Raw genomic sequence first — 55221 nt, forward strand, 5'->3', positions numbered from 1 at the left:
AGCCGACGGCGGCGAGATCGCCGACCGCGAATTTCGTGACCTCGGGGCCGACGGCCGTCACGCGGCCGACGATCTCATGGCCCGGCACGCAGGGATAGCGGGTGCCCGGCCATTCGCTGCGGGCAGTGTGCAGATCGGAATGGCAGACGCCGCAATAGAGAATATCGATTCCGACGTCCTTCGGGCCCGGCGCGCGGCGGTCGATGGCGATGGGACCGAAGAGCGCCTCGGCGGACTGGACGGCATAGGCTCTGGTGGACATGGGGGCCTCATTGTGAAAGCCGTGCAATATCATGAAGACATGACGTCGACATAGCAATATGCTGGCGTGGCCGCCGCCGGAGAGCCGCGTTTTCCTGTATTGATTGCGGGAGCAAAGAAATGTTCGTCGAGATCGGGGGCATTCGGCAATGGATCGAGTTCGCCGAGCCGAATCGGGAGCGCCGGACATTGCTCTACCTCCACGGCGGGCCGGGCGCCTCTTCGCGTCCTGCTGCGGCGGCTTGGAGCAGCTGGGGGGCGCATTTCACTGTGGTCCATTGGGATCAACGCGGCGCAGGCCGCACCTTCGCTGAGAATGGCGAAACGGGATGCGGCGCGCTCACTATCGACCGCATGGTCGAAGATGGGCTCGAGGTCGTCGAGTTTCTGCGCGCCCGCCTGCAATGCGACAAGATCGTCCTGGTGGGGCACTCCTGGGGCTCCGTCCTCGCCGTCCATATGATCAAGCGCCGTCCCGACCGGTTCTCGGCCTATGTCGGAACCGGCCAGCTCGTAAATCTGCGGAAGAACGAGGAATACAACTACCGGCGGCAGCTCGCGCAGGCGCTGCAGCGTCGAGATGCAGACGCCCATCGGGCGCTCATCGAGCTGGGGCCGCCGCCCTACCGCGACCGCGCCGCGATCGTGAAGCTTCGCGAGCTGGCCGATCGGCAGGCGGGGGGCACCGGAGATTCCGTCTCACCCCAGCCGCGACCGGTCAATCCGCAATTCACGGCAGCGGATCGCGAGACGCTGATGCAGGGGCTTCAATTCACCCGGCAACGGCTTTTCGCCGAGCTGACGGAGGTCGATCTGCCATCGCTGGGGCTGCGCTTCGACATTCCGATCTTCTTCTTCGAAGGAATGGAGGATCAGCAGACGCCAGCGGAGCTGGCGGAAGCCTATTTCAATGACATTTCCGCTCCGCATAAGGAGTTCGTGCGCTTTGCCGGATGCCATCACTTCGTCGTCTTCAACCGGCCAGACGATTTTCTGCGAGAACTCGTCGCACGCGTTCTCCCCTGGGCCCGATCGTGCGGCGCAGAGACTGGCATCGATGGAGCGTGGTCGACGACGCTATCCGATGACGATTCGATCGAGCGGCTGGCTTTGCGCATGATCGATCGAAGCCTGCCCAAGCGTGAATGGACGCATGCCGGACATTTTGCAGCGGCGCTCTGGCTATTGCGGCACAGGCCCGAGCTGACGACGCCCGACGAGATCCGAACGCTCATCACGCGTTACAACGAGGCGACGAATACGGCCAACACCGATGACGGCGGCTATCATCACACGATCACGCTCGCTTCCATGCGCGCCGCCGAAGCCTATTTGCGTGATCATGCGGCAAACGCGCCACTTCATCAGGCGCTCGGATCGCTGATGTCCTCTCCGCTCGGTCATCCCGACTGGCTCCTGTCCTATTGGCGCCGGGAGACGCTGTTCGGCGTCGCCGCCCGGCGCGCCTGGGTCGAGCCGGACCTCGCGCCTCTGCCATATTGAGCGTTCGGCCGCCAGCGACCTCGGCGTCGCCGTGCGATGCGGCGTCTCGCCGCCCCTATCATTCGCGGATCGTTCTGCTATAAGCCCCCTCGCGCGCTCGGAGTCGCTCCGGGCGGCTCCGCTCGCGGCGACCCTCGCTGGACGACATCCCGGCCCAGGCCGCCCGCCCGCGGACCAACCACCAAGAACCGAAAAGGACGATCCGATGTCGATCACGGCCGAGCGCAAGCAAGCGCTCATCAAGGAATATGCGACCAAGACGGACGACACCGGCTCGCCCGAGGTGCAGGTGGCGATCCTCTCCGAGCGCATCGCCAATCTGACCGAGCATTTCAAGACCCATGTGAAGGACAATCACTCCCGCCGCGGTCTGCTGAAGCTCGTGTCGCAGCGCCGCCAATTGCTCGATTATGTGAAGAAGCGGGACGAAGCCCGCTACAGGGGTCTCATCGAGCGTCTCGGCATCCGCCGCTGATCGCGGCCCGCCCCATGGGTCCGCGAGAATTGCGAGATCGCGGCGCGCCGCGATTTCGCGTATGAGAGACGAGGCCGCCGAGACGATTCGCCGGCCTCCCGCATCGGAAGCGTTCCGATGCTCATCGGCGGACGGCAAGGCCGTCGCGCCGAGCCCTCGGCAGATCGTCATGGCAGGATCGCCGGACGCTGCGGCGAGGATTTTTTCGAGGCGTTCGCGGCTTCGCGTCTTTGAAAAACCCGCCGTCCGCAGCTTCTCGCCGTCTTGCCCATGACGCCTCGCCCGTCAGAGAACGCGCGTCGCGCGCGTCATGAGAGAAAGACGAAAGAAACATGTTCCAGATCCATCGTGAAGAGCTCGACTGGGCCGGCCGCCGGCTCGTCCTGGAGACCGGCAAGATCGCCCGCCAGGCCGACGGCGCCGTGCTGGCGAGCTGGGGCGAGACCACGGTTCTCGCCACCATCGTCTCCGCCAAGGCGCCCAAGCCCGGCCAGGACTTCTTCCCGCTGACCGTCAATTATCAGGAGAAGGCTTTCGCCGCCGGCCGCATTCCAGGCGGCTATTTCAAGCGCGAGGGGCGCCCGAGCGAGCGAGAGACGCTGGTGTCGCGCCTCATAGACCGGCCGATCCGCCCGCTGTTCCCCGACGACTATCGCAACGACACGCAGGTCATCGTCACCGTGCTCTCGCACGACCTCGAGAACGACCCCGACATTCTGTCCATGGTCGCCGTCTCGGCGGCGCTGACGCTTTCGGGCGTGCCCTTCATGGGCCCGATCGGCGCGGCGCGCGTCGGCTATATCAACGGCCAGCTCAAGCTCAATCCGACGATCGAGGAGGCGAAGCTCTCCGCGCTCGATCTCGTCGTCGCCGGCACGTCGGACGCGGTGCTGATGGTCGAGTCGGAGGCGCAGGAGCTCTCCGAAGAGGTCATGCTCGAAGCGGTGATGACCGGACATCGCGGCTTCCAGCCGGTCATAGACGCGATCATCCGCCTCGCCGAGCGCGCCGCCAAGGACCCGCGCGATCTCGACGTCACCGACAAGAACGAGGTGACCTCGGCGATCGCCGCGATCGCCGAGGCCGAGCTGCGCAAGGCCTATAAGATCACCGTGAAGCAGGAGCGCTACGCCGCGGTCGACGCGGTGAAGGCGAAGGTCTTCGCCGAGCTGCTGCCGGAGGGCGGCGAAGCGAAATTCTCGAAGGAGCTGGTCGCCGAGGCCTTCCACGATCTGCAGGCCAAGGTGGTGCGCTGGAACATTCTCGACGACGGCGTCCGCATCGACGGCCGCGACGTGAAGACGGTGCGGCCGATCGTCGCCGAGGTCGGCGTGCTGCCGCGCGCCCACGGCTCCGCTCTGTTCACCCGCGGCGAGACGCAGGCGCTGGTCGTCGCGACGCTCGGCACGGGCGAAGACGAGCAATTCGTCGACTCGCTCGAAGGAACCTACAAGGAGCGCTTCCTGCTCCATTATAATTTCCCGCCCTATTCGGTCGGCGAGACGGGCCGCATGGGTTCTCCCGGCCGCCGCGAGATCGGCCATGGCAAGCTCGCCTGGCGCGCCATCCGCCCGATGCTGCCGGCGGTCGCGGAGTTCCCCTACACGATCCGCGTCGTCTCGGAGATCACCGAATCCAACGGCTCGTCCTCCATGGCCACGGTCTGCGGCTCCTCGCTCGCGCTGATGGACGCCGGCGTGCCGATCAAGAAGCCGACGGCGGGCATCGCCATGGGCCTCATCCTCGAGGGCGAGCGCTTCGCCGTTCTGTCGGACATTCTCGGCGACGAAGATCATCTGGGCGACATGGACTTCAAGGTTGCGGGGACGTCCGAGGGCGTGACCTCGCTGCAGATGGACATCAAGATCGCCGGCATCACGGAGGAGATCATGCGCGTCGCCCTCGCCCAGGCGCGCGACGGACGTCTGCACATCCTCGATGAGATGTCCAAGGCGATCACGACCTCGCGCGCCGAGCTCGGCGAGTTCGCGCCGCGCATCGAGACGCTGAAGATCGCCACCGACAAGATCCGCGAAGTGATCGGCACCGGCGGCAAGGTCATTCGCGAGATCGTCGAGAAGACCGGCGCCAAGGTGAATATCGAGGACGACGGCACGGTGAAGGTCGCCTCCTCCGACGCCAACTCCATCAAGGCGGCAATCAATTGGATCAAGTCGATCGCATCCGATCCGGAGGTCGGCCAGATCTACGAGGGCACCGTGGTGAAGACCGCCGATTTCGGCGCCTTCGTCAATTTCTTCGGCGCCAAGGACGGTCTCGTCCACATCTCCCAGCTCGCCAAGCAGCGCGTGAACAAGACCACCGATGTGGTGAAGGAGGGCGACAAGGTGAAAGTGAAGCTCCTGGGCTTCGACGATCGCGGCAAGGTGCGCCTCTCCATGCGCGCCGTCGACCAGCAGACCGGCGAGGACCTCGAGGCGAAGGAAAAGGCGGAGGCCGCGGCGAACGAGTGACGCCGATAGCAGCCGCCTCGGGACGGAAGGACTGGCGCGGCTCTCGAGAACGACGATCGGAGAAGGAAGGGCGCTTCCTTCTCCCACGAGTGGGAGAAGGAAGCGCGCGTCGAGAGTCCTGCGAGCGAGACACCCTCTCACCCTATGAAGCTCTCGAAGAGCGCCCTTTGAAGCGTCCTTCGAGGTTTTTCGCCGTCGGCGAAAAGCGCCTCAGGACGAGGGGGACTGGTTCACCACGAGGAGCCCGCGCAGCGGGCGTCTCGAAGGGGCGGGGCCGCGCGCCGCCTCAGAGCGAAGCAACGACCTCCCCGCGGCCGAACTCACTGATCGCCCTCTCGAAGGCCGAGGCGCTGGCGCTGCGCAGCGGACAGTAGGGAATCCCCCGGCTCTCGCAGAGGCTCTTCACCGCGTCGACGGCGAGATGGCTGACGCAGTCGACCGGGAAGAACACCGCATCGGCGCGCCGCACCAGCTCGCTCAGCATCGCGCGACTGTCCTCCATGCCGCCGTCATGGTGAATGAGCGAGCCGTTCCTCTGCTCGACGATCTGCTGCAGGCGCCCGACCGTGCGCGGCCGTCCGCCGACATAGAGCAGGCAGCGTCCGCAGAGATCCATCGGTTCGGGAGCGACCGCGATTTCCGATGGCTGCGGCGACGGCGGCAGGGGGGCGGGAGCCGGCGCGTCGATGCGCTGACGCCGCGCCGAGAGCCGCTCCAGACGTTGCTCCAACCGCACGCGGTCGTCGCGCAGCACGGCGTTCTCGCGCAACGCCTCACCGAGCTCGGCGCGCAGATCGCTCTGCGACTCGCGCCGCAGCCGCGCGCATTCCTCCTCGAGCGGCGCCAGCTCGCGCAGCGCCGCCGAGAGCCGCGCGATCTCGCCGCGCTGGCGCGCGATCTCCTCGTTGCGCTCGGCGACGAGATTGACGAGGCGGCGCGCGATCTCCGCCTTCTCGCGCCGCAGCTCGGCGAGCTCGCGCGCGTCGCCTCGATGCGTCGCGCCGCAGATGTGCGACATCATGTGAATGTCGCCGAAGATGCGCGTGTCGACGCCGACGGGAAGCCGCGGATGGCCGATCAGCGCCCAATAGGCGCCGGGAACGAAACCATTGTCGACCGCTTTCTCCCAATAGTCGAGAAACGCCTCCTCGCCGTCGAGCGCCTTGGCCTTGCGGATCGCGCCTTCATATTTCGCGTCGAGATGTTTCTGCACGGCGCGCGAGACGGGATTTTCCTCGCCCATCGCCTCCACGAAGAGTCCGTGGATGTGATAATCGCCATAGCGCGACTCGTCGGCGAGAAAGCGCGTGCGCCGCGCGATCTTGCGCAATTCGGCGATGGTCATACAGGTGCCGATGATCGAGCAATGCGACGCGCCGATGATCTCCCATATGCGCCGCCGCGCCCCCGGCTCGCCGCGCGACAGGCGCGGCGGCTGCGAGACCTTCTCCAGCACGGTGGATGAAACGAGCTGCAGCGCCTCGTTCATTGCAGGGCCTCCGCCATCGCCTGTTCGTCGAGCACGCTCTCGAAGCCTTCGAACTCCGGATGGCCGATATAGAGCGGCTTGTTCTTGCCGGCGTCCTTGTGCGCGTCACGAAACTGCTGCGACGTCGTCCAGGCGAGAAAGGCCGCTTTCGTCTCCCACATCGTATGCGACGCATAGAGCGTGTGATCCTCGCGCTCCGGACCGCGGAGCAAATGAAAGGAAACGAACCCCTCCATCTCGCCGAGCCGCGTGCGCCGAGCCGCCCAGATATTCTCGAACGCCTTCTCTTCACCCTTGATGATCTCGAACCGGTTCATGGCGATGAACATGGCGATCCCCTCGGTTCGTCGCGCAAAGCGACGCTTCGCTTCGCACGACGAGACGTGTTTCACGAACTGTCGCGCAGGCGTCGGTTGCGATCAAGACCGCCGGGACGTCCACAGGCTGCAAGATTTCCAGAAACAGCGACGTCGTCGCGAGACCGACGCGCGCCGAAGCCGAAGCATCGCTTCGCCTGCGGCTCGCGACGAGGGACGCGCTCGCGCGATGCGCCTTTTTGCAAGAGTTCCAGAATCGCTTTTCCGAAAGCCTTCCAAACTATCCACCGTCCTGTTGCCCGAAAGCGGCGAATTATCGATGCTCGTCGGCAAGACGAATTGAACCTCCGCATTGCGAGGAGCGAAGCGACGAAACAATCCAGGAGCCGCCCCGCGACTCTGGATCGCTTCGCCTCCGGCTCTCGATGACGGGCAAGATACGAGGAGCGCGTCGCATGTGCGACATCGCGAAAGAGAAACAGAAGATCGATTCATTGCTCGAGGACGCCGCGCGCAGGGCGCCGATGCGCGACTGCGCCGACGAGCGAATCCTGACCGAGCTCGGGCTCAGAGCTCTGCGCGAGCATTATGCGGACACTTGTCCGGACGAATGTCTTCGCCGCCGCTGCGCGGATTTCGCCGAGCTCCTCCTGCGGCGCCGCGCCGTCGAGCGCTGGCGCCGCGCCTCGTCCGAGCGGCGCCTGCGCCGCAGCGCGTAATCTCACCCGAACGCCTGCGCGATGTCGGCGATGAGATCGTCGGGATCTTCTATGCCGATCGACATGCGGATGAGCGACGGCGTGATGCCGATCTCGCGCCGCGCCTCCTCGCCGAGGCCGGAATGCACCGTCGTCGCCGGATGACAGATCAAGGATTCGGTGCCGCCGAGGCTGACGGCGAGCTTGAACAGCTGCAGCCGGTTCAAGAAGGCGAAAGCCTCGCGCTCGCCGCCGGCGACGTCGAAGGAGAAGGTCGAGCCCGCCGCGCCCGACTGACGCGCCATCAGCGCGCGCGCCGGATGGCCGTCGGGGAGGAGCGGCGGATAATACACGCGCGCGACCTTCGGATGCCGGGCGAGATAATCGGCGACGATCGCCGCGCTGCTCGCGGCGCGGCGCATGCGCAGCGCCAAGGTCTCGAGCGAGCGGATCAGCATCCAGCACGAATGCGGATCGAGCTGCGTGCCGATGGCGCTGCGCATCACGCGGATCGGCTTCAGCTCCGCCGCGCCGCCGAGCGCGGCCCCGCCGATGAGATCACTGTGGCCGCCGACATATTTGGTCAGCGAATAGAGCGAGAGATCGGCGCCCAGCGCCAGCGGCGACTGGAACACGGGGCCGAGCAACGTATTGTCGCAGGCGAGGATCGGCCGACGGCCCTGCCGCGCGCCGATCTCTTCCGCAATCCTGCGCATCATGGCGATGTCGACGAGGCTGTTCATCGGATTGGACGGCGTCTCGACGAAGATCATCGCGACCGGGCCCGCCGCGATCGCCTGCTCGGCGGCGCGCCGCACGAGCGCCTCGTCGAGGCCGTCGGTGAAGCCGACGCTGCGGATGCCGAAGGGCGCGAGCGTGCGGGCGATCAGCACCTCCGTGCCGCCATAGAGCGGGCGGCTGTGCAGGATGACCTCGCCCGGCTTCACATGAGCGAGAATCGTCGTGACGATCGCCGACATTCCGGAGGAGAAGGCGAGCCCCGCCTCCGCCTTCTCATAGACGGCGAGGCGATCCTCGAGGATTTCGAGATTGGGATGGTTGAAGCGCGAATAGACGAGGCCCGGATGCGCGTCGCCGATCTCGACGCGCCCCGCCAGCTGATCGAAGAAATCCCGTCCCTCTTCCGCCGAACGGAACACGAAGGTCGAGGTGAGGAACACCGGCGGCTTGACCGAGCCTTCGGAAAGGGCGGGATCATAGCCATAGCCGAGCATCAGCGTCTCGGGCTTCAACATGTGCTCGCCGATGCGTGTCTTGTGATAGCGTTCGCCGCTCATGGGACATTCCTCTCGGAAGATGACGTCGGCAGTCCCCGCGGCGCCGCGCGGGCTTCGCGCAGCATAGACCCGATCCGCGCGTCGGGCACGAGTCCGCGTATGCCGTGAGCACGTAAGTCGCCCGCGCTTTCGCTCTGGCGTTTCGCGTCGGGAGCGACGATACAGGCGCGATGCACGGAACGCCGCGATGACGACGTCCTCCCCCGCCTGGCTCTGGGCCGCCTTCACCGTGACGGCGGCCGGCGGGCAGACTCTGCGCAATGCGTTGCAGCGCGAGCTGACCGACGAGCTCGGCGCCGCCGGCGCGACCTTCGTGCGCTTCCTGTTCGGCTGCCCTTTCGCGCTTCTGCTCCTCGCCGCGGCCTGCGTCTATGAGCAAGCGCCGCCCGCTTGGCCGAGCGCCCGCGCGACGGCGCTCATCGCCGCCGCGGCGCTCGCCCAGGTCGGCGCGACGGCGCTGATGCTCCTGTCGATGCGCGAGCGCTCCTTCGTCATCGTCACGGCGCTCACCAAGACGGAGGCGATGCAGATCGTCGTCTTCGGCCTCGTCTTCCTCGGCGACGCCGTGACGCCCACGCTGGCGCTCGCGGTGGCGGCGGCGACCTGCGGCGTGCTGCTGCTGTCGCTGCCCGGCGCGGCGTCGCGCGGCGCCTCCGCGCGGCCCGTCGCCTTCGGCCTCGCCTCGGCCGCCGTATTCGGCGTCTCCACGCTGCTCTATCGCGACGGCGTGCTGGCGCTCCGATCCTCGTCCCTGGCCGTCGCCGCGGCGAGCGAGCTCGCGCTCGCCCTCTGCCTGCAGACGGCGCTGATCCTCGCCTATCTGCGGCTCTTCGACCGCCCCGGCCTCGCAGCGATCGCGGCGGAATGGCGCGCCTCGCTCTCGGCGGGGCTGCTCGGCGCCGGCGCCACTCTGTTCTGGTTCCTCGCCTTCGCCCTCGAGACCGCGCCGCGCGTGCGCACGCTGGCGCTCATCGAGGTGCTGTTCGCCGAGGCCGCCTCGCGGCGCATGTTCGCGCAGCGGGCGAGCGCGCGCGAATGGCTCGCGGCGGCGCTGATCCTCGCCGGCGTCGCCGCCGCATTGCGCGCGGGCTGAACCCGCGTTCGCGCCCGCGACGCAGCCCGTCATCGGCGACGGCCGCGGCCTCGGCTTGCAAACGGCGCTCGTCTTGCTCTATCTCGGCGATCGCGATGGCCGCGCCGCCGTCCGAAAGCGAAGCGAGACGAGCATATGACGCAACTCGACGGCCCACGCATTCAGCCCCGCGCCGGCAAGGCCGAGCAGCTCGTCGTGTTCCTGCACGGCTATGGCGCCGACGGCAATGATCTCATCGAGATCGGCCGGCAATGGCGCTCCTTCCTGCCGCAGGCCGCCTTCGTCTCGCCGCATGCGCCGGAGCGCTGCGCTCTGTCGCCCTCCGGCCGGCAATGGTTCCCGCTCACGATGCGCGACCCCGGAGAGCGTTGGCGGGGCGCGGTCGCGACCCGCCCGCTGCTCGCCGACTTCCTCGCCGAAGAGCTGGGGAAGCTCGGGCTCGACGAGAGCCGCCTCGCGCTGGTCGGGTTCAGCCAGGGAACCATGCTGACGCTGCACGTCGGGCTGCGCCTGCGCAAAGCTCCGGCCGCCATTCTCGGCTATTCCGGCGTGCTCGTCGCGGGCAGCGAGCCGCCGGACATTCCCCCGCAATTCGGGACGCGGCCGCCGCCGATCCTGCTCGTCCACGGGGAGGAGGACGAGCTGATCCCCGTCGACGCGCTGTTTCTCTCGGCCAATGCTCTGGGCAAGGCCTCGATCCCGACGCAATGGCATTTGTCGGCCGGGCTCGGCCACGGCATCGACAATGCCGGCCTGCTCCACGGCGGCCTGTTCCTGGCGCGCAGCTTCGGCCTCGCCGTCGATTTCGGCAAAGGGACGCGCTGATGTCCTCAGCCGGCGCCGACGCCGGCCGGCGCCAGCACCTCGATCGGCTGCACGGCCCGGCGCACGGCGCGCCGCAGGCTCGCCGGCCGGTAGAGCTGCTTCGTCGCCTCCACCACATGCACCCCCGCCCCCGGCAGGGAGAAGCGCCCGGCGATGCGCTCGAAGGCCGGGGCCGAGCGCAGCAGCGAGGCGCGGCCGAAGGGCGGGACATAGAGCGCCTCCCCCCAGAAGACGGGGAGAAACAAGGTCTCCTGCAGCAGCGCCTGCAATTGCCCGCGCGAATAGGGATGGCCGTGGCCGAAGGGCGTCGTGTCGACGCGCGCCCACAGGCCCGAGCGGCTCGGCACGACGATGACGACGCGTCCGCCGGGCGCGAGAATGCGCCAGATCTCCTCCAGAATGTCGCGGGGATTTTCGCCCACCTCCAGCGCATGCACGACGAGAATGCGGTCGATGCTGGCGTCGGGCAGCGGCATCATCGAGGCTTCGACCAGCGCCGAGGCCGAACGGACGCCCGGCGGCCAATGCACCACGCCCTGCGCGGCCGGCATGAAAGCCATGACGCGCTGCGCGCGCGCTTGAAAATCCACCAGATAAGGCGTGGCGTAGCCGACGCCCAGCACCCTCAGCGCCGCATGGTCCTCCCATTGCGCGCGCACCATGCGCCCGACCAATCGCCGCGCCACCTGGCCCAGAGGCGAAGCATAAAAATTCCGCAAGTCCACGACGTCGAGGGCCATATCTGATATTTGGCGATATTCGCGAAGCGGCGCAAGGCGCGCCGCGCTCTGGATCGACGCGAGGAGGCCGCATGGGCGTGGAAGTCCGGCAATTCATCTGCCTCACGGATAATTTCGGCCTGCTGCTCCGTGATCGGGCGACGGGCGCGGTCGCCTCCATCGATGCGCCGGACGCCGAGGCGATCGCCGCCGAGCTCGCCCGCGTCGGCTGGACGCTCACCGATATTCTGCTCACACATCACCACGCCGATCACATCCAGGGCGTCGCGGGGTTGAAGGCGCGGTTTCCGAAGACGCGCGTCGTCGGCCCGCGCAAGGAGCTCGGCCGGATCGGCGGCATCGATCTTCCCGTCGGCGAAGGCGATATGGTGAAGGTCGGCGCGGCGGAAGCGCGCGTCATCGAGGCGCCCGGCCATACGACCGGGCACATCCTCTATCATTTCGAGGCCGACCACATTCTGTTCGTCGGCGACGTGCTGTTCTCGTTGGGATGCGGCCGCGTCTTCGAGACGCCGATGGAGGTGATGCACGCCTCGCTCGCCAGGATCGCGGCGCTGCCGCCGCAGACGCGCGTCTATTGCGGGCACGAATATACGCAGTCCAACGCCCGCTTCGCCCTGACCGTCGATCCGACCAATCCGCTTCTCGCCGAGCGCGCCCGCGAGGTCGAGGCGCTGCGCCGCGCGCACGAGGCGACGCTGCCGACGACGATCGCGCAGGAGCTCGCCACCAATCCCTTCCTGCGCGCCGACGATCCCGGGCTGCGCAAAGCGACGGGAATGGAAACGGCTTCCCCTGCGGACGTCTTCGCCGCGATCCGCGAGCGAAAGAATCTCTTCCGATGACGAATGATTTCTTTCACGGACTCGCGGCCGCCGACATCGTGCGCCTGCTCGAGCTCTCGCCCCATCCCGAAGGCGGCTTCTATCGCGAGACCTTTCGCGACGCCCGGCGCGTCGAAGACGGCCGCGCCGCCTCGACGGCCATTTATTTTCTGCTCGGCGCCGGCGAGGTTTCGGCCTGGCACCGGGTCGACGCCGCGGAAATCTGGCACTTCTACGCTGGCGCGCCGCTCGCGCTCGACATCGCCGCCGAAGGCGCCGCGACGCGGGGCGTGCTCGGGCCGGAGCTCGCGCGAGGACAGCGTCCGCAGATCGTCGTGCCCGCCGGCGCTTGGCAGAGCGCCGCGAGTCTCGGAGCCTGGACCCTGGTCGGCTGCACGGTTGCGCCGGGCTTCGAATTCTCCGCCTTCGAGCTCGCCGCCCCGGGCTCGGCGCCGCCGACCGGCGAAAGCGGCGGCTGAGCTGCGATCCCCGCAACGGCGCGTTTACTTTCGGGCGCCATGATCCCGGCGCGGTTCGAATTCTGTATGCCCGGGACAGACGATGCAGTTGCGACACCTCGCCGACAAGGCCGCCGCAGGGCTCGAAGTGAAAGCGCTCGCCCCTGTCTCGAAAGCCGGTGTCTTTCCGCCGGCCGGCCCCGACCCCTCCGTCGTGCTGCCCTCGATCGGCGCCGTCCTCTATGATTGGGACATTGCAACGGATCGCCTGCTCTGGAGCGGCAATCTGGGCGAGACGCTCGGCGCCGTCGCCCGCGCCGATCTTTCGACCGGCCGCGCCTATGGCGAGCGGCTCGGGGCCGAGAGCGCCGGCTCGCGCTACGAGTCCGTGTTCAATTCGGCCGCGGAAGACGAAGGCGAGGGCGTGCCCTTCCGCGCGGTCTATGCGCTCGTTCCGGCCCGGGAGACGGGCGGCGGACCATTGCTCTGGGTCGAGGATTGCGGCCGCTGGTTCGGGGGGCGGGACGGCCGCCCGCATCGCGCCCACGGCCTCGTCCGCGTCATCACCGAACCCAAGGAGCTCGAAGGCGAGCTGAAGCGGCGCGCACAGGTCGATGCGCTGACCGGCACGGTGACCCGCGTCCAGCTCGCCGACCACGCCCAGCGTCTGCTCGGCCAGCCGGAGAAATCGCGCAGGCCTTTCGCCGTTCTTCTGGTGGCGATCGAGAATCTCTTCGCTCTCAATCGCACCTACGGCTATGACGCGGGCGACGAGATCATCGTCCGCCTCGCCGCGCGGCTGCGCGCCAATCTGCGCGTCAACGACCTCGTGTCCCGCTACGCCGGCAACAAATTCGCCGTTCTGCTCGACAATTGCGAAGTCGAGCAGGCCAAGGCCACCGGGCTGCGCCTCATCGAGGTGGTCGGCCAGGCGCCCTTCGAGACGCAGGCCGGGGCCATTCCGGCCACGGCGCGCATCGGCGCCGTGGTCGCGCCGCGCGACGGCCGCACGCCGGAAGTTCTGTTCCAGCACGCCGAAGAGGCGCTCGACGCCGCCCGCCAGCGCAATGGCGCGCGCTTCGTCGCCTACGCCTCCTCGCTCGACCGCGACATCGGCCGCCTGCACGCCCTGCATGTCGCCGACAGCGTCGTCTCCGCGCTCAACGAGCGCCGGGTGGAACTCGCCTTCCAGCCGATCGTCTCGGCCAAGACCGGCGAAACCGCCTTCTACGAGGCGCTGCTGCGCGTGCGACTCGCCGACGGATCGATCGTCGCGCCGGGAGACATCCTGCCCATCGCCGAAAAATCCGGGCTCGTGCGGCTGCTCGACCAGCGCGTGCTCGAGCTCGCCTTGGCGCGGCTCGCCGACGACCCGAAATTGCGTGTCTCCGTGAACGCTTCGATCGCCACCCTGCACGATCCCGAGTGGCCGGCGTGGCTGGCGAGCGCCACCAATGTCCACCCCGGCGTCGCCCGGCGCCTGACCATCGAGATCACCGAGAGCACGATGATCGAGGATTTCGAGACGACGCGCCGGCTGATCGCCGCCTGCAAGGCGCTCGGCATCAAGCTGGCGATGGATGACTTCGGCGCCGGCCACACCTCGTTCCGCAATCTGCGCCAGCTCGAGTTCGATCTGGTGAAGATCGACGGCGCCTTCGTGCGCAATATCGCCAAATCGGCCGACGATCGCTTCTTCGTGCGCACGCTGACCGATCTCGCGCGGCATCTCGGGCTCGAGATCGTCGCCGAATGGGTGGAGGACGAGGCCACGGCCGCGCTGCTGCGCGAATGGGGCGTCGATTACTTCCAGGGGTCTTATTTCGGCGCGGCCGAGGTGGCGCCGGCGCCCCTTTCGGCGCCTGCGCCGGTGGCGGCGAGCGCGTGAGGCCGCCGTCGGAAGGACGTCTCGAAGAGGCCGCTCAGCCCGCGCTCTTGCCCGACAGCTGATCGATCCGCTTGTTCAGCTCCTCGAGCTGGCGCTTCATGTCGTCGATGTCGGCGCGCGGCGCGGCGTCGGACGCCGCCGGCTCGGCCGCAGGCGCCTCGCCGGGCACGCCGAAGGGATTGAACATTGCCAGCGCCTGGCGGAACACCGCCATATTCTTGCGCGCCTGCTCCTCCAGCGACTGGAACGCCTGGCGCGTCGGCTCCCCGAAGGGCGCGCCCTCGAGCGCCTGGGAGACCTGGTCGCGGAACTTCTGCTGCTCGCGGGTCAGCCGGTCGATGCTGAACTCGAGATAGCTCGGCACCAGCATCTGCATCGAGTCGCCGTAGAAACGGATGAGCTGCCGCAGGAAGGCGATCGGCAGCAGGCTCTGTCCGTCCTTGCTCTCCTGCTCGAAGATGATCTGGGTCAGGACCGGACGGGTGATGTCCTCTCCGGTCTTGGCGTCGCAGACGACGAAATCCTCGCCGCGCTTGACCATTGCGGCGAGATCCTCGAGCGTCACATAAGTGCTCGTGCCCGTATCGTAGAGACGCCGGTTGGCGTATTTCTTGATCGTCGTCGGCTTCTTCTCGGTCGCTGCCATCGGGTCGTCGCCTCCTCGACGCGGCGCCTCGCGCGACGCCGGCCCGTCCGCCGCGCGCTCGCGCGTCACCGGCCCTCTTCCGTCTTTCGCCGTTCGAAGCAAAGCGCCCTCTCGATCCGCCCGGCCGGCCGAAGTTCGCCCGGCGCCGTGACGAGAACGATAATCGCAGTCGGGCGCCTCGGGCAACATCGACGTGGAAAAAACGGTTTTTTCTCTGGTCTCGACCTGAGCTATGGTAGGATTCGCTCGCCGCTCCGGTCGGCTGGTGAAGAGGCACTGGGAGATTTCATGCCGCCCTCGAGACTTGTCTTCGTCATCGCCATGGGCCTGCTGGCCGGCGCCTGCAACACGACCTCCAACCTCGAGCGGAGATCCGCCGACGAGACGCGCTGCCGCTCATACGGCTTCAAGGCGGGAACCGACGCTTTCGCCAAGTGCCTGCTCCAGCTCGACCTCGACCGCTCGGCGGATCGGCGCGCGCGTTACGACTACCCTTACGTCTACGGACCGCGCGGCTGGGGTTGGAATCGCGGTTGGTGGTGACAGCGGCCGCCGCGAGGCGCGGCGTCGCATCCGCTCCATTTCGGAGAAGATCGTCGCGAAAATGGCAAGTTCGAAATTCGCGTGCAATTCGTTTCGAGACTCTCGTTCACCGCGCCGCGCTTCGACCGCGGCTCGCCTTCCGCGAGATCGCCGCCTATCGACATGAACCGTCGCGCACAGGCCGGCCGTCGCCGAAACGCCGCGCCCGGATGGCCGAGATCGGGCGAAATCGAGGCATATCCGAGGCGTCGGGGCCGCGAGCATTTCCCTGCCCGAGACGATCATGTAGAGAGTGAGTCGCCAGGGGGGCGGTCTGCCGCATCGCGGCCGGGCGGTGGGGTCGACGCGCGCTCGGAAATCTCGGAACGAGAGAGCGGGCGCAGGAATTGGACGAACGCGAGCGAGACAGGGCTCATGTTGTTCAACATAGAAGCCGACCGCGGCAATCGCATCGTCGGCTATGTCGCTCCCGACGAATACACCAAATCGCCGACGCTGCGCGTGACCAGCAATGGCGTGCCGGTCGCCGAACTCGTCTGCAAGGACGAACGGCCCGCCCTCGTCGTCGCGGGCCGGCACGCGACCGGCTGCTGCGGCTTCACGATCGACGCGTCGATCGTGCCGGACATCGCGAAGAACGACACACTCGAGCTGACCGACGTCGACACGGGCATCGTGATCTACAGACGTCGCAAGAAGTCGCAGGTCCTCGAGCAATGCGTCTTCCGCCTCGAGACGCATTTGTTCCCGCTCTGGCGGCTCGACGAGCAGGTCGAGCACAGATTTCAATTCTTCCACAAGGGCGTCGAACGGCACGGCCGCGAGACGGCGATGCAGGTGTTCAATCTCTCCAATGCCGAGTCGCTCTATCTGAGCGGCCGCCTCGCCTTCTCCGCCTACCAGTCCTTTCTGCACGACCGGTTCAAATGCATCGTGCTCCTGCACGATCCCTATTTCGAGCTGGCGGAGCGGCTGCTGACATTGAAACATGTCGCCAAGTTCGGCGACGATCTGCTCGGTCCGCGCGACATGCTCTCCTTCAGCGCCGCGATCGAATTCGCGCAGCAGATCGACGACGACGACCGCAACCTGCGGCGCGCCTTCGACCAGATGCAGAAGAATGTGATCGCCGTTCTCGCCAATCCACTGACGCGCCAGCTCGCGTCCGAGGCTCTCGACGATCCGCCGCCGCGCACCGGCGTCGCCAAAGCGCTTTCCGCTCTCGCCTCCTTCGCCGCGGTCGGGCTGCGAGAGCGCTCCGACGCCTTCCTCGAGGAGGTCGAGGCGCTTCTGAAAATGCCGCCCGCGACGCTGTCGCCGCTTCCCCGCTTCGCCGCTGTCGAGGAGTTCGCGGCGCGGCTGCGCCGCCTGCCCGAGATCGAGCTCCTGCTGGAGGACGATCTCGAGATCTATTATACGGCCAAAGCGGCGATCGAGGAGGCCTCTTGACGAGCGATGTGAAAGAACGCGTGACCACGGTCCAGGCCGAGGCCGGACCCGATGCGGACGCGGCCCTGGGCGCCGCATCCTCGAATAGTCGGATCGGTCCGTCGACGCTCGTCCGATTGGCGCGCTCCCTCGCCACGGCGCCGGTCGCGGCGCGACTCGTCGTCGAACAAATCGAGCGCGTCGCGGTCGAAGCGGATCGCGCCTTCCGCTGGCGCGATCGCATTCCGCCGGTGATGGGATCCTTCCTCCTCTTCGTCGTCGCGCCGGCTGTCGCTGCGTCCATCTACTTCGCTTTCATCGCCTCCGATCAATACACGGTGGAAATACGTTTCGCCGTGCGCGCCCTCGTTACGACCGATCCGCCCGCCGGTCTGGGCGCAGGCGGCGGCAAGGCGATCAGCTCCATCGCCGGCGGAGTGAGCATCGACGCTTCGACGCAGAATTCCTTCGTCGTCTCGAGCTATATCCGCAGCCGCGCAATCATCGACGATCTCTCGACCAAAATCCGGTTGCGAGAGGTGTTCCAACGTCCCGAGGCCGATTTCTGGGCCCGCCTTCGCATGAACGCCCCGATCGAGCAGCTCGTCGACTATTGGACTTCGATGGTCGAGACCGACGTCGACTCCGGGTCGGGAGTCGTCACGGTGAAGGTGCGCGCCTTTCGCCGGGAGGATGCGCTGGCGCTGGGCCGCGCCGTGATTTCCGCGAGCGAAGATCTGGTGAACCGCATTTCGGAACGCGCGCGTCAGGATGCGACCGCGATGGCCGAGAAGGATGTGCGGCGCGCCTTCGGCGTGGTGCAGTCGGCGCTCGCCGAGCTGAATACGTTTCGCGATCGGTTCGGCATGATCGATCCCACCGCCAAGAGCTCGGAGATCGGCGCTCTTCTCGCGCCCCTGATGGGAGACAAGATCCGGCTCGAGAGCGAAATGTTCGTCGCCTCGCGCGAATTGGCGCCCGACGCGCCGACCGTACGCGTGCTTCGCGAGCAGATCGAGACTGCCGACAAGCAGATCAAGGAGCTCCAAGCAAAGCTGACGAGCCGCGAAGGCGCAAGCGGAACCATCTCGGGATCGATTGCGAAATTCGAGGAGCTGGAGCTGCAGAGAACGCTCGCGGAGCAGCTCTATGCGCTGGCGCGCTCCGATCTCGACCGCGCCCAACAGCGCGCCAATCGGCAGACCCTGTACCTGACCGTGTTCGTCCCGCCGGCCCTGCCGGAAGACGCGCGCTACCCGCGTCGATTCAGCTCGCCCTTTCTGATCTTCGTGGGGCTGGCGGTGCTCTGGGCGATCATCGTCATGATCTTGGCGTCCATCGAGGACCACAGGCTCTGAGGGCGCCGCGTTCAGTCGGACGAAGCTCTCGCGGCGCCGGCGACGAACATCCAGCCGAACAGCGCCGAGGCCGCCCAGATCGCCAACAGGCGCTGGCCGGCGAGCGCATAGAGGGCGAGAATGCCGGCGCCGGCGGCAACGAGAACGAGAACGGCGAGCAGGCTCGCGCGCCGCGGCGCGGCGGCGCGCATGTCCGCGACCGGCACGGCGATACGAACAGAGGGCTCTTCCGTCGACGACATGAACGATCTCCCTTCGGCGCGTCGCACGGGCGTGGACGCCGCCGCCGGGACAACTTCACCAGTCGAGCCGAGGTTCCATGGAAACAGCCGTATCGTGAACGATTCGTTCTCGCCGCCGGCGAGATGAGCCGGGATACGCAGTCTCGGGCCGGAGCGGAGCTCAGGGGCTGATCGAGCGGGTGGTGGCGGACGGGAAGAACAGCCCGCCGCTGTCCCTGCCGTTGTTGCTCAACGCGAGCGCGCCGGCCGTGACGCCGCCGAGCGCGAGAAGCCCGCCCCCGACCAGCAAGGGATCGAGATCTTCGTCCGGCAACAGATCGACCGAGCGGCCCTCGCGTGGACAATTGATGCGACGCCCGAGCGAATCGGCGCAATATCGCGACCCGCTCGATTTGGCAGGCTCGGCGAAGGCTGCGCTCGGCGGAACGATCAGCGTGGCCGAGACCAGGAGCAGAAGGGGGAACCTCATGAAATAAGTCTCCTCGACGAAAAACCAGAAAAACCGCCGTTCAGATAAGCGGATGCGCCGATCCGCCGCAAGCTGTGGAGACGCCGGACCCGCTCCCGGACCGAAAAACTCCATCATTTTGTCGAACGTGTTCGCACATTGCGCTTTACGCGCCGTTCGAATGCGGCGACTCTCATAGCGGGCGGCAGCGAATCGGCAGAGCGAACGCCGCGACGTCGGAAAGGAAAATGGCGACGACAGGCGACGACTTCTGGGTGTTCGGCTATGGTTCGCTGATGTGGCGGCCGGGGTTCGATTTCATCGAGAAGACCCAGGCGTGGGTGCATGGCTACCATCGCTCTCTGTGCGTGTTCTCGCACGTCCATCGCGGCACGCCGGAACGTCCGGGGCTCGTGCTCGGCCTCGACTATGGCGGCTCCTGCCTCGGCGTCGCCTTTCGCGTAGCCGCGGCCGCCAGAGCCGAGACGCTCGCCTATCTGCGCGAGCGCGAACTGGTCACCTCCGTCTATGTGGAGCGCATGGTCGGCCTGCGCTTTCCCAGCGGCGGCGCGGCGCGCGCTCTCACCTTCGTCGTCGACCGCGCCCATGACCAATATGCGGGTCGTCTCCCGGTCGAGGAGATGGCGCGGCTGGTGGCGTGCGGCGTCGGCGCGTCCGGCGCCAATCCCGATTATGTGCGCAACACTTACGAGCATTTGCGCGAGCTCGACGTGCATGACGCGGCGCTCGCGGAGATCCTGCGCCGCCTCGCGGCGCCGGGCCACGCGCCGCCCTCGGCCGCGGCGCAGAGGCGAAGCGCCTGAAGCGACCTTCACGGGCGCCCTGCGGGCGGCGGAGGCCGATATGGACAAGACCCCCGCCCTCCTCTTAAGTGGCGCGCAACGGCCCCGCCCTGTCGCCCGAGTGGTCCCCCATGACCGACTGGATCCATTTCCCCGCCCATACGCCCGCCATCGTCGCTCCGCCGAGCGAGGAGACCGCAACCGACGTGCGCCTGTGGCTGTGGATCGTCGCCGGCCTCGTCTTTCTGATGGTGGTCGTCGGCGGCGCGACGCGACTGACCGAATCGGGGCTCTCCATCACCCAATGGAAGCCCATCTCCGGCGTGCTGCCGCCGCTCTCCGAGGCGCAATGGAGCGCCGCCTTCGAGGAGTATAAGAAAATTCCGCAATATCGCGAGATGTTCCCGGACATGGATCTCGCGCGTTTCAAGGTCATCTACGCCTGGGAATGGAGCCATCGCCTGCTCGGCCGGCTGATCGGCGTCGCCTTCGCGCTACCGCTCGTCTTCTTCTGGCTGCGCCGGCGCCTGCCACGCAAATTGAAGCCCAAGCTCCTGGGCATTCTCGCGCTCGGCGCGCTGCAAGGCGCGGCCGGCTGGTGGATGGTGTCCTCCGGGCTCGTCCACCGCGTCGAGGTCGCCCAGGAGCGGCTCGCCGTCCATCTGCTGCTCGCCGCGCTGATCTTCTCGGCGTGCCTCTGGGTCGCAGCCGGGCTCGGGCCGCGGCGGCCTCTGATCGTCGAGCATGGGCGCAAGCGCCTCGCCTTCGTCGCGACGCTGCTGCTCGTTCTCGTTTTCGTCCAGCTCGGCGCGGGCGCGCTGGTCGCGGGGCTGCGCGCCGGCCTCATCTACAACACTTGGCCGCTGATGGACGGCGACTTCATTCCGCCGGCGGAGGCGTTGCTGCCCGTGTCGCCCTGGTGGATCAATCTGGTCGACACCGGCGCGACGGTCCAGTTCGACCATCGCATGCTGGCCTATCTGCTGCTGGCGCTCTCGCTCGTGCATTTCATCGACGCCGAGGGAACCGTCGGCGGGCGCGTCGGCCGCGGCGCGGGCGTGTTGCTCGGCCATATCGGCGCGCAGGCCGTCCTCGGCGTCGTGACCGTGCTGCTCGCCGCGCCGCTCTGGGCGGCGCTCGCCCATCAGGCGCTGGCGATGGGCGTACTGGCAGTCGCGACGCTGCACGCGCGGCGGCTGCGGACGGCGGCAGAGGCGACGACGGCCTGAGCTCGGATGGCGACGCAGCGCCGCTGCAATCCAGTCGAGCGTTCCGTAGCGCTTACAAACTCCCTCTTCGCACTGTTCGCTCAGACGCTTTCAGGCGGGCGACGCAATCTTTCCTCGCACACATCTTGCGCGATGCGTTGCAGAGCTTCCAAACGTTCGGTCGCCCAAGCCAGTTCATCAGGGTCGATCACATAGTGGCGGGAATAGCGCGCCTCGACATAAGCCCGCCTGATCCGGCTGAAAGCACGCCGGTCGCGTCGTGTCACGCGGGGCCAAGCCTCCGATAAGCGGGGCGCGACGCTTTCGGCCAAGGCTCGAAGCTCGTTGAGTCTGTGGGTCCTCGGACTGTAGAGCGTCAATGTCAGCAGCACGCAGTTATAGGCGCGTTCGGCGGCTTGATGCAGCAGGAAAGCGGCGTCGTTCAAATCTCCGATCGCCACCGCCTCCCGTGACAGATGCAGCGCGCTCGCGATTTTCGGAAACCACGTTTCAAAATATTCTCCGGCCTCCGCCTGCTCTTCGTCCGGGTCGAGCTTCCGGGGCTTTGCCAGCCGGGAGCCGGGAGCCTCGTAGATCGTCTTGCCGTCGCGAATGATGTCGATGAAGAACGGCCTTCCCTTGTCGAGCTGCGTGTTCACATCGGCTATATCGTGAACGATGAATTGCGCAGGATGGCGCAGGGTCTTGGTTATGGCGAACTCGCGATCCAAATGCTCGAGCGCGACATCCCAATACTCCTCCTGCGTCGTCAATTCGGGATGATCGACGATCACCAGCAAGTCATAGTCGGACATGTAACCGCTTTTCGGATCGCAAACCCAATCGCCGCGCGCAAAACTCCCGAACAGAATAATCCTCAAGATGCGCCCGCTTTTTCGGTGAGCGGCTTGCCGTCCTTTCAGCGCATCCCCGAACTCGCTGAGTAATATGGCGACGATGCGCTCCAGTTCCCTGCGATGGGGTTCGGGCAGGTGATGCAGTTCGTCTATCATGGCCCGGTTGTTATCACCCGGTGCAATTCCGCGCCAATCCTCGCATTTCCATATTGCCGCCTCGAGCCGGCCGAGATCGCGGTCGGCAGGTCGCGATCGATCCCGGTAGTGAATTTCTCTCGAGCCGCAGTCGTGACAGTCTCATCGAGACGAGCTTTCAAAGCCTCGACAGCAATTCGATCACGGCTCCGACGCGCGAAAAGTCCTCGATCACATGCTCCGCGCCTTCCTCCCGCAGTCGTTCGGCCTGAGCGCCGCTGCCGACGCCGAGGAAAGCGAAGCCGAGCGCTCGCGCCGTGACGACGTCCCAAATTCCGTCGCCCACCAGCACGATCCTCTCGAACGAACCGGGCGAGCGCTCGACCGCGAGAGAAAAAATGCGCGCACGTTCGATCGTGTCATCGCCGCAAGCGAAGGGAAAGCCCCCTATGTCGACGCCGGCCGCCGCGAGTTTCATCGAAATCGACTCTCGCCATGCGCCTGTGGCGATCGCTACCTCGAAACCTACGTCGGCCGCGAGCACGCTCAGAAGACGCGAGGCGCCCGGCGTCTCTCGGAGAGACACATCGGACATCGCCGACTTCAGACGCGACGTGAAAAGGCGCTGAAAATCGCGCAGTTCCTGCGCCGTCGGAGCACGACCGATCCTGCGCGCATAGAGCTCCGTGATCACTCCTGGATCGGTCACATGCTCGTAAGTCGCCCAGTCCAAGCTCATGTCCGTGGCGTCGAAATGCTCGAGCAACGCCGCGCCATAGCATTCTCCGTCCAGCGCCATCGACTGGATGAGCGTGCCGTCGACGTCGAAAACGACCAAGATTCTATGCCCTTTTTCAAAAGCTGCAGCCATCGGCCTGTCCTCTCGAAATAAAAAAGGCGGGGTCGCCCCCGCCTTCCATTCGCTATCCGCGATGTCGCTATCCGCTCACCGCGCCAAGATCGCCAGCAGCAGCAGCGCCACGATATTGGTGATCTTGATCGCCGGATTCACGGCCGGGCCTGCGGTGTCCTTATAGGGGTCGCCGACCGTGTCGCCGGTCACCGACGCCTTGTGCGCGTCGCCGCCCTTGTAATGAGTCACGCCGTCCTTGTCGGTGAAGCCGTCTTCGAAACTCTTCTTGGCGTTGTCCCAGGCGCCGCCGCCCGAGGTCATCGAGATCGCGACGAACAGGCCGTTGACGATCACGCCGAGCAGGGTGGCGCCGAGCGCCGCAAAGCCGTTGGCCTTGGAGCCGGAGATCAGCGCCACGCCGAAATAGACGACGACCGGCGCCAGAACCGGCAGCAGCGAGGGAATGATCATCTCCTTGATCGCCGCCTGGGTCAGCAGGTCGACGGCGCGGCCGTAGTCCGGGCGCTCCGTGCCGTCCATGATGCCGGGCTTCTCCTTGAACTGCCGACGCACCTCTTCCACCACCGAGCCGGCCGCGCGGCCGACCGCCGTCATCGCGATGCCGCCGAAGAGGTAAGGAATCAGGCCGCCGAGGATGAGGCCAGCGACGACATAAGGATTGGAGAGGTCGAAATCGACCTTCTCTATGCCCTGGAAATAGGGCACGCCGCTCTCGATGAAGTGCTTCAGGTCGTTGGCGTAGGCCGCGAACAGCACCAGCGCGCCGAGGCCGGCGGAGCCGATCGCATAGCCTTTGGTCACCGCCTTGGTGGTGTTGCCGACGGCGTCGAGCGCATCGGTCGACTGGCGTACTTCCTTCGGCAGGCCGGCCATTTCGGCGATGCCGCCGGCATTGTCCGTCACCGGGCCGAAGGCGTCGAGCGCGACGATCATGCCGGCGAGGCCGAGCATGGTGGTCACGGCGATGGCGATGCCATAGAGGCCGCCGGCCTGATAGGCGAAGATGATGCCGAGCGCGATCACCACGGCCGGCGCCGCGGTCGCCTCGAGCGAAACGGCGAGGCCCTGGATCACATTGGTGCCGTGGCCGGTCACCGAAGCCTGGGCGATCGACTTGACCGGGCGCTTGCCCGTCCCCGTGTAATATTCGGTGATGTAGACGATGAGGCCCGTCGCGACGAGGCCGATGAGGCCGGCGAAGAACAGGCCATAGCCGTGGATCGCCTCGCCATTGGCCTTGCCGATCTCGCCCCAGCCGACGGTAAAGGTGGTGGCGAGGACGAGGCCGATCACCGACAGCGCGCCGGTGGCAATGAGGCCCTTGTAGAGCGCGCCCATGATCGTGTCCGGCACGCCGATCTTGTCGAAGATGGGCTTGGCCTGCTTGCCGAGCTCGCTGTCGTCGTCGCCGAGCTTCACGAAATAGGTGCCGGCGATGGAGGTGACGATGCTCAAGCCGCCGATCGCCAGCGGATAGACGATCGCGGAAGCGAGGCCCGCCTGGTCGGCGAAGAAGATCGAGGCGAGCACCATGGTCGCGACGATGGTCACGACATAGGTCTCGAAGAGGTCGGCCGCCATGCCAGCGCAATCGCCGACATTGTCGCCGACATTGTCGGCGATCGTGGCCGGATTGCGCGGATCGTCCTCCGGAATGCCGACCTCGACCTTGCCGACGAGATCCGCGCCGACATCGGCGCCCTTGGTGAAGATGCCGCCGCCGAGACGCGCGAAGATCGAGATCAGCGAGCCGCCGAAGCCGAGCGCCACCAGTGCGTCGACCACCACCCGGTCGGAGGGCGCATAGCCCACGAAGACGGTGAGGATGGAATAATAGACCGCGACGCCGAGCAGGGCGAGGCCGGCGACGAGGAGGCCCGTGATCGCGCCCGCCTTGAAGGCGATGTCGAGCCCGCCGGCGAGCGAGATGGTCGCCGCCTGGGCGGTGCGCACATTGGCGCGCACCGAGACGTTCATGCCGATGAAGCCGGCCGCGCCGGAGAGCACCGCGCCGATGAGGAAGCCGAAGGCCACCGCCCAGCCGAGCAGGATGACGAGCAGCACGAAGATGACGCCGCCGACATAGGCGATCGTCGTATATTGGCGCTTGAGATAGGCCTGCGCGCCTTCGGCGACCGCGCCGGAAATTTCCTGCATGCGCGCCGTGCCGGCGTCGGCTTTCAACAGCTCTTGCGAGGTCTTGACGCCGTAGGCGACGGACAATAGTCCGAAGACGATGCTGAGAAACAATACCATGACGATTGCGCCCTCTCCGTTCCTCGGCCGCGCGCGCTGTTGATTTCGAGAAAGACGCGCTTGCGGCGACTGCCTGTCGGCGACAACGAGCTTCCCGGCGCAGCCGAATCGCTCGGGCCGCGACCGAAGGGAATGTCGTGGCTCCTCATGCCAGAAACGCGGGTTTTCGGCAATGGCGGGGGCTGCGCGCTCCCGGCGCGCCGTCAGAAGTGGCTGAACGACATCTTCTTGAATGTCCGCTGTTTTCCGCTCGGGTCCAGGAATTGTGGCGATGCGGCGCCGGCGACGATCTCGCCGATTCTGGCGAGGGCGGCGCCGGCCGCCCTCGCCGCCTCCTCGAGCCGGGGCGCGGCCTGGGGCGGGACGCAACAGAGGAGCTCGTAATCGTCGCCGCCGGTGAGCGCCCGCTCGACCAGCGCCGGATCGAGGGCGACCGCTTCGCGCGCCGCCTCCGACAGGGGAACGCCGGCGATCTCCACGCGCGCGCTCGCGCCGCTGGCGCGCAGCAGCTTGGCGAGATCGCCGGCGAGTCCGTCCGACACGTCCATGGCCGCGCTCGCATGGGCGGCCAGGGCGCCGGCGAGGGCGAGGCGCGGCTGCGGGAGGCGGTATCGCCCGAGGAGATGCGCCCGCGCCGCGTCGGAGAGCCGCGCGGAAAAGGGCTCGCCGCGTTTCACTCCGAGGCCGAGCGCCGCGTCGCCGATCGTTCCGGAGACGAAGATCAGATCGCCCGGCCGCGCGCCGGAGCGCGGAACGAAGCGCGGCGCGCGTCCGAAGGCGGTGATGGAGATGGTGAGCGGGCCGGGCGTCGCGGTGGTGTCGCCGCCATAGAGCGGGCAGCGATAGGCGCCGGCGTCCTCGGCGAGGCCGGCGGCGAAGTCGCACAGCCAGTCGTTGGTCCAATCGGCGGGCAAAGCGAGGGTCAGCAGAAAGCCCGCCGGCTCCGCGCCTTTGCCGGCGAGGTCCGACAGATTGACCCTGAGCGCCTTTTTCGCGACGAGGCCGGGCGGATCGTCGGGGAAGAAATGCACGCCGGCGATCACCGCGTCGGTCGTGACGACCAGATCGCCGCTTTCGCGCAGCGGCAGCAGAGCGGCGTCGTCGACGAGGCCGAGCCCGCCTTCGGCCGCGAGCGGCGCGAAGACTTGCGCGATCAGCTCCTCCTCGCTGAAGCGGCGTTCCGCCATCGGCTCCTCCTCGGGCTCGCATCGCCCTCATACGCGTCCGGGGCGATCGTCTCGAGAACCCGGTCCCCTCATCCTGAGGAGCCCGCATAGCGGGCGTCTCGAAGGATGGGCCGCCGCGCCCCCTGGACCATCCTTCGAGGCTTTTTGCGTTCCGCAAAAAGCGCCTCAGGATGAGGGAGCGAAATTTTCAAGCTCGCATCACCCTCACTTCTCGGCGAAGTGCTCCGGCCGGGCCTGCCGCGCGAGGCGGTCGAGCACGGCGTTGATCATGCCGGACTCCGTCGCCCCGAAGAAGGCGCCGGCGACGTCCACATATTCCTTGATGACGACTTTGACAGGCACGTCGCGCCGAAATCCGAGCTCATAGGCGCCGGCGCGCAGAATGGCGCGCATCACCGCCTCGATCCGCTGCAGCGGCCAGCCGCCCTGCAGAGCGGCGTCGAGCGCGCGGTCGATCGTCGCCTGATTGTCGAGCACGCCCTTGACGATGTCGCGGAAGAACTGCAGCTCGGCGGGCTTGTATTGCACGCCCTCGATCTCGCGGCCGATCCAATGCACCTCGAATTCGGCGTAGATCTCGTTCAGCCCCTTGCCGGCCACCTCCATCTGATAGAGCGCCTGCACGATGGCGAGGCGGGCCGCGGACCTCTCCTCGACGCTCATGCGGCGCCTCCGAGCTTGCGCTTCAGGCGCACCAGCGCCAGCGCCGCGAGCGCCGCGTCGCCGCCCTTGTCGGCGCCGCCTTGGCTCGGATCGGCGCGCACCGCCGCCTGCTCTTCGTTGTCCACCGTGAGCACGCCATTGCCGAGCGGCAGCCGGCGCGCGACCGCGAGATCGGTGAGCGCCCGCGCGCTCTCGTTCGCCACGATCTCGAAATGATATGTGTCGCCGCGAATGACGCAGCCGAGGGCGACGACGCCCTCATAAGGCTTGCCGGCCTTCTCTGCGGCGTCGAGCGCGATCGCGGCCCCGGGCGCGAGCTCGAGCGCGCCGGGAACGGTGACGGTGGTGACATCGGCGCCCAACTCCTCGAGCGCGCGGACGGCGCCCTCGTGCAAGAGCTCGACGATATCCTCGTTGAAGCGCGACTCGACGACGAGAATGCGCGCGCCGTTTACGGGCGCGAGATCATCGTCATCGGCGCGGTAGGACCCTGCCATTGGCGAACTCCCTGCGGGACGGAGGCGGCGCGGCCCCCTCCCTCACCCTCCCCGCTTCGCGGGAGAGGGGGTGATCGGCGTTACGCGAACCCTTCATGAAGGACGCAGCCCCTCCCTTTCCCGCGAGCGGGGGAGGGCCGGGGAAAGGGGCGGCGCGACGCGTCTCGTGAAACGAAGCGGCGATCGATACACATTTTTTCGGCGGAAGCCTATAACCCGCGAGAGTTGCGCGAGACGACCTTGCCGCGTCATGGCCGGGCTCGTCCCGGCCATGACGCGCGGGCGGGCTCGCGCTTATTTCGCCTCCGCCAGCCGCGCGGCGTAGCGGGCCATCAGATCGACCTCGAGATTGAGGCGGTCGCCGGCGCGATAGAAGCCCCAGGTCGTCACCGCCAGCGTGTGCGGAATGATCAGCACCGAAAAACGGTCGCCCTCGACCGCATTCACCGTGAGCGAGGTTCCGTCGAGCGCGACCGACCCCTTCTCGGCGATGAAGCGCGCAAGCCCATGCGGCGCCTCGATCCAAAACCGCGACATCCCATCGAAATCCTCGCGGGACAAAATCGTCGCGACCCCGTCGACATGGCCGGTCACGATATGGCCGCCGAGCTCGTCGCCGATCTTCAGCGAGCGCTCGAGGTTGATGCGGCGGCCGACGGCCCATTCGCCCGCCGTGGTGCGCGCCAGAGTCTCGGCGGCGGCGTCCACTTCGAAAACCGTGCGCGCGCCCTCGCGGCTCAGGCCCACGGCGGTGAGGCAGGGGCCGGAGCAGGCGATCGAGGCGCCGAGCGCGATCGTCTCCAGCGGATAAGAGCAGGCGATGGCCAGGCGGCGCAATTCGCCGCGCGGTTCGACTTCGAGGATTTCGCCGATGTCGGTGACGAGGCCCGTGAACATCTACCCGATCCTCTCGTAGCGCGTCATGCGGTCGACGCCGAACATCGCCTGGTCGACGAGACGATAGGCGCTCTCGTCCCCGAGCCGCGCGCGCGCCGCCGGCGACAAGGCGAGACGGCCCGGCCGGCCGAGCGGCTTCAACCCCGTGTGCAGCACCACTTCGTCGGCGAGCGCGCCGAGCAGAAGGCTCTCGGCGATGCGCGGTCCGCCCTCGCTGAACACGCGGGTGACGCCGCGCCGCGCGAGCTCGGCCAGCGCCGCCGACAGGACGAGGCGGCCGGAGGCCTCCTGCGGGATGCGCGCCACCTCGATCGCCGTCGCGGCGGAAAATTCGGCGGCGTCGATGTCGGAGACGCTCTCGCCGGCGATGATGAGCGTCGGCGTCTCACGCGCCGTGGCGACGAGGCGCGAGCGGCGCGAGAGGCGCAAGCCCGCGTCGAGCACGACGCGCAGCGGCTTGAACGCTTCGAGGCCGGGCAGGCGCACGGTGAGCAGCGGATCGTCGACCGAAGCCGTGCCATGTCCGACCATGATCGCGCTATGGAGCGCGCGCTCGACATGGGTGACCGTGTCGGCCACGGCGCCGGTGATGAAGAGGCGCGGATCGTGCTCGGCGCCGGCGGCATAGCCGTCGGCCGTCTGCGCGAGCTTCAGGGTGACCATCGGCCGGCCTTCGGTCACCCGCAGAAAATGGCCGAGATGGTCGGCGCGCGCCTCTCTCGCGCGCACGCCGACGGTCACCTCGACCCCGGCCTCGCGCAGGCGGGCATGGCCGCGGCCGGCGACGCGCGGATCCGGATCCTCGAGCGCCGAAACCACGCGGGCGATCCCGGCGCCGATGACGGCGTCGACGCAGGGCGGGGTCGCGCCGTGATGGGAGCAGGGCTCGAGCGTGGCGTAGAGCGTCGCGCCGCGCGCCGCCTCTCCCGCGGCGGCGACCGCGATCGCTTCGGCGTGCGGGCGTCCGCCCACGGCCGTGAAGCCGCGCGCGATCACGACGCCGTCCTTGACGATGAGCGCTCCGACGGCAGGGTTCGGCCCCGTGCGGCCCAGATTGCGCCGGCCGAGCGCCAGCGCCGCCGCCATGAAGGCGTCGTCCATCCGCTCCGATGATCCGGTCGTCGCGGTCATCTCCCGCCCGGCGCGGCGTCCGCGTCCTGCGGCCGCGCCTCCCGTTCGCTGTCGCCTTGCGACAATTCGTCGATCAGCGCGTGAAAATCGGCAATCTCGCGGAAATCCCGATAGACCGAGGCGAAGCGCACATAGGCGACGTCGTCGAGCGACTTCAACCCCTGGATCACCAATTCGCCGATCCGCGCGCTCTCGATCTCTGCGTCTCCCGAGCTTTCGAGCTGGCGCACGACGCCATTGACCATGCGCTCGACGCGCTCGGGATCGATCGGGCGCTTGCGCAGCGCCACTTCGAGCGAACGCATCAGCTTGTCGCGGTCGAAGGGCTCGCGCCGCCCCGATTTTTTGATCACCACCAGCTCGCGCAGCTGCACGCGCTCGAAAGTGGTGAAGCGGCCGCCGCAGCCCGGGCAGACCCGGCGGCGGCGGATCGAGGAGGAATCCTCGGCCGGACGCGAGTCCTTCACCTGCGTGTCGGGCGAACCGCAATAGGGACAGCGCATGGCCTCACCTCATCGCCGTTCCTGCGCCGGCTCGCCGTCATCGCGGGGAGCGGAGCGAGAAGCGATCCAGGAGCCACGCCCCGCGACTCTGGATTGCTTCGCTCCGCTCGCAATGACGGTCGATCAATAGATCGGGAACTTCGCCGTCAGGGCGTGGACCTTCTCCTTCACCGCGGCCTCGGTCGCGGCGTTGTCCGCCTCGCCCTTGGCCGAAAGCCCATCCAGCACCTCGACGATATAGCCGCCGACGGTCTCGAATTCCGCCTTGCCGAAACCGCGCGAAGTGGCGGCCGGCGAGCCGAGGCGGATGCCCGAGGTGACGAAGGGCTTCTCCGGGTCGAAGGGAATGCCGTTCTTGTTGCAGGTGATGTGCGCGCGGCCGAGCGCGGCTTCCGCCGCCTTGCCGGTGAGCTTCTTCGGGCGCAGGTCGACCAGCATCAGGTGGTTGTCGGTGCCGCCGGAGACGATCGCCAGCCCGGCGTCGACGAGGGTCTGGGCGAGCGTCTGGGCGTTGTCCCTCACCTGTTGCTGATAGGCCTTGAACTCGGGCTTCAGCGCCTCGCCGAAGGCCGCGGCCTTGCCGGCGATGACATGCATCAGCGGGCCGCCCTGCAGGCCGGGGAAGATCGCCGAATTGATCTTCTTGGCGATCTCCTCGTCATTGGTCAGCACGAGGCCGCCGCGCGGGCCGCGCAGCGTCTTGTGCGTCGTGCTGGTGACGACATGAGCGTGGGGGATGGGCGAGGGATGCAGGCCCGCGGCGACGAGGCCGGCGAAATGCGCCATGTCGACCATGAAATATGCGCCGACGCTGTCCGCGATCTTGCGGAAGGCCTCGAAGTCCCAGATGCGCGAATAGCCCGAGCCGCCGGCGATGATGAGTTTCGGCTTGTGCTCCGCGGCGAGCGCCGCGACCTGCTCCATGTCGATGCGCTGGTCGTCCTTGCGCACCGTATAGGGGATCGGCTTGAACCATTTGCCGGAGAGATTGACCGGCGAGCCATGCGTCAAATGGCCGCCCGCGGCGAGGTCGAGGCCCAAGAACGCGTCGCCCGGCGTCGCGAGGGCGAGGAAGACCGACTGATTGGCCTGGCTGCCGGAGTTCGGCTGCACATTGGCGAAGCCCGCGCCGAACAGCTGCTTGGCGCGCTCGATCGCGAGATTTTCGGCGATGTCGACATATTGGCAGCCGCCGTAATAGCGCTTGCCCGGATAGCCTTCGGCATATTTGTTGGTCAGAACCGAGCCTTGCGCCTCGAGCACCGCCTTGGAGACGATGTTCTCGGAGGCGATCAGCTCGATCTCGTCGCGCTGCCGACCGAGCTCGAGCTGAATAGCCTTGGCGAGTTCGGGATCGGATTCGGCGAGCGGAGCGGAGAAAAAGCTGGTCTGGCTCATGGTTACCTCTGGTAGCGAACAAGGCGCAGTGTCGAAGCCGGCTCCCCCCGCGTCCCCGGCTGGAAAACCGATCAGTCACATTCCGCATGGCGATCTGGGAGCGATCTCGGCGGCGGGAGGCGCGCGCCCGGCCCATGCGGGGACGAAGCGAAATGTGAAGACTGCCGCTTATCACGCGGAGCCCGGGGTGGGAAGAGCGGTCTTCGCGGCGCCGGGCGCGACAAAGAGGCGAGCCGCCGCAGGCGGCGTCGCCGCGGACCGGCCACCTCGGCTTCGGCGGCGCAGGCGACGCCGAAGCCGTCACATGATCAATGCGCCGCCGAGTCGCTGCGGGTCGGCAGCACGGCGCGCAGCGTCTCGGCCTCGACCCAGGCGAATTCGCCGTTCGGATCGGCGACGTCGATGCTGTTCTCGATGATCAGCTTGTCGCACAGCATCTGGCAGATCGCCGAGATCGGCGCGCTGGTGTCGTTCTCCTCCGTCATGCGGTCGATGGAGATTTCGCCTTCTTCCTCGCCGTCGACGAGGTGCATGATGAACACCTCCTCATGGCCGGCTATTCCGTGCGCGTTGACTCTGAAAGTTTCGCCACGATATCGGAACTCGCGGATCATGCGTTTCTTCCCCTCTTGTTTATGGTCACGGCCCCGCAGCGTCGCGGTCGAGATCGCCGAGCGGTCCGTCGATGCTCTCTCGAAATGGCCGAGGTCCTATAGCGCAACCGCGACGCTTCGAGAACCTGCAGAAATGCGCTGCTGCTCCCCTGCGCCCGCGAAGCGCCGCCTGCCTCCCCATGGCGCGGATATGGGCGCGCCGAAACGTGAAAATTTCGCTATGATCGCGACCGGGAGCGATGACGCGAAACCCTTGCGGCGACAGGGCCGGCCGGCTCGGTCCCCGTCGCGAAACTCCCGCGAGATGGACGATTTGAAGATGCGACGCCTCATCCTCCTGCGCCACGCCAAGGCCGACGCCCATTCGGCGGGCGGCGACCGGCAGCGGCCGCTGACCAAGCGCGGCGAGGACGACGCCCGCCGCGTCGGCCGCTATCTCGCGGACGAGGGGCTCGTCCCCGATCTCGCCGTCTCGTCGGACGCGCGCCGAGCCAAGCGCACGCTGGACCTCGCCCTGCAGGCGTTTCCGCGCGAAGTGGAGCATCGGCTCGACGACGCCATTTATCTCGCCGATCCGGATCGGCTGCTCGACGTGCTGCGGGAGACGCCGGCGGAGGCTTCGACGCTGCTCGCCATCGGCCACAACCCCGGCTTCGCCGATCTCGCCTGCGCGCTGGCGACCGACGGCGCGCCGGACGAGCTCTCGCGCCTCCGGTCGAAATATCCGACGGCGGCCTTCGCCGTGCTCGATTTCGAGGGTGACGACTGGACGGGCGTCGGCGTGAGCGGCGCGCGTCTCGAGCGGTTCGTCACTCCCGCGGATCTGAGGGGCGGAGGCGACGAGCCGGATTGAAGCGCAGGAGCCGGCGCCTCGACGCCGCGGGCGTGGGGAACCGCATGAGGCCGGCGGGCCGCTCAGGGCAGGCGAGTGACTCGCGCCGTCGAAATTTTCCCTTTCGAATCCAACGCGATCCGCCAGTGTGACGGGCCGCTTTCATGGGTGACGGCATAGACGTCGCCGCAACGCCGACGAATGCGATGGAGCACACGACGCGGCTCACGCCATTTCCACCCCGGCGTCCTGCCGGCCTACCCAAAACCTCGGCGAGCGGCTACATGATGCGCCACCCGCCCGCCGCAGCCCGATCCGCCCCCGTGTCGCAGCTCTCCGACCTCCTCTTCGAGACCAGCGTCGCCGCCTCCAGCCTGAAGGATTTCCTCTCGGGCGCGCGGCTGCGGCTCGGCGTCACCGGTCTGTCGCGCTCGGGCAAGACGGTGTTCATCACCGCGCTCGTGCATCATCTGACGCGCGCCGTCGCGGCCAGGGCCGCCGGCTCGGGACGCAAGTCGCTGCTGCCGGTGTTCCGCGTCGCGGCCGAAAACCGGCTCGTCTCCGCTCATCTCGATCCGCAGCCGGACGACGCCGTTCCGCGCTTCGCCTATGAGGAGCATCTCTCCGCCCTGACCGGCGCCGACCGCCATTGGCCGCAGTCGACGCGGCGCATCTCCGAGCTGCGCGTCACGCTGCAATACGACCGCAAGGCCGCGGGCCTGATGTCGAGCCTGAGGCCCGGTCCGGCGCGGCTCGACATCGACATCGTCGATTATCCGGGCGAATGGCTGCTCGATCTGCCGTTGCTCGGCAAGACCTATGCGCAATGGTCGCGCGAGACGCTGGAGGCGGCTTCCGCCGCCGCCCGCGCGACCATCGCCGCCGATTGGCGGGGCGCTACGGCGCTGACCGATCCGCTCGCGACGGCGAACGAGGATATGGCGCGCCGCCTCGCGGCGCTCTTCACCAATTATCTGCGCGCCGCCAAGACCGACCGTTATGCGCTCTCCACTCTGCCGCCCGGGCGCTTCCTGATGCCGGGCGATCTCGAGGGCTCGCCGGCGCTGACCTTCTCGCCTCTGCCCGTGCAGGAGGGCGAGGCTTTGCCCGCGGGCAGTCTCGCGGCGATGATGGAGCGGCGTTACGAGGCCTATAAGACCCATGTCGTGCGGCCTTTCTTCCGCGATCATTTCGCGCGGCTCGACCGGCAGATCGTGCTGGTCGACGCGCTCGCCGCGCTGAACTCGGGGCCCGCCGCCGTGCGCGATCTCGAGACCGCGCTCGCCGATGTGCTCACCGCCTTCCGCACCGGCCGCTCCAATCTCCTGTCGACGATCTTCCGCCCGAAGATCGACCGCATTTTATTCGCCGCCACCAAAGCCGATCATCTGCATCACACGAGCCATGACCGGCTCGAGGGCGTGCTGCGTCACCTCACCTCGCGCGCCATCGAGCGGGCCGAGGGGGTCGGCGCGACCATCGATGTCATTGCGCTCGCCGCCGTGCGCGCGACGCGCGAAGCCATCGTGAAGCACGACGGCGAATCCCTCGCCGCCATCGTCGGCACGCCGATCGAGGGCGAGCGCATCGGCGACGACGTGTTCGACGGCGTGGCCGAAGGCGCGATCTTCCCCGGCGAGCTGCCCGCGGACCCGCGCCGTGTGTTCCGCGGCGACGCGCTCGCTCTGCCGGAGGACGACGCGGATTTCCGCTTCCTCAAATTCCGCCCGCCGGTCGCCGCGCTCGGGCGCGACATGGAGCCGCTGCCGCTGCCGCACATAAGGCTCGACCGGGCAATGGAGTTTTTGTTCGGCGATCGTCTCGGCTGAAGCGGGCGGCGCGGCCTCTCGCCGCCGTCGCGCCACTTAGTTTCAAATCGTTCCAATTCTCGCTTGGCAATCTCGAGTTTCGAATTATTCTAAACAAGGGCGCTGCAGCCGGCCCGGCGGCGCGCGCCGGCGCCGAGCGCCCCCACATGCGATTCGTCCAGGGAGATGAGTTATGGCTACGCTCAAGGGCACCAAGACCGAGCAGAATCTGAAGGACGCTTTCGCCGGCGAGAGCCAGGCGAACCGTCGCTATCTGTATTTCGCCCAGAAGGCGGACGTCGAAGGCCACAACGACGTCGCGACCGTGTTCCGCTCGACGGCGGAGGGCGAGACCGGCCATGCGCACGGCCATCTCGAATTCCTCGAGGCGGTCGGCGATCCGGCCACCGGCCTGCCGATCGGCAAGACCGAGGACAATCTGAAGGCCGCCGTCGCCGGCGAGACGCACGAATATACGGACATGTATCCGGGCTTCGCGCGCTCGGCCCGCGAGGAGGGTTTTGAAGAGATCGCCGATTGGTTCGAGACGCTCGCCAAGGCCGAGCGCAGCCACGCCGGCCGCTTCCAGAAGGCCCTCGACGAGCTGCACTGAGCCTTTCGAGAAAACGCTCCGGCGGCCGCTGCGCCGCCGGACCCTCCTCCGCCGTCATTGCGAGCGGAGCGAAGCAATCCTTCCGTCGCGGCGCGGCCCCTGGATCGCTTCGCTTTCCGCGATGATGGACGCGGGGCGCAAATCCCACGAGGCATGGAAGCGACATGAGGGAAGGCGGGCTCGAGGCGCCGTTCAGGCGGCCGCTGGATTGGGAGAATCCGGGTTTCTACGACGAGGCCGAGCTCGACGCCGAGATGCGCCGTGTGCTCGACATCTGCCACGGCTGCCGGCGCTGCTTCAACTTGTGCGATTCCTTCCCGCGCCTGTTCGATCTCGTCGACGAATCGCCGAAGGGCGAGCTCGAGACCGTCGCCAGCACGGATTTCAAGAGGGTCGTCGACGCCTGCACGCTCTGCGACATGTGCTTCCTGACGAAGTGCCCCTATGTGCCGCCGCACGAGTTCGATCTCGACTTCCCGCATCTGATGCTGCGCTATCGCGCCGTCGAGGCGAAGAGAAACGGCGTCGCGCTCGCCGATCGCGAGCTGGCGCAGACGGATCGCAACGGCGCCCTCGCGACGAAACTCGCGCCGCTCGCCAATTGGACGACCGACTGCTCGCACCATGCCGCGCGCAAGGCGCTGGAGACGGTCGCCGGGCTCCATCACGAGGCCGCGCTGCCGAAATATTCGAGCAAGACGCTGGAGGCTCTCGCGAGGGAGACGCCGGTCGAAGTGAATCGCGCGGCGCCGGGCTTCGGCCGCAAGGCGGTGATCTACGCCACCTGCTTCGGCGAATATAACGACCCTTCGGTCGGCCTCGCCGCGCGCGCGGTGCTGGCGAAGAACGGCGTCGAGACGGAAATCGTGCATCCGCATTGCTGCGGCATGCCGCTGCTCGAGCAGGGTCTGATCGGCGAGGTCGCCGCTTCGGCGAAAAGAGTCGCCGCCGCTCTCGAGCCCTGGATCGACAAGGGCCATGACATGATCGCGCTGGTTCCCTCCTGCGCGCTGATGCTGAAATTCGAATGGCCATCGATTGCAACCGACGACGCGAAGGTGAGGAAGCTCGCGCAATCGACATTCGATCTCAGCGAATATGTCGTCGGCATCGCGCGCAAGGAGGGCATTGCGGACGGGCTCGCGCCGATCGACGGCGGCGTCGCTTTTCACGTCGCCTGCCATTCGCGCGCGCAGAACATCGGGCGGAAGGGCGCCGAGCTCTTGCGTCTCGTGCCGCAGGCCGATGTGCAGGTGATCGAGCGCTGCTCGGGCCATGGCGGCGCCTGGGGTTATAAGACGGAGAATTTCGAGACGGCGTTGAAGGTCGGCAAGCCTGTGGCGCGGCAGGCAGCGGGCTCGGGCAAGCGCTATATCGTCTCCGAATGTCCGCTGTCCGGCCCGCATATCGTGCAAGGCATGGAGCGGCTCGGCGGCGAGGAGAAGAAGCCGGAGCTTCTCGCGCATCCGATCCAGCTGCTCGCCCGCGCCTATGGGCTCGTGTAAGGTCGCGACGCTTCGCCGGGCCGTCATTGCGAGCGAAACGAAGCCATCCAGAGCCGTGAGCCTCTGGGTTGCGTCGTCGCTGCGCTCCTCGCAATGACGGCGGCGAGGCTTGTCCGACGAAGTAATGGAGCGATCGACATGGCGCCGAAGCACGACATCACCGTCGCCGATCTCCTGCCGCCCGCGAATTATGCGAGGATCAGGGTGGAGAGCCGCCGGCGCATCGCCGCGCGCAAGCGCAACCGGCGCGTCGAGGTCGGGCCTTTCGTCACGTTCCACTTCGAGGATTTCGAGACGATCTGGCTGCAGATCCAGGAGATGATCCATATCGAAAAGGGCGGGCTCGAGCAGGCGCCGAGCGAGATCGCCGCCTATAATCCGCTCATCCCCAAGGGCCGCGAGCTGGTCGCGACCTTCATGATCGAGATCGACGATCCGCTGCGCCGCAAGCGCGTGCTGGCGACGCTCGGCGCGATCGAGGAGACCGCCTTCATCGAATTGAACGGCGAGCGCATCTCCTGCGTCCCGGAGACGGATCAGGATCGCACCAGCGCCGAAGGCAAGGCGAGCGCCGTGCAATTCGTGCATTTCAGGTTCACCGACGCGCAGGTCGCGGCTTTTCGCGAGCGAGGCGCGCGCGCGCTGATCGGTTTTACGCATCGAAACTACGGCCATATCGCCGTGATGCCGGAGGCGGTGCGCGCCGAGCTCGCCGGCGATTTCGCCGAATGACGGAGCGTCCTCACAGCAGTCCTGCGCGACGCGGCGACGACGAGATCGTTATTGCGCCGCCATGGCTCTCTCTCTCTCTCTTTCGTTCGCGAACGGCGATGCGGGCCGGCGGTTCGGGTTCATGGGAGGAGAGATGCGGTTGCGCGGATGCTGGAGAAAAACCAGCGACGATCGGGCGCGATTCCTTCTCCACTCGCGGGAGAAGGGAGCGCCCTTTTCTGCGCCAACCGCGTCCTGACGTCACGCGCCGAGCATCAGCGCCAGATTCTGGATGGCGGCGCCCGACGCGCCTTTGCCGAGATTGTCCAGCCGCGCGACCAGCAGGGCCTGGCGCCGCGGCTCATTGGCGAAGACGAACAGCTCCAGGTCGTTGGTCCCGTTCAGCGCCGAGGCGTCCAGCCGGCCGGACTTCGGCGCCGGGGCGACTCGCACATGGAGCGCCCCGGCGTAATGGCGCGCCAACGCCGCCTCGAGGTCGACCGCGCGCGGCGCGCCCACGAGACGATCGAGCGCCAGCGGGATGGAAACCAGCATCCCCTGCCGGAAATTGGCGACCGAAGGAACGAACAGCGGCGCCGATTGGAGGCGCGAATAGGCGACGATTTCCGGCAGATGCTTGTGTTCCAGCTCCAGCCCGTAGAGCTCGAAGGCCGGGACCTCGCTCTTCTCATAGGCTTCGATCCACTGCCGGCCGCGGCCGGAATAGCCGGAGACGGCGTTGATCGTCAGCGGATGGTCGGGCGCGACAAGGCCGGCGTCGACGAGCGGCCGCAGAAGCGCGATCGCTCCGGTCGCATAGCAGCCGGGATTGGCGACGCGCCGCGCCTGGCGGATCGCCTGGGGCTGCCTCGGCGCGAGCTCGGGAAAGCCGAAGACCCAGCCCGGCGCGACGCGATGCGCCGTGGAGGCGTCGAGAATGCGCGGGCCCCGCGCGCCCAGCTCGTCTGCGAGCGCGACCGTTTCCTTCGCCGCCGCGTCCGGCAGGCAGAGGACGGCGATGTCGACGCGCGCGAGTATATCGCGCTTGGCGGAGACGTCCTTGCGCAGCTCGGGCGCGATCGAGACGAGCTCGATGTCCTTCGCGCCCGTGAGCTTCTCGCGGATTTCGAGGCCCGTGGTGCCGGCGTCGCCGTCGATGAAGATTTTCGCCATGTCTCTGGTCCGATCCCGGAAAACGAAAAAGGGCGGCCCGCGGCCGCCCTTCGTAGTCGATCGCCGATCGAAAAGATAATCAGCGCTTCGAGAACTGGAAACTGCGGCGGGCTTTGCGCTTGCCGTATTTCTTGCGCTCGACCACGCGCGAGTCGCGGGTGAGGAACCCTTCGCGCTTCAGCGCCGAACGAAGCTCCGGCTCATAATGCGTGAGCGCCTTGGCGAGGCCGTGACGCACCGCGCCGGCCTGGCCGGACAGGCCGCCGCCCGCGACCGAGACGATGAGATCGTACTGGCCCGCGCGATTGGCGACGCCGAGCGGCTGCTGCAGGATCATGCGCAGCACCGGGCGTGCGAAATAGACCTCGACATCGCGGCCGTTGACCGTGATCTTGCCGGTCCCCGGCTTGATCCACACGCGCGCGACGGCGTTCTTGCGCTTGCCGGTGGCGTAGGCGCGGCCGTATTTGTCGAGCTTCTGCTCATATTTCGGCGCCTCGGCCGCAACGGCGACGGCGGTGAGCTCGGAGAGGGAGGAAAGCGTGGTCTCGACCATGGGTTATGCGCTCTTCGTGCCGTTGCGGGCGTTCTTCGGGTTGAGGGCGGCGACATCCAGCGGCTGCGGCGTCTGCGCCGCATGCGGATGGTCCGGCCCCTTGTAGACGCGCAGATTGCCGAGCTGCTTGCGGCCGAGCGGCCCGCGCGGCAGCATGCGCTGCACCGCCTTCTCGACGATGCGCTCTGGAAAGCGGCCCTCGAGGATGAACTTGGCCGAGCGCTCCTTGATGCCGCCGGGAAAGCCCGTGTGGTGGTGATAGACTTTCTGGTCGCGCTTGCGGCCGGTGAACACCACCTTCTCGGCGTTGACGACGATGATATTGTCGCCGTCGTCGACATGCGGGGTGAAGGTCGCCTTGTGCTTGCCGCGCAGGCGCAGCGCGATGAGCGTGGCGAGACGCCCGACCACGAGGCCGGTCGCGTCGATCACCACCCATTTCTTTTCCACTTCGGCCGGCTTCGCCGAAAACGTCTTGCCAAACATGGGAGAGCTGTTCCGTTCGCTTTGTCCGCGCTCGCGGGGATGCGGCGTGATTAAGCGAGGCGCTCCCCTCTGTCAAACGGAATCGGGCGCGACATGCGCCTGAAAAGCCCGTAATTCCAGCCGAAACTCCGTAGCGGTATCATGCTACCGCGTTAGAGGGGCATGATCTCGGGCTTACCGCGCGGAAATTTCGCGATCGTCTCCGGCTCGATGTCGAGGTGCTGCGCGACCATGGCCGGAGGCGTGTGGGTGAGCCAGCCGCTGAGGGAGACATCGGCGAAATAGGAGCTGCGGAACACTTCGAGGAATTGCAGCTCCCCATCGCCGACATTCTGCACGTAATGGCCGTGGGCGCGCTTCACATAGCCGATGTCGCCGGCATGAAAATCCTGCGTCACCGCCTTGGGCCCGGCGTCGAACAGGGTCATGCGGCCATGGCCCTTGAGCCAATATTGCCATTCGTCGCCGTTCGGGTGCCAGTGCATTTCGCGCAGCGCGCCGGGCGCGAGCGTGACCAGAGCGGCGGCGATGGTCTTGGAGACATGGAAATTATTGCTGTCGGCGACGCGCACCTCGCCGCCCTTTGTCTTCTTGCAGCCGGAACTCTCTTTCAGGGAGAAGGTGAAGGGATAGGGCGGCGGCCCCTCCGTCCCGGCGGCGGCGGCCCGGTCGGCTTCGAGCGGCCCGGGAACCTCGCCCTGGAAAATATAGAGCTGGTTCAGTGGGATATTGGCGAAGGTCTCGGCGGGCAGGCCGAAATTGGCCGCGAGAATCTCGGGCGGCGTGTGGGCGATCCAGTCGGTCACCAGCAAGGTGTTGTATTCGGTGGCCTTGCCGTCGTCGAAGCAGAGCAGGAACTCGCAGCCGTCCGGCCCGAGCCCCTGCAGCGAATGCGGCAGGCCGGCCGGAAAATACCAGATGTCCCCCTCTCTCACATCGGAGACATAGGCGCGGCCCATCTCGTCGAGCACGGTGACGCGGCAGCTCCCATAGGAGACATAGCCCCATTCGGCGGCGAGGTGCCAATGCATCTCCCTTATGCCGCCGGCGGTGAGCCGCATGTCCACGCCGGAGATTTCCTCGGCGATGGCGAAGTCGAACTGGGTGACCTGCCGCGCCCAGCCGCCGTTCTGCACGCGCTTGGGAGCGTTGTTGAAGGAGGCCCAGAACATCGGCATGTCGCTGACGTCGGTGGGCGGCGGGAACTGGGCCGACGGGAACTGGCCTCCGATCGCCGTATTTTGCGGCCCCGGATCGGTGAGGCTCGCCTTGTTCGCGGCGTTGACGGCGCCCTGGGGCGGGAGATCGGGATTGCCGAATGCGGGTATCGGGCGTTCGCCCACGCGCTCGCGTCTCTTCAATATGGCCATGGCCGTCCTCTCCTCGATTGCGACTGCGCCGCATCGAGAGATTGCGTCGGAGCGGCGCGGGTCAACGGCCCGCCGCGCCGCGACAAAAACGCGATTTCGCTAAAATGCGAGCATTCGGATTGGCGGGCGGGCAAAGGGCCCGCCCGCAGAGTGGCCCTCGAAACGACGTCGGGCTCCCTCCAGGCCCGTCGGCCTGTTCGGGGAGCTCCACGTGTCCGCCTTCGCTGTCCGCCTGTTTCTCCTGGCCCTCGCCTTCGGCTCCGCGCCCGCTCTGGCCGAGGCTCCGAAGTCGAGCTTCGCCGCCACGGGCGAAGCGACCTCCATTCCCTATGGGTGGATGGATTTTTGTAGCCGGCGGCCGCAGGAGTGCCGGCAGGGCGCGCTGCCCGCGGCCGACATCGAGCTGACACGGGAGGCGTGGGCGCAGATCGAGCAGATCAACCACGCGGTCAATGCGGCGATCGAGCCGGTCTCCAATCTCGAGCATTGGGGCACGATCGCCGATCATTGGGATTATCCGACCGACGGCAAGGGCGACTGCAAGATCTATGCGCTGGAGAAGCGGCGCCGGCTGATCGAGATGGGCCTCCCCCGCCAGGCGCTGCTGATGACCATCGTGCGCGACAAGAACGACCAGGGCCATACGATCCTGACCGCCCGGACGAGCCGCGGCGATTTCATCCTCGACAATCTGACGGACGCGGTGAAGCCCTGGGACAGAACCGGCTATCGCTTCGTGAAGCGCCAGTCGCAGGAGGACCCGAATGTGTGGGTCTCGATCGAGGCGCGGCGGCGGGTGGGCGCGCGGTGAAGATTCAGGCGGAGATCACATCGCGGTAAATTTCGGCGAGAGGGACGCCGACACCGATCGCGGGCAGGTCGAGCGTGGCGTCCAACCCATCGAGAATGCGCACGCCGGACCAGGCGTCTCCTGCACGATCGAATGTCTCGATATGAGCGCGGTCGCGCTCGACCAGCACATAATGGCGCAGGCTGGGCAATTTCTGGTAGACGGCCCATTTCTCGAAGCGGTCGCGCGCCTTGCTCCCCTCGGACATGACCTCGACCAAGACAGTCGGATCGTTCACCGAGGTCGCGCCCGGCTCCATTGCGCCGCAGCGGACCATCACATCCGGGAGCGTCGCCGAATCGATCGCCTTCTCCTTCATGAAGAAGGTTTCTGCGAAAACGTAGCAGGGAGAGCCTTTCTCGCGAAGCCGTTGCCGCAAGCCGAATGCGAGGTTCTGCGCGACAAAATGATGCTCCCACCGCGCGCCGACCATCATGCGCACGACGCGACCGCCGATCAGCTCCCACTTTTCGTCGGCGGGCTTGTCGGCGAGAAGTTCCTCGAAATCGTCGAGGGACATATACTCATATTGCGATGAGGGACGATTCATGGGGCTCGCTCCGCCGACGGATGCTAGCACAACGTCCCGCCCCGCGCATCCGACGCAAATGGAGCCGCGTTTCTTGACCACCCCTCCCCGCCGCCTCGTGACGCCGGAAAAACGCGACGACGATCCCGACGCCTCGCTGCGTCCGCTCGCGCTCGCCGACTTCACCGGCCAGGAGGCGGCGCGCAAGAATCTCAAAATCTTCATCGAGGCGGCCAAGACCCGCGGCGAGGCGCTCGACCATGTGCTGCTCGTCGGCCCGCCCGGCCTCGGCAAGACGACGCTGGCCCAGATCGTCGCCCGCGAGCTCGGCGTCAATTTCCGCTCCACCTCCGGCCCGGTGATCGCCAAGGCCGGCGATCTCGCCGCCCAGCTCACCAATCTCGAGCCGCGCGACGTATTGTTCATCGACGAGATCCACCGGCTCAATCCGGCGGTCGAGGAAATCCTCTATCCGGCGATGGAGGATTTCCAGCTCGACCTCATCATCGGTGAAGGCCCGGCGGCGCGCTCGGTGAAGATCGATCTCGCCAAATTCACCCTCGTCGGCGCGACCACGCGCGCCGGCCTCCTCACCACGCCGCTACGCGACCGCTTCGGCATTCCGGTGCGGCTCAATTTCTACACGGCGGAAGAGCTGGAGCTGATCGTGCGGCGCGGCGCGCGCGTGCTCGGCGTCGCCATGAGCGAAGACGGCGCCCGCGAGATCGCGGCGCGCGCGCGCGGCACGCCGCGCATCGCCGGGCGGCTCCTGCGCCGCGTGCGCGATTTCGCCATCGTGGAAAATTCGCAGATCACGCGCGCCCTCGCCGACCGCGCGCTCGCTTTGCTCGAGGTCGACAGCATCGGCCTCGATGTGATGGACCGCCGCTATCTCGAGATGGTCGCGGTCAATTTCGGCGGCGGCCCGGTCGGGATCGAGACCATCGCCGCCGCGCTCTCCGAGCCGCGCGACGCGATCGAGGACATCATCGAGCCCTTCCTGCTGCAGCAGGGCTTTCTGCAGCGCACGCCGCGCGGCCGCCTGCTGACGCCCCACGCCTTCCGCCATCTCGGCCTCGCCGAACCGGCGCGGCCGACGGCGCAGTTCGGTCTCTTCGACGCGGAGGGCGACGCCGCGGACCGAGACCCGAGCGCGATATAGGGCGGAGCTCAGCCGAGCGCCGGCGCCTCGGGCCCGCGCAGCCCCGTCGCCTCCAGCAGTTTCTGCGCGGCTCGCTTCACGACGACGAGCGAGTTGGGCAGCGGATTGTGACAGAAGGCCAGCTTGCGCACATAGGTCTCGACATGCCATACGGCGTGCGTTCCCTTGCGGAAAAAGGCGTGATCGCCCGCAGAGAGGCGGCGCTCCGCTCCGGCGTCGTCACGCACGATCACCGCGCCTTCGAGAAGATAGACCGTCTCGTCATTGTCGAAATGCCAGTGGAACACGCCGGCGGTGCAATCCCAGATGAAGGTCGACGCGGCGCCGTCGACGCTGCGGGAGAGCAGTTGCGCCCGCGCGACGGGCGCGCCTTCGATGATCCACGTCGGATCGATCGGACATTCCTTCAAGGTCGACTCTTCCATACCGGACAATATCGGATCTCTGGCGCCCATTCTCCCGCCTCGCGAATCGGAGTCCCGACTCGCAACATACACTGAAACTCGAGCGTCGCGTCGCCGCGTCCGATGAACTCGCTCCCGCCTCACGAACGCCCGCATGGCGACAGGCCGAGGCAGTGACGCCGGACCGCGCCGGTCGCCGCTTCACCTCTCCCGCGCCGCCGGGGCGTCGAAATCGAGAATTTCGTTCGTATAGGTCTCGCGCACTTCGGAGATCGGCTTGCCGTCGCCGCCATGGACGATGGCGCGATGCTCGATGAGCCCATGCGGCGCGTCGAGCCGCTCGCCCGGCGGACGATCGCGCAGGATTTCTTCGCGTGTCTTGCTCTCCCAGGCTTTCGGCAAAGGCGACCACAAGGTCTCGACCGCGAAAGTGCGGCGAAAGGGCTGCAGCGGCTGCACCACCTTGCCGAAAGGCGCCTCGCTCGTCTCCAGCACGCGATTCATCTCGGGCGTCAAGCGCGAAGGCACGTACCAATTATCGGCTTCCGAGAGCCTATGCGTCCCGCAGGTCAGCGCCACGCGGCGATGCTTGACCGGCTCGTCGGGGCCTATGCCGAGGCGCTTGCGCTGCTCGTCGCTCGGCGGCGTTCCGGCGCCCTCTACGCGCGCGACGATCTCGGGCGCCGCCGCCATATGATGATCGGCGCACCATTTCTCGAGCACGAGAGTTGCGGAGCGGCCGGCGAGCAACTCGGCGTTCAGCGTCCCGATCAGCGCCAGCGCCTCGAGCCGTCCGACGAAATCGTCGGGAAAGGAGAGCGGCTCGGCGCTCGCGCGCCCAAAGGCCACGGCAAAGAGAAGCGCTGAGACCGCGCCCGTCGCTCGCATTTTTCCTTCCCTGCCGTTCGCCCGCGCCGCAGACTATCGCACGGCGCCGGTCTTGTCGCCCATCGAGGGTCGATCCCGAAACGGTGCGCGCCGATCGATTATCTCCGTGAAAAATCGGCCTCCTGGACGCCCCATATGCAGTAGGGTTTGGACGAATCGAGCATATCCGGAGGCGATCATCTTTTGGCGAGCGTCGGCGCGAACGCCCTCCATGCGCCCCTGGAACCAGCCGACGGCTTTTCCCGCGGCGATCGTCGCCGCCGCTCGCGCGACGAGCGTCGCCTCGTCGACACGCTCGACGACACAATCCAGCGGCATATCTCTGCTGCGAGGCGAACCAGCGCGCGAGCGGCGGGGGAGCGGATGCGCGGGCGCCTCGGCGAGCAAGCGCTTTCCGTCGAGCGGACGGCGCAAGACGAAGGGCGCGGCCCGCGTCAGAAGCGCGCTGTCGACCAAGGGCGTGCGCACCTTGAGCGAATGCGCCATGCTCGCCTCGCCGGTCATGACGCGTCGCTCCGCGCGCCGTCGCGCGCGACGAGAGGAATCAAACGGCTGCGAGAGCCGATCGCTCGAGCGTGGCGGGCACATGGCCGCCCATGATGTCGAGCAGCACGCGGACGCGCTCGTTGGCGCCGAGGCGGACGAGGTTTCCGATCGCGTCGGCGAAAGGACCGACGAGCACTCTGACCTTCTGTCCTTCGACGAGATCTTGGTCGAATCGGCAGAGGCCGCGCGCGTCGGCGTAAGCGAGCAGTTGCTCGACGACGCCGCGCGGCGCCGGAGTCGGCAGCTCGTCGCCCATGATGAGGCCGACGGCGCCGAAGGTGCCGTTGACGGATCGCCAGCGGTCGCGCCGCAGATCGAGAGACACGAACAAATAGCCCGGGAACACCGGCGCCTCGACGAGCCGCAGCTTGCGGGCGTGCCGCATGGTGCGGGTCATCCGCGGCAGAAAGGCGTGAAATTTCTGCGCCCCGAGCTGCAGGACGACGCCCGCCTCCCGCCGCGGGCGCGTCTGCACGACATACCAGCGTCGCGCCGACTCTGTCGGCCCGTCTTCGCAGCACGACGACGGATCGTCTCGAAATTCCGAGAACAAAATCGCAACTCCCGAAAGAAGGCCGGTCCTTCGCCGAGAAATCATCCGGCTCGCATCGACCATTATACGAATTCCAGCGACGGCGCCCTCCTCTCGAGTACGGAGAAAATCCCGGATGCGCGAACGCGGCGGCGGCAAGGAGAACGTTCATGTCGGAGCGAAGAACAAGTATTGAAATCGCCGAGACTTCGCGCGCAGCGTCCGTCGTCGCGTTTTCGCTTCTCCACGGCTTGTTTTCGCCCGGATCGCACGCCATATTCGGACACGAGGTTCGCGCGCACGGGGTCGGACCGACCGGCCGTGCGACCCTTAATCGAGAGGATCACATGACCAATTTCGACCGCAACACGAGCTTCGGCTACCGGGGCGGCGTCTCCAGAGCCGGCGCGGCAGAGATCGACGAGGGCCTGCGCGCCTATATGATCGGCGTGTACAATCATATGGTTCTCGGCCTCGGCGTCACCGGCTTCGTGGCGCTCGCCACCCATATGCTGGCCGTCGTGAGGGAAGGCGGCCGCCAGATCGCTTTCACGCCTTTCGGCCAGATGCTCTATGCCAGTCCGCTGCGCTGGGCCGTCATTCTGGCGCCGCTGGCCTTCGTCTTCTTCCTCGGCTTCCGCGCGGAGCGGATGTCGGCGGCGACCGCGCGCAACGTCTTCCTCGCCTTCTCGGCGGTGATGGGCCTGTCGATGTCGTCGCTGATGATCGTCTTCACCGGCGCGTCGATCGCCAAGGTATTCTTCATCACCGCTGCGGCCTTCGGCGGGCTCAGCCTCTACGGCTATCTGACGAAGCGCGATCTCTCGGCCTTCGGCTCCTTCCTGGTGATGGGACTCTGGGGTCTCGTCATCGCGAGCTTGGTGAATCTCTTCTTCCAGAGCAGCGCGCTGCAGTTCGGCCTGTCGATCCTGTCGGTGTTCATCTTCGCCGGCCTCACCGCCTGGGACACCCAGCGGATCAAGGACGGCTATTATCAGAGCGTCGGCTATGGCCCCGAAGTCGCGCAGAAGCAGAGCGTGTTCGGCGCGCTCTCCCTCTATCTCGACTTCATCAACATGTTCCAGTCGCTGCTCTTCCTGTTCGGCGGCCGCAACAACGAGTGATGCGCCCGTGCTGCGATCGAGGCCCCGCCCGCCGGCGGGGCCTTTTTCGTGTGCGCAGCCTCGGCTGGCCGCCTCCGCGCGCCGCCGTGGACGCGGCCGGTCGGCTGGGCTAAGAATGGGCAGATGCGTGGCGCTGCCTTTCCCTCTTTCCTGCGACGGCTCACGGCTGCAGCGGTCGTTCCGGCGAACGCCGGCGAGCGCGCGCCGGACTTTTCGCAGCGCCCGCCGGCGCACTGGAGACGCCGGCTCGGCCTCGGCGCGGCTCTCGCCGCGGGCGTCGCGCTCGGCTCCGTTCTGCCGCCGCTCTACACATCGTTCCGATCCCGGCTCGGCGCAAGTCGCGAGGCTCCGTCCGCCTCTGCGGTGGAGGAAGGGCTCGTCCCCCTGTCCGCCGAGCAGATCGCCGCCGAGCGAATCGAGACCGTCCCTGCGGCGCCGGGGACGCTCGCGCGCGTCATCGTCGCCCCGGCCGTCGTCGCGGTCGACCCCGACCGCATCGGCAAGGTCGCCGCCAAAGTCGCCGGCACAGTCGCGGAATTGCGCAAGAAGCTCGGCGATCCTGTCGAGAAGGGCGAGGTCGTCGCCGTGATCGACAGCCGCGAGGTGGCCGACGCCAAGAGCGACTATCTCGCCGCGCTCGTCGCGCTCGATCTGCAATCGGCGCTGTTCCAGCGCGAGAAGGGCCTGTTCGAGAAGAAGATCGCAGCGGAGCAGTCCTTCCTCAAGGCGCGCGGCGCTTACGAGGAGGCGCGGCTCCATGCCGATCTCGCACGCCAGAAGCTCGCGGCGCTCGACCTCTCGGACGCGGACATCGCCGAGCTGCCGCGCCAGAAGCCGAGCGCGCTGCGCAGCAAGGACATCCGCGCGCCGGCCGCCGGCAGGGTGATCGAGCGGCGCGTGCATCTCGGACAGCCGGTCGGCGGCGAGGGGCAGGAGAAGGAGCTCTTTTCCATCGCGGACCTCTCGGTCGTCGTCGCCGAGATTTCGGTCGCCATCGCCGACCTCGGCGATTTGCGCGACGGGCAGCGCGTGCGTCTCGCGCATCGCGACGAGGCGGCGGCGGAAGGGCGCATCGTCTTCGTCCGGCCGACTATCGATCAGGCGACGCATTCGGGCGGGGCGATCGCCTCGTTTTCCAACGAGGAGCAGGCGCTGCGGCCCGGCGCCTCGATGACGGCGCGCGTTTTTCTGGCCGAGAGGGAGGTTCGCGTGCGCGTCCCGCGCGCCGCTTTGCTTTCCTTCGAGGGCGATCCGATCGTCTTCGTCCGAACACCAGATGGTTTCGTGAAGCGCAAGGTCGCGCCCGGCGAGAGCGATCGCGACTGGGTGGAGATCGTCTCCGGCCTCGAGCCGGACGAGCAGGTCGCCGCGACCAACGCCTTCGTGCTGAAGGCGGAGTTGGGCAAGGCCCGCCTCGAGGGGCTGGACTGACGGCGCCGGCGGCGCGTGTGAAGCGTAATGCGAGCGTAGATGATCGAGCATGTGATCGCCTTCTCCGTCCGCCAGCGATGGCTCGTCGCGCTGCTGACCCTGCTCGCCTGCCTCGTCGGCGCCTTCTCGCTGCCACGGCTGCCGATCGACGCCGTTCCGGACATCACCAATAATCAGGTGCAGGTCAACGCCATCGCGCCGGCGCTGTCGCCGACCGAGGTCGAGAAGCAGATCACTCTCCCCATAGAGACCGCGCTCGCCGGCATTCCGGGACTCGAATATACGCGCTCGCTCTCGCGCAACGGCTTCTCACAGGTGACGGCGGTGTTCGCCGAGAAGCTCGACATTTATTTCGCGCGCCAGCAGATCAACGAGAGGCTCGCCGAAGCGAAGGAGAATTTTCCGCCGGGAGTCGAGGCGCGCATGGGGCCGATCGCCACCGGCCTCAGCGAAATCTATATGTGGGCGGTGCGCTACGCCGAGGGCGAACGCAGAATCGTGAACGGCGAGCCCGGCTGGCAGAGCGACGGCTCCTATCTCACGCCCGACGGCCAGATCCTGCGCAGCGATCTCGAGAAGACCGCCTATCTGCGCACGGTGCAGGACTGGATCGTCAAGCCGCCGCTGCGGTCGGTCCCCGGGCTCGCGAGCGTCGATTCGCTCGGCGGCTTCGTGAAGCAGTTCGACGTGCGGCCCGATCCGATGAAGCTCTTCTCGCTCGGCATTACCTTCGGCGAGGTGACGCAGGCGCTGCAGCGCAACAATCAGAGCCGAGGCGCCGGCTATATCGAGCGCAACGGCGAAGGCTATGTGGTGCGCAGCGGCGGCCGGCTCGAGACGATGGAGGACATCGCCCGTGTCGTCGTCACGACGCGGGGCGGCGTGCCGGTGCGCGTCGCCGACATCGCCGAGGTCGGGACCGGCCGCGAGATGCGTGTCGGCAGCGCCAGCATGAATGGCGAGGAGGTCGTCATCGGCACGGCCCTGATGCTGATCGGCGGCAACAGCCGAGCGGTCTCCGCGGCGGTCGGCGAGAAGCTGCGCGCCGTGTCCGCTTCGCTGCCGCCGGGGATCGAGGCGCGGACGATTCTCGACCGCACCGTCCTCGTCGATGCGACGATCCGCACCGTCGCCGCCAATCTCGCCGAGGGCGCGGCGCTCGTCGTCCTGGTGCTGTTCCTGCTGCTCGGCAATTTCCGCGCGGCGCTGATCACCGCCCTTGTCATACCGGTCGCCATGCTGCTGCTCGCGACCGGCATGGTCCAGGGCCGCATCAGCGCCAATCTGATGAGCCTCGGCGCGCTCGACTTCGGCCTCATCGCCGACGGCGCGGTGATCGTCGCGGAGAACTGCCTGCGGCGGTTGTTCGAACGCCGGCGGACGACGGGACGCGACCTCACGCTCGAGCAGCGCCTCGCGACCGTCATCGAAGCGACGACGGAGATGATCCGGCCGACGGTCTATGGCCAGGCGATCATCATCCTCGTCTATGTGCCGCTGCTCTCCTTCTCCGGCGTCGAAGGCAAGATGTTCCATCCGATGGCGATCACCGTCATCATGGCGCTGATCTCGGCCTTCGTGCTGTCGCTGACCTTCGTTCCGGCGATGATCGCGATCCTCGTCTCCGGCCGCGTCGAGGAGAGCGAGAACAAGATCATCGCCCGGCTGAAGCGCGCCTATCGGCCACGGCTCGAGGCCGCGATCGCGTCGCCGGCGAAGCCGATCGCCATAGGCGCGGGCGCATTCCTGCTCGCGCTGCTGCTCTCCGCCCGTCTCGGCCAGGAGTTCATCCCGACGCTCGACGAGAAGAATCTCGCCATGCAGGCGGGCCGCATACCGAGCGCCTCCCTCACTCAATCGCAGGCGATGCAGAGCGAGGTGGAGCGCGCGATCCAGGAGGCGCCCGAGGTCGCCTATGTGTTCTCCAAGACCGGCACCGCCGAGGCGGCGACCGACCCCATGCCGCCCAATCTGACCGACGCCTATATCTTTCTGAAGCCGCGAGACCAATGGCCCGACCCGAGCCTTCCAAAGGACGAGCTGATCCGCCGCATCGAGAAGCGGGTGACGGAGCTTCCGGGCAATCTCTACGAGTTCTCGCAACCCATTCAGCTGCGCTTCAACGAGTTGCTCGCCGGCGTGCGCGGCGACATCGCCGTCAAGGTGTTCGGCGAGAATTTCAACTCCATGTCACGGGAAGCCGAGCGCATCGCCTCGATCCTGCGCGGCGTCGAAGGCGCCGAGGATGTGAAGGTCGAGCAGATCGAGGGATTGCCCTTTCTCGAGATCGAGATCGACCGCAACGAGATCGCTCATCTCGGGCTCAGCGTCGGCGAGGTGCAGGACGTCGTCGGCGCCGCGGTCGGCGGGGAGCGCGCAGGCGTCGTCTTCGAGGGCGACCGGCGCTTTCCGATCATCTTGCGGCTCGCGGACCGGCTGCGCGAGGACATGGACGCGCTCGGCAATATTCCGGTCGCGGCCACGAGCCACGGCGACGGAGTCCGGCCCATTCTGCTGAAGCAGGTCGCCTCTTTCGATCTTCACGAAGGTCCGAACCAGATCTCGCGCGAGAACGGCAAGCGGCGCGTCGTCGTCTCCGCGAATGTGCGCGGACGCGACATCGCCTCCGTGGTGGCCGAGGCGCAGGAGAAGGTGAGAGCGAGAGTGGCGCTCGCTCCGGGCGATTGGGTCTCCTGGGGCGGACAGTTCGAAAATCTCGCCGCCGCGCGCGAGAAGCTCATGGTCGTCGTGCCCTTGTGCTTCTTTCTCATTTTTCTTCTGCTCTATTCGGCGCTGGGCTCGGCGCGCGACGCGCTGATCGTGTTCACCGCCGTGCCGCTGGCCCTGTCGGGCGGCGTCGCGGCGCTATGGCTGCGCGGCATGCCGCTCTCCGTGTCGGCGGCGGTCGGCTTCATCGCGCTCTCCGGCGTCGCCGTGCTCAACGGCCTCGTGATGCGCACCTATATTCTGCAGCTCCTCGCTCTCGGGCTGGAGCCGCGCGCCGCGATCGTCGAGGGGGCGATGACGCGTCTGCGGCCCGTCGCGATGACGGCGCTCGTCGCCTCGCTCGGCTTCGTTCCCATGGCCTTCGCGACCGGCACGGGCGCCGAAGTGCAGAAGCCGATCGCTACCGTCGTCATCGGCGGTCTCATCAGCGCGACGCTGTTGACCTTGTTCGTGCTGCCGGCGCTGTATTCGCTGATCGGACGCAAGACGCCCATCGTCGCCGACGAGCCGCTCGAGACCGATGCGCCGCGGGAGGCCGACGCGTGAGACGATTCGTCCTCGCGGCGGCGGCGCTCGCCGCATCCTGCCTCGCCACGCCGGCGGCTCGCGGCGAGACGCTCGCGGGGGCGCTCGCCCGCGCCTATGAGAGCAATCCGACGCTCAATTCGCAACGCGCGGCGCAGCGCGCAACCGACGAGAACGTTCCGCGCGCGCTCTCGCAGTTCCGCCCGAGCGTGCGCAGCGACGCCTATCTCGGGGTCGAACGGCGCCGCTCCGTCCAGGAGTCGATCGAGATCGACAATCACGACGATCTCCATCGCAAATTCGTCGAGGGCATACAGAATAATCGCGGTCTGCCGCGCTCGGCCGCGCTCAGCGTCGAGCAGCCCTTGTTCGACGGCTTTCGTACCCGCAATGCGACGCTCGCCGCCACGACCGGAGTCTATGCCGGGCGCGAACGCCTGCGGCTCGTCGAGCAGCGCGTGCTGTTCGAGGCCGCGACCGTCTATATGAACGTGCTGCGCGACACGGCGGCGCTGCGCCTGCAACAAAATCATGTCGCCGTGCTGCAGGAGCAGCTGCGTCAGACCAGAGAACGCTATGCGGCGGGCGAGATCACGCCGACCGACATCGCCCAGGCCGAGGCGCGGCTCGCCGCCGGGCGTTCGCAGGCCGCGGCGGCGCGCGCCGCGCTGGACGCCAGCGTCGGAGGCTACCGACAGGTCGTCGGCGCGGAGCCGAGACAGCTCGCGCCGGGCGCCGCGGTCGATCGCCTGCTGCCCCGGAGCCGCGACGCGGCGGAGCGCATCGCGACCGCCGAGCATCCGGTCGTGCGCGCGGCGCTGCACGACGCGGACGCGGCCGAATACGACATCAAGGTGATCGAGAGCGACTATATGCCGAGGCTGTCCATGGTCGGCAAAGTCTATACGCAATCCGACATAGAGGGGCGCGGCAATCGGGCGCTCGGCGCGCAGGTGCTCGGCAAACTGTCGGTGCCGATCTATTCCGGCGGCGAGACCTCGGCGCGCATGCGCCAGGCCAAGGAGGTCGCCGGGCAGAAGAAATTCGACGTGGACGTCGCGCGCGCCGAGCTCCTGGCGCTGACGCGCGCCAATTGGGGCGCGCTCGAGGCCGCAAAGGCGCAGGTCGCGGCGGCGACCGCGCAGATCGAAGCGGCGGAGCGCGCGCTCCAGGGCGTGCGCGAGGAGGCCAAGGCCGGCAAGCGCACGACGCTCGATATTCTCAACGCCCAGCAGGAGCTGCTCGGCGCGCGCATCGGCCTCGTCTTCGCGCAGCGCGACCGGGTCGTCGCCTCCTATGCCGCGCTGGCGGCGATCGGCCGCCTGTCGGCGCCTGCGCTCGGCCTTTCGGTCGCGGCCTATGATCCCGTGTCGCATTTCGGGCGGGTGAAGGACTCTTGGGGCGAAGCCCCGTCCGTTTTCGGCCGATAGCCGCGCTCGCCCGACTCACGAGACGCCGGCCGGTTCGGCGCGCCGCGGCGAAGAATCGGCGCCGGGGTCGGCCAGAAAATCGGCGAGCGCTTCGGCCAGCCGGCAAACAGTCTCCTTGCGGGCCGAGCGGCGCCGCCAGACGAGGCCGATGCGGCGGAACGGCGCCTCGCCCTCCAGCGGCCGGACGCACAGATCGAGGCCGCGCAATATTCCGGCGTCGAGCGCCATTTCCGGCATCAGGGTGACGCCGAGCCCATTGGCCACCATCTGCGCGAGAGTATGCAGGCTCGTTCCCTGATAGGCGGCATTGCGGCGGGCGCCCTCGAGCGCGCAGGCGGCGAGCGCATGGTCGCGCATGCAATGGCCGTCCTCGAGCAGAAGCAGATCCTCGACCGCCATCTCGTCGAGCCCGACCGCGCCGGTCCCGCTCAGCCGATGCTCCGGCGGGCACACCAGAAAAAAGCGGTCGACGCCGATCTCGCGCGCCTCCATGCCGCGCAGCGGATAGGGCAGCGCCAGAACGGCCGCGTCCAGCTCGCCGGACTCGAGGCGCGCCAGCAGCGGCGCCGTCTGCTCCTCGCGCAGATAGAGCTTCAATTGCGGGAAAGCCGCCCGCAGCCGCCGCGTCACGCGCGGGAACAGAAAGGGCCCGATGGTCGGAATGACGCCGAGCCGCAGCGGCCCCGACATCGGCGCCTGGGCGGCGCGGGCGATGTCGACGATCTCCTCGGCCGCCCTCAGCACCGACCGCGCGCGCTCGGCCAGCTCGCGGCCGAGCGGCGTCGGCGCGACCTGGCGCTTGGTGCGCTCCAACAATTGCGCGCCGAGCAGCGCCTCCAGCTCCTGGACGCCGGCGCTCAGCGTCGACTGGCCGACGAGACAGGCCTGCGCCGCGCGGCCGAAATGCCGCTCGTCCACGACGGCCACCAGAAAGCGCAGCTGGCGCAATGTGGGCAGAATCGCCATGAGCGCAATATATCGATAAAATCGAATAATCAAATCGTGATTTTTTGCTTTTTTCGATGCTGCACTGCGGCTAGTTTCCGCCTCGCATTCACCCGCCGGGGCGCGCTCACGTCCACGGCCATCCTGAGGAGCCATCGCATGTCCCTGATCGGAACCGAGATCAAGCCCTTCAAGGCGACCGCCTTCCACGCCGGCAAATTCGTCGAGGTCACCGAGGCGACGCTGAAGGGCAAATGGTCGGTGTTCTTCTTCTATCCGGCCGACTTCACTTTCGTCTGCCCGACCGAGCTCGAGGACCTCGCGACCAATTATGCGGCCTTCAAGGCGATCGGCGTCGAGATCTACGGCGTGTCGACCGACACGCATTTCGCTCACAAGGCGTGGCACGACACCTCGCCGGCGATCGGCAAGATCGAATATCCGCTGGTCGGCGATCCGACGCTGACGCTGAGCCGCAACTTCGACGTGCTGATCGAGGAGGCCGGCCTCGCCGACCGCGGCACTTTCGTCATCGATCCCGACGGCAAGATCCAGATCGTCGAGATCAACGCCGGCGGCGTCGGCCGCAATGCGCTGGAGCTGCTGCGCAAGATCAAGGCGGCGCAATATGTGGCGGCGCATCCGGGCGAAGTCTGCCCGGCCAAGTGGGAAGAGGGCCAGAAGACGCTCGCTCCCTCGCTCGACCTCGTCGGCAAGATCTAAATCGCAAGACGCCTTCGGCCGGCTCGCCGGCCGAAGGCTCGAATGCTCGCCTGGAAAATACCGCCCCTCATCCTGAGGCGCTTTTTGCAGAACGCAAAAAGCCTCGAAGGATGCTCCAGCGCGCGAGGCGACGCGCCCTTCGAGACGCCCGCTGCGCGGGCTCCTCAGGGCGAGGGGACTGGTGTTCGCGCGTCTTCGAAGCGCGTGTCGAAGCCGGGAGCCGAAGAGATGTTGGACGCCGATCTGAAGAGCCAGCTGCAGGGTCTGCTCGCGCGCATCGTCACGCCGATCACGCTCGCATCGTCGCTCGACGAGAGCCC

At 67.3% G+C, this 55221-nt stretch carries 56 protein-coding genes (2 of these 56 cut by a window edge); 27 read left to right on the forward strand and 29 right to left on the reverse strand.

Translation table 11 applies throughout. From position 1 onward, the window contains the following. On the reverse strand, positions 1–262 hold the beginning of the coding sequence (locus tag AC6IW9_RS21895; protein ID WP_497767373.1) for an NAD(P)-dependent alcohol dehydrogenase. The gene continues 794 nt to the left of window position 1, outside the view; 262 of the gene's 1056 nt are visible here — the first part of the coding sequence; it begins with the start codon at positions 260–262; its stop codon lies off the left edge, out of view. A 119-nt stretch (positions 263–381) separates the two neighbouring features. Between AC6IW9_RS21895 and AC6IW9_RS21900 the strand changes: the two genes are divergently transcribed. From AC6IW9_RS21900 to pnp, 3 genes are all read left to right on the forward strand, one after another. Next, on the forward strand, positions 382–1764 hold the full coding sequence (locus AC6IW9_RS21900; protein WP_497767375.1) for an alpha/beta fold hydrolase: 1383 nt from the start codon (positions 382–384) through the stop codon (positions 1762–1764). A 205-nt stretch (positions 1765–1969) separates the two neighbouring features. Then, on the forward strand, positions 1970–2239 hold the full coding sequence (gene rpsO, locus AC6IW9_RS21905) for a 30S ribosomal protein S15 (RefSeq protein ID WP_497767378.1): 270 nt from the start codon (positions 1970–1972) through the stop codon (positions 2237–2239). A gap of 332 nt (positions 2240–2571) precedes the next feature. Beyond that, positions 2572–4713: a polyribonucleotide nucleotidyltransferase gene (gene pnp, locus AC6IW9_RS21910; protein ID WP_497767380.1), complete on the forward strand. Its 2142-nt coding sequence runs from the start codon at positions 2572–2574 to the stop codon at positions 4711–4713. Positions 4714–4999: 286 nt separating this feature from the next. Here the strand turns inward: pnp and AC6IW9_RS21915 are convergent, their stop codons facing one another. Both AC6IW9_RS21915 and hmuQ read right to left on the reverse strand, forming a co-directional pair. Beyond that, entirely contained in the window at positions 5000–6202 is a 1203-nt protein-coding gene (locus AC6IW9_RS21915) for a DUF2325 domain-containing protein (protein ID WP_497767382.1), read from the reverse strand. Further along, complete coding sequence (hmuQ, locus tag AC6IW9_RS21920; protein ID WP_497767384.1) at positions 6199–6531, reverse strand: heme-degrading protein HmuQ; 333 nt, start codon at positions 6529–6531, stop codon at positions 6199–6201. Before hmuQ ends, AC6IW9_RS21915 begins: the two co-directional genes overlap by 4 nt. Positions 6532–6974: 443 nt before the next feature. On the opposite strand from hmuQ, the gene AC6IW9_RS21925 reads away from it, so the two are divergent. Then, positions 6975–7238, forward strand: a complete 264-nt coding sequence (locus tag AC6IW9_RS21925) for a hypothetical protein (RefSeq protein WP_497767386.1) — start codon at positions 6975–6977, stop codon at positions 7236–7238. A gap of 2 nt (positions 7239–7240) precedes the next feature. Here AC6IW9_RS21925 and AC6IW9_RS21930 read toward each other — a convergent pair whose 3' ends face one another. Next, positions 7241–8515 carry a cystathionine gamma-synthase family protein gene (locus AC6IW9_RS21930; protein ID WP_497767388.1) on the reverse strand — a complete coding sequence of 425 codons (1275 nt, stop codon included), beginning with the start codon at positions 8513–8515 and terminating at the stop codon, positions 7241–7243. Between the two features lie 187 nt (positions 8516–8702). On the opposite strand from AC6IW9_RS21930, the gene AC6IW9_RS21935 reads away from it, so the two are divergent. Both AC6IW9_RS21935 and AC6IW9_RS21940 read left to right on the forward strand, forming a co-directional pair. Next, positions 8703–9608, forward strand: a complete 906-nt coding sequence (locus AC6IW9_RS21935) for a DMT family transporter (protein WP_497767390.1) — start codon at positions 8703–8705, stop codon at positions 9606–9608. A 135-nt stretch (positions 9609–9743) separates the two neighbouring features. Then, positions 9744–10433 carry an alpha/beta hydrolase gene (locus tag AC6IW9_RS21940; RefSeq protein ID WP_497767393.1) on the forward strand — a complete coding sequence of 230 codons (690 nt, stop codon included), beginning with the start codon at positions 9744–9746 and terminating at the stop codon, positions 10431–10433. A 5-nt stretch (positions 10434–10438) separates the two neighbouring features. Here the strand turns inward: AC6IW9_RS21940 and AC6IW9_RS21945 are convergent, their stop codons facing one another. Further along, entirely contained in the window at positions 10439–11173 is a 735-nt protein-coding gene (locus tag AC6IW9_RS21945; protein WP_497767395.1) for a class I SAM-dependent methyltransferase, read from the reverse strand. Between the two features lie 71 nt (positions 11174–11244). Between AC6IW9_RS21945 and gloB the strand changes: the two genes are divergently transcribed. The 3 genes from gloB to AC6IW9_RS21960 all read left to right on the forward strand — a co-directional run bounded on the left by gloB (position 11245) and on the right by AC6IW9_RS21960 (position 14343). Continuing rightward, positions 11245–12018 (forward strand): hydroxyacylglutathione hydrolase, encoded by a 774-nt coding sequence (gene gloB / locus AC6IW9_RS21950; RefSeq protein ID WP_497767398.1) that lies wholly within the window; start codon positions 11245–11247, stop codon positions 12016–12018. Further along, positions 12015–12476, forward strand: a complete 462-nt coding sequence (locus tag AC6IW9_RS21955; protein WP_497767401.1) for a cupin domain-containing protein — start codon at positions 12015–12017, stop codon at positions 12474–12476. Before gloB ends, AC6IW9_RS21955 begins: the two co-directional genes overlap by 4 nt. 82 nt (positions 12477–12558) lie before the next feature. After that, entirely contained in the window at positions 12559–14343 is a 1785-nt protein-coding gene (locus AC6IW9_RS21960) for a putative bifunctional diguanylate cyclase/phosphodiesterase (protein WP_497767404.1), read from the forward strand. A 34-nt stretch (positions 14344–14377) separates the two neighbouring features. Here the strand turns inward: AC6IW9_RS21960 and phaR are convergent, their stop codons facing one another. Next, positions 14378–14989, reverse strand: coding sequence for a polyhydroxyalkanoate synthesis repressor PhaR (gene phaR / locus AC6IW9_RS21965; RefSeq protein ID WP_497767407.1), 612 nt, complete (start codon positions 14987–14989; stop codon positions 14378–14380). Positions 14990–15277: 288 nt separating this feature from the next. Between phaR and AC6IW9_RS21970 the strand changes: the two genes are divergently transcribed. The 3 genes from AC6IW9_RS21970 to AC6IW9_RS21980 all read left to right on the forward strand — a co-directional run bounded on the left by AC6IW9_RS21970 (position 15278) and on the right by AC6IW9_RS21980 (position 18318). Beyond that, positions 15278–15532 carry a hypothetical protein gene (locus tag AC6IW9_RS21970; RefSeq protein WP_497767409.1) on the forward strand — a complete coding sequence of 85 codons (255 nt, stop codon included), beginning with the start codon at positions 15278–15280 and terminating at the stop codon, positions 15530–15532. A gap of 414 nt (positions 15533–15946) precedes the next feature. Then, positions 15947–16981, forward strand: a complete 1035-nt coding sequence (locus AC6IW9_RS21975) for a hypothetical protein (protein ID WP_497767411.1) — start codon at positions 15947–15949, stop codon at positions 16979–16981. Beyond that, complete coding sequence (locus AC6IW9_RS21980) at positions 16978–18318, forward strand: KpsE/RkpR family capsule polysaccharide export protein (protein WP_497767413.1); 1341 nt, start codon at positions 16978–16980, stop codon at positions 18316–18318. Before AC6IW9_RS21975 ends, AC6IW9_RS21980 begins: the two co-directional genes overlap by 4 nt. An 11-nt stretch (positions 18319–18329) precedes the next feature. On the opposite strand, the gene AC6IW9_RS21985 is transcribed toward AC6IW9_RS21980, so the two are convergent. Next, on the reverse strand, positions 18330–18560 hold the full coding sequence (locus AC6IW9_RS21985) for a hypothetical protein (RefSeq protein ID WP_497767415.1): 231 nt from the start codon (positions 18558–18560) through the stop codon (positions 18330–18332). Between the two features lie 160 nt (positions 18561–18720). Next, the gene (locus AC6IW9_RS21990; protein WP_497767418.1) at positions 18721–19029 is read right to left on the reverse strand and encodes a hypothetical protein; all 309 of its coding nucleotides are present in this window, start codon (positions 19027–19029) and stop codon (positions 18721–18723) included. Positions 19030–19256: 227 nt separating this feature from the next. Between AC6IW9_RS21990 and AC6IW9_RS21995 the strand changes: the two genes are divergently transcribed. Then, positions 19257–19832: a gamma-glutamylcyclotransferase gene (locus tag AC6IW9_RS21995; RefSeq protein ID WP_497767420.1), complete on the forward strand. Its 576-nt coding sequence runs from the start codon at positions 19257–19259 to the stop codon at positions 19830–19832. A gap of 110 nt (positions 19833–19942) precedes the next feature. Continuing rightward, on the forward strand, positions 19943–21040 hold the full coding sequence (locus tag AC6IW9_RS22000) for a COX15/CtaA family protein (RefSeq protein ID WP_497767422.1): 1098 nt from the start codon (positions 19943–19945) through the stop codon (positions 21038–21040). Between the two features lie 80 nt (positions 21041–21120). On the opposite strand, the gene AC6IW9_RS22005 is transcribed toward AC6IW9_RS22000, so the two are convergent. The 11 genes from AC6IW9_RS22005 to AC6IW9_RS22055 all read right to left on the reverse strand — a co-directional run bounded on the left by AC6IW9_RS22005 (position 21121) and on the right by AC6IW9_RS22055 (position 32031). After that, on the reverse strand, positions 21121–22032 hold the full coding sequence (locus AC6IW9_RS22005) for a HEPN domain-containing protein (protein ID WP_497767425.1): 912 nt from the start codon (positions 22030–22032) through the stop codon (positions 21121–21123). Positions 22033–22189: 157 nt separating this feature from the next. After that, a complete protein-coding gene (locus tag AC6IW9_RS22010) occupies positions 22190–22849 on the reverse strand; it encodes an HAD family hydrolase (RefSeq protein WP_497767427.1) in 660 nt (219 codons plus the stop codon). Positions 22850–22957: 108 nt separating this feature from the next. Continuing rightward, on the reverse strand, positions 22958–25141 hold the full coding sequence (locus AC6IW9_RS22015) for a sodium-translocating pyrophosphatase (protein ID WP_497767429.1): 2184 nt from the start codon (positions 25139–25141) through the stop codon (positions 22958–22960). A 203-nt stretch (positions 25142–25344) separates the two neighbouring features. Further along, on the reverse strand, positions 25345–26328 hold the full coding sequence (gene thiL / locus AC6IW9_RS22020; protein ID WP_497767432.1) for a thiamine-phosphate kinase: 984 nt from the start codon (positions 26326–26328) through the stop codon (positions 25345–25347). 204 nt (positions 26329–26532) lie between these two features. Beyond that, the gene (nusB, locus tag AC6IW9_RS22025; protein ID WP_497767434.1) at positions 26533–26991 is read right to left on the reverse strand and encodes a transcription antitermination factor NusB; all 459 of its coding nucleotides are present in this window, start codon (positions 26989–26991) and stop codon (positions 26533–26535) included. Further along, positions 26988–27488 (reverse strand): 6,7-dimethyl-8-ribityllumazine synthase, encoded by a 501-nt coding sequence (gene ribH, locus AC6IW9_RS22030; RefSeq protein ID WP_497767437.1) that lies wholly within the window; start codon positions 27486–27488, stop codon positions 26988–26990. The genes nusB and ribH overlap by 4 nt, the downstream gene beginning before the upstream one ends. 294 nt (positions 27489–27782) lie before the next feature. Next, positions 27783–28385 (reverse strand): riboflavin synthase, encoded by a 603-nt coding sequence (locus AC6IW9_RS22035; RefSeq protein WP_497767440.1) that lies wholly within the window; start codon positions 28383–28385, stop codon positions 27783–27785. Next, positions 28386–29516 carry a bifunctional diaminohydroxyphosphoribosylaminopyrimidine deaminase/5-amino-6-(5-phosphoribosylamino)uracil reductase RibD gene (gene ribD, locus AC6IW9_RS22040; protein WP_497767442.1) on the reverse strand — a complete coding sequence of 377 codons (1131 nt, stop codon included), beginning with the start codon at positions 29514–29516 and terminating at the stop codon, positions 28386–28388. Then, positions 29513–30019 carry a transcriptional regulator NrdR gene (nrdR, locus tag AC6IW9_RS22045; protein WP_497767446.1) on the reverse strand — a complete coding sequence of 169 codons (507 nt, stop codon included), beginning with the start codon at positions 30017–30019 and terminating at the stop codon, positions 29513–29515. The genes ribD and nrdR overlap by 4 nt, the downstream gene beginning before the upstream one ends. A gap of 123 nt (positions 30020–30142) precedes the next feature. Next, positions 30143–31417: a serine hydroxymethyltransferase gene (gene glyA / locus AC6IW9_RS22050; RefSeq protein WP_497767449.1), complete on the reverse strand. Its 1275-nt coding sequence runs from the start codon at positions 31415–31417 to the stop codon at positions 30143–30145. A gap of 308 nt (positions 31418–31725) precedes the next feature. Further along, positions 31726–32031 carry a hypothetical protein gene (locus tag AC6IW9_RS22055; RefSeq protein ID WP_497767452.1) on the reverse strand — a complete coding sequence of 102 codons (306 nt, stop codon included), beginning with the start codon at positions 32029–32031 and terminating at the stop codon, positions 31726–31728. 319 nt (positions 32032–32350) lie between these two features. Here AC6IW9_RS22055 and AC6IW9_RS22060 point away from each other — a divergent pair, with 319 nt between their 5' ends. From AC6IW9_RS22060 to AC6IW9_RS22080, 5 genes are all read left to right on the forward strand, one after another. Next, on the forward strand, positions 32351–32884 hold the full coding sequence (locus AC6IW9_RS22060; protein ID WP_497767455.1) for a SixA phosphatase family protein: 534 nt from the start codon (positions 32351–32353) through the stop codon (positions 32882–32884). A gap of 263 nt (positions 32885–33147) precedes the next feature. Then, entirely contained in the window at positions 33148–34692 is a 1545-nt protein-coding gene (locus tag AC6IW9_RS22065) for a YcjX family GTP-binding protein (RefSeq protein WP_497767457.1), read from the forward strand. A gap of 172 nt (positions 34693–34864) precedes the next feature. Beyond that, entirely contained in the window at positions 34865–35284 is a 420-nt protein-coding gene (locus AC6IW9_RS22070; RefSeq protein ID WP_497767460.1) for a rubrerythrin family protein, read from the forward strand. Between the two features lie 164 nt (positions 35285–35448). Continuing rightward, a complete protein-coding gene (locus AC6IW9_RS22075) occupies positions 35449–36789 on the forward strand; it encodes a heterodisulfide reductase-related iron-sulfur binding cluster (RefSeq protein ID WP_497767462.1) in 1341 nt (446 codons plus the stop codon). 138 nt (positions 36790–36927) lie between these two features. Next, a complete protein-coding gene (locus AC6IW9_RS22080) occupies positions 36928–37521 on the forward strand; it encodes a DUF3501 family protein (RefSeq protein WP_497767465.1) in 594 nt (197 codons plus the stop codon). Positions 37522–37761: 240 nt separating this feature from the next. Here AC6IW9_RS22080 and argC read toward each other — a convergent pair whose 3' ends face one another. The 4 genes from argC to AC6IW9_RS22100 form a co-directional block, all read right to left on the reverse strand. Further along, positions 37762–38673 carry an N-acetyl-gamma-glutamyl-phosphate reductase gene (gene argC / locus AC6IW9_RS22085; RefSeq protein ID WP_497767467.1) on the reverse strand — a complete coding sequence of 304 codons (912 nt, stop codon included), beginning with the start codon at positions 38671–38673 and terminating at the stop codon, positions 37762–37764. 79 nt (positions 38674–38752) lie between these two features. Next, positions 38753–39229 carry a 30S ribosomal protein S9 gene (gene rpsI, locus AC6IW9_RS22090; protein WP_497767470.1) on the reverse strand — a complete coding sequence of 159 codons (477 nt, stop codon included), beginning with the start codon at positions 39227–39229 and terminating at the stop codon, positions 38753–38755. 3 nt (positions 39230–39232) lie between these two features. Further along, positions 39233–39715: a 50S ribosomal protein L13 gene (gene rplM, locus AC6IW9_RS22095; protein WP_497767474.1), complete on the reverse strand. Its 483-nt coding sequence runs from the start codon at positions 39713–39715 to the stop codon at positions 39233–39235. A gap of 152 nt (positions 39716–39867) precedes the next feature. Continuing rightward, entirely contained in the window at positions 39868–41085 is a 1218-nt protein-coding gene (locus tag AC6IW9_RS22100) for a cupin domain-containing protein (protein WP_497767477.1), read from the reverse strand. A gap of 211 nt (positions 41086–41296) precedes the next feature. Here AC6IW9_RS22100 and AC6IW9_RS22105 point away from each other — a divergent pair, with 211 nt between their 5' ends. Beyond that, complete coding sequence (locus tag AC6IW9_RS22105; RefSeq protein WP_497767481.1) at positions 41297–41896, forward strand: transglutaminase-like cysteine peptidase; 600 nt, start codon at positions 41297–41299, stop codon at positions 41894–41896. Between the two features lie 4 nt (positions 41897–41900). Here the strand turns inward: AC6IW9_RS22105 and AC6IW9_RS22110 are convergent, their stop codons facing one another. Beyond that, entirely contained in the window at positions 41901–42485 is a 585-nt protein-coding gene (locus AC6IW9_RS22110; protein WP_497767484.1) for a Uma2 family endonuclease, read from the reverse strand. Between the two features lie 58 nt (positions 42486–42543). Between AC6IW9_RS22110 and ruvB the strand changes: the two genes are divergently transcribed. Further along, positions 42544–43626: a Holliday junction branch migration DNA helicase RuvB gene (ruvB, locus tag AC6IW9_RS22115; RefSeq protein ID WP_497767487.1), complete on the forward strand. Its 1083-nt coding sequence runs from the start codon at positions 42544–42546 to the stop codon at positions 43624–43626. Positions 43627–43634: 8 nt separating this feature from the next. On the opposite strand, the gene AC6IW9_RS22120 is transcribed toward ruvB, so the two are convergent. The 4 genes from AC6IW9_RS22120 to nusG all read right to left on the reverse strand — a co-directional run bounded on the left by AC6IW9_RS22120 (position 43635) and on the right by nusG (position 45939). Then, positions 43635–44081, reverse strand: coding sequence for a cupin domain-containing protein (locus AC6IW9_RS22120; protein WP_497767489.1), 447 nt, complete (start codon positions 44079–44081; stop codon positions 43635–43637). A 150-nt stretch (positions 44082–44231) separates the two neighbouring features. Next, the gene (locus tag AC6IW9_RS22125) at positions 44232–44918 is read right to left on the reverse strand and encodes a hypothetical protein (RefSeq protein WP_497767492.1); all 687 of its coding nucleotides are present in this window, start codon (positions 44916–44918) and stop codon (positions 44232–44234) included. A 33-nt stretch (positions 44919–44951) separates the two neighbouring features. Beyond that, positions 44952–45422: a hypothetical protein gene (locus tag AC6IW9_RS22130; protein WP_497767495.1), complete on the reverse strand. Its 471-nt coding sequence runs from the start codon at positions 45420–45422 to the stop codon at positions 44952–44954. Between the two features lie 40 nt (positions 45423–45462). Next, complete coding sequence (gene nusG, locus AC6IW9_RS22135; RefSeq protein ID WP_497767498.1) at positions 45463–45939, reverse strand: transcription termination/antitermination protein NusG; 477 nt, start codon at positions 45937–45939, stop codon at positions 45463–45465. A 404-nt stretch (positions 45940–46343) separates the two neighbouring features. On the opposite strand from nusG, the gene AC6IW9_RS22140 reads away from it, so the two are divergent. From AC6IW9_RS22140 to AC6IW9_RS22155, 4 genes are all read left to right on the forward strand, one after another. Further along, entirely contained in the window at positions 46344–47120 is a 777-nt protein-coding gene (locus AC6IW9_RS22140; RefSeq protein WP_497767501.1) for a Bax inhibitor-1/YccA family protein, read from the forward strand. A gap of 123 nt (positions 47121–47243) precedes the next feature. Continuing rightward, positions 47244–48551, forward strand: a complete 1308-nt coding sequence (locus tag AC6IW9_RS22145) for an efflux RND transporter periplasmic adaptor subunit (protein WP_497767505.1) — start codon at positions 47244–47246, stop codon at positions 48549–48551. Between the two features lie 39 nt (positions 48552–48590). Next, the gene (locus AC6IW9_RS22150; RefSeq protein ID WP_497767508.1) at positions 48591–51824 is read left to right on the forward strand and encodes an efflux RND transporter permease subunit; all 3234 of its coding nucleotides are present in this window, start codon (positions 48591–48593) and stop codon (positions 51822–51824) included. Then, positions 51821–53233 (forward strand): TolC family outer membrane protein, encoded by a 1413-nt coding sequence (locus AC6IW9_RS22155; protein ID WP_497767510.1) that lies wholly within the window; start codon positions 51821–51823, stop codon positions 53231–53233. Before AC6IW9_RS22150 ends, AC6IW9_RS22155 begins: the two co-directional genes overlap by 4 nt. A 15-nt stretch (positions 53234–53248) precedes the next feature. Here AC6IW9_RS22155 and AC6IW9_RS22160 read toward each other — a convergent pair whose 3' ends face one another. Continuing rightward, positions 53249–54199, reverse strand: coding sequence for a hydrogen peroxide-inducible genes activator (locus AC6IW9_RS22160; RefSeq protein WP_497767513.1), 951 nt, complete (start codon positions 54197–54199; stop codon positions 53249–53251). A 138-nt stretch (positions 54200–54337) separates the two neighbouring features. On the opposite strand from AC6IW9_RS22160, the gene ahpC reads away from it, so the two are divergent. Together ahpC and ahpF are read left to right on the forward strand one after the other, a co-directional pair. Continuing rightward, positions 54338–54901: an alkyl hydroperoxide reductase subunit C gene (ahpC, locus tag AC6IW9_RS22165; RefSeq protein WP_497767515.1), complete on the forward strand. Its 564-nt coding sequence runs from the start codon at positions 54338–54340 to the stop codon at positions 54899–54901. Between the two features lie 228 nt (positions 54902–55129). Next, on the forward strand, positions 55130–55221 hold the beginning of the coding sequence (gene ahpF, locus AC6IW9_RS22170; RefSeq protein WP_497767517.1) for an alkyl hydroperoxide reductase subunit F. Its footprint extends 1462 nt past the window's final position; 92 of the gene's 1554 nt are visible here — the first part of the coding sequence; the start codon lies at positions 55130–55132; the stop codon falls past the right edge of the window.

This window comes from Methylosinus sp. shoA (assembly GCF_059718125.1).

Bases quoted from the DNA above. Each gene is read 5' to 3' on its own strand.
- AC6IW9_RS21900 (WP_497767375.1), top strand. From the start codon at position 382: ATGTTCGTCGAGATCGGGGGCATTCGGCAATGGATCGAGTTCGCCGAG.
- rpsO (WP_497767378.1), top strand. From the start codon at position 1,970: ATGTCGATCACGGCCGAGCGCAAGCAAGCGCTCATCAAGGAATATGCG.
- pnp (WP_497767380.1), top strand. From the start codon at position 2,572: ATGTTCCAGATCCATCGTGAAGAGCTCGACTGGGCCGGCCGCCGGCTC.
- AC6IW9_RS21915 (WP_497767382.1), bottom strand. From the start codon at position 6,202: ATGAACGAGGCGCTGCAGCTCGTTTCATCCACCGTGCTGGAGAAGGTC.
- hmuQ (WP_497767384.1), bottom strand. From the start codon at position 6,531: ATGTTCATCGCCATGAACCGGTTCGAGATCATCAAGGGTGAAGAGAAG.
- AC6IW9_RS21925 (WP_497767386.1), top strand. From the start codon at position 6,975: ATGTGCGACATCGCGAAAGAGAAACAGAAGATCGATTCATTGCTCGAG.
- AC6IW9_RS21930 (WP_497767388.1), bottom strand. From the start codon at position 8,515: ATGAGCGGCGAACGCTATCACAAGACACGCATCGGCGAGCACATGTTG.
- AC6IW9_RS21935 (WP_497767390.1), top strand. From the start codon at position 8,703: ATGACGACGTCCTCCCCCGCCTGGCTCTGGGCCGCCTTCACCGTGACG.
- AC6IW9_RS21940 (WP_497767393.1), top strand. From the start codon at position 9,744: ATGACGCAACTCGACGGCCCACGCATTCAGCCCCGCGCCGGCAAGGCC.
- AC6IW9_RS21945 (WP_497767395.1), bottom strand. From the start codon at position 11,173: ATGGCCCTCGACGTCGTGGACTTGCGGAATTTTTATGCTTCGCCTCTG.
- gloB (WP_497767398.1), top strand. From the start codon at position 11,245: ATGGGCGTGGAAGTCCGGCAATTCATCTGCCTCACGGATAATTTCGGC.
- AC6IW9_RS21955 (WP_497767401.1), top strand. From the start codon at position 12,015: ATGACGAATGATTTCTTTCACGGACTCGCGGCCGCCGACATCGTGCGC.
- AC6IW9_RS21960 (WP_497767404.1), top strand. From the start codon at position 12,559: ATGCAGTTGCGACACCTCGCCGACAAGGCCGCCGCAGGGCTCGAAGTG.
- phaR (WP_497767407.1), bottom strand. From the start codon at position 14,989: ATGGCAGCGACCGAGAAGAAGCCGACGACGATCAAGAAATACGCCAAC.
- AC6IW9_RS21970 (WP_497767409.1), top strand. From the start codon at position 15,278: ATGCCGCCCTCGAGACTTGTCTTCGTCATCGCCATGGGCCTGCTGGCC.
- AC6IW9_RS21975 (WP_497767411.1), top strand. From the start codon at position 15,947: ATGTTGTTCAACATAGAAGCCGACCGCGGCAATCGCATCGTCGGCTAT.
- AC6IW9_RS21985 (WP_497767415.1), bottom strand. From the start codon at position 18,560: ATGTCGTCGACGGAAGAGCCCTCTGTTCGTATCGCCGTGCCGGTCGCG.
- AC6IW9_RS21990 (WP_497767418.1), bottom strand. From the start codon at position 19,029: ATGAGGTTCCCCCTTCTGCTCCTGGTCTCGGCCACGCTGATCGTTCCG.
- AC6IW9_RS21995 (WP_497767420.1), top strand. From the start codon at position 19,257: ATGGCGACGACAGGCGACGACTTCTGGGTGTTCGGCTATGGTTCGCTG.
- AC6IW9_RS22000 (WP_497767422.1), top strand. From the start codon at position 19,943: ATGACCGACTGGATCCATTTCCCCGCCCATACGCCCGCCATCGTCGCT.
- AC6IW9_RS22005 (WP_497767425.1), bottom strand. From the start codon at position 22,032: ATGATAGACGAACTGCATCACCTGCCCGAACCCCATCGCAGGGAACTG.
- AC6IW9_RS22015 (WP_497767429.1), bottom strand. From the start codon at position 25,141: ATGGTATTGTTTCTCAGCATCGTCTTCGGACTATTGTCCGTCGCCTAC.
- thiL (WP_497767432.1), bottom strand. From the start codon at position 26,328: ATGGCGGAACGCCGCTTCAGCGAGGAGGAGCTGATCGCGCAAGTCTTC.
- nusB (WP_497767434.1), bottom strand. From the start codon at position 26,991: ATGAGCGTCGAGGAGAGGTCCGCGGCCCGCCTCGCCATCGTGCAGGCG.
- ribH (WP_497767437.1), bottom strand. From the start codon at position 27,488: ATGGCAGGGTCCTACCGCGCCGATGACGATGATCTCGCGCCCGTAAAC.
- AC6IW9_RS22035 (WP_497767440.1), bottom strand. From the start codon at position 28,385: ATGTTCACGGGCCTCGTCACCGACATCGGCGAAATCCTCGAAGTCGAA.
- ribD (WP_497767442.1), bottom strand. From the start codon at position 29,516: ATGACCGCGACGACCGGATCATCGGAGCGGATGGACGACGCCTTCATG.
- nrdR (WP_497767446.1), bottom strand. From the start codon at position 30,019: ATGCGCTGTCCCTATTGCGGTTCGCCCGACACGCAGGTGAAGGACTCG.
- glyA (WP_497767449.1), bottom strand. From the start codon at position 31,417: ATGAGCCAGACCAGCTTTTTCTCCGCTCCGCTCGCCGAATCCGATCCC.
- AC6IW9_RS22055 (WP_497767452.1), bottom strand. From the start codon at position 32,031: ATGATCCGCGAGTTCCGATATCGTGGCGAAACTTTCAGAGTCAACGCG.
- AC6IW9_RS22060 (WP_497767455.1), top strand. From the start codon at position 32,351: ATGCGACGCCTCATCCTCCTGCGCCACGCCAAGGCCGACGCCCATTCG.
- AC6IW9_RS22065 (WP_497767457.1), top strand. From the start codon at position 33,148: ATGATGCGCCACCCGCCCGCCGCAGCCCGATCCGCCCCCGTGTCGCAG.
- AC6IW9_RS22070 (WP_497767460.1), top strand. From the start codon at position 34,865: ATGGCTACGCTCAAGGGCACCAAGACCGAGCAGAATCTGAAGGACGCT.
- AC6IW9_RS22075 (WP_497767462.1), top strand. From the start codon at position 35,449: ATGAGGGAAGGCGGGCTCGAGGCGCCGTTCAGGCGGCCGCTGGATTGG.
- AC6IW9_RS22080 (WP_497767465.1), top strand. From the start codon at position 36,928: ATGGCGCCGAAGCACGACATCACCGTCGCCGATCTCCTGCCGCCCGCG.
- argC (WP_497767467.1), bottom strand. From the start codon at position 38,673: ATGGCGAAAATCTTCATCGACGGCGACGCCGGCACCACGGGCCTCGAA.
- rpsI (WP_497767470.1), bottom strand. From the start codon at position 39,229: ATGGTCGAGACCACGCTTTCCTCCCTCTCCGAGCTCACCGCCGTCGCC.
- rplM (WP_497767474.1), bottom strand. From the start codon at position 39,715: ATGTTTGGCAAGACGTTTTCGGCGAAGCCGGCCGAAGTGGAAAAGAAA.
- AC6IW9_RS22100 (WP_497767477.1), bottom strand. From the start codon at position 41,085: ATGGCCATATTGAAGAGACGCGAGCGCGTGGGCGAACGCCCGATACCC.
- AC6IW9_RS22110 (WP_497767484.1), bottom strand. From the start codon at position 42,485: ATGAATCGTCCCTCATCGCAATATGAGTATATGTCCCTCGACGATTTC.
- ruvB (WP_497767487.1), top strand. From the start codon at position 42,544: ATGGAGCCGCGTTTCTTGACCACCCCTCCCCGCCGCCTCGTGACGCCG.
- AC6IW9_RS22120 (WP_497767489.1), bottom strand. From the start codon at position 44,081: ATGGGCGCCAGAGATCCGATATTGTCCGGTATGGAAGAGTCGACCTTG.
- AC6IW9_RS22125 (WP_497767492.1), bottom strand. From the start codon at position 44,918: ATGCGAGCGACGGGCGCGGTCTCAGCGCTTCTCTTTGCCGTGGCCTTT.
- AC6IW9_RS22130 (WP_497767495.1), bottom strand. From the start codon at position 45,422: ATGACCGGCGAGGCGAGCATGGCGCATTCGCTCAAGGTGCGCACGCCC.
- AC6IW9_RS22140 (WP_497767501.1), top strand. From the start codon at position 46,344: ATGACCAATTTCGACCGCAACACGAGCTTCGGCTACCGGGGCGGCGTC.
- AC6IW9_RS22145 (WP_497767505.1), top strand. From the start codon at position 47,244: ATGCGTGGCGCTGCCTTTCCCTCTTTCCTGCGACGGCTCACGGCTGCA.
- AC6IW9_RS22150 (WP_497767508.1), top strand. From the start codon at position 48,591: ATGATCGAGCATGTGATCGCCTTCTCCGTCCGCCAGCGATGGCTCGTC.
- AC6IW9_RS22160 (WP_497767513.1), bottom strand. From the start codon at position 54,199: ATGGCGATTCTGCCCACATTGCGCCAGCTGCGCTTTCTGGTGGCCGTC.
- ahpC (WP_497767515.1), top strand. From the start codon at position 54,338: ATGTCCCTGATCGGAACCGAGATCAAGCCCTTCAAGGCGACCGCCTTC.